Raw genomic sequence first — 57,671 nt, forward strand, 5'->3', positions numbered from 1 at the left:
CTAAAGACTCAAATAAATCATCATATTGCCCTTTGTATGATTCTTCATAAAGTTTGATTAATTCAATGTCTTTCATTTAAGATACGGATGTTTTTTCGTATTACAGGTAACGTGTTTGTATAAGATTAGTTGCGTGGTTCAAGCACCTAATTTAGCAAATACAAACCGAATAGAAAATCCGCGAGGATTTTCGCAAGTAAGCTTGCACTAGCAATTAATTTTATACGGTGTTGGCATTTCGTTTTTTATTCAAAATCATAAACAGTTACCTTTATATTCCTGTTTATTAATTCCTCTTTTATTATTGGCTCAATTTCATTCCATTTTCCACCTGCAAGTCCACAACCAATTCTTGGCATATGCACAGAAAAATCATTTCCTTCTGCAAAATCAGCAACTTTTTTCAAGCAATTTCTAACAGCTTTATATCTAATTGGAATTTCAGTTTTAGATTTTCTTATTTTATGTTGTCCAATCATATTAGCTATAAATAAGTCAGATTCAATTTTTACAAACTGAACCTCTCCAAGTTCAAAATTCACTCCAGCTTTAAACCATTCTTTGTATAGTAATTCTGGATTTTTCCATCTTTTTGATATTGCTAAAACAAAACCTTTTCCCCAAGCTCCAATATCGTTACAAATATGAACAATTAATTTATTCCCAATTCCAATTGGATAAGTTGCATCTCCTTTTATGTATTCTATCTTTTCCAATTTATTTCAAATTCTTCTTTTGTGCATTCAACCCCATTAAATTCAGTTAAATCCAATTTTTGGTCTCCAAGAAAGCCAAATTCATCTTCGAGTTTTTCTTCTGAATATTTGAGAATTTCCCCATTTTCATAGATTTCTATTTGTCTGCTTGGAAACTGGTCATTTCCGATTTCAAAATACCATAGTGAAAATCCCCAATTGTCGAATTTATCTCCTCTTAATTCATTCCATTTGTACTTATAATATTTCATATTTTTTCAATTTTCTGATTTCGCTCAGAAATGAATGCCAACGGTTAGTATATGAAAAGTAGGCGATTTCGAAGCACCGAACTTTCGATTAAGAAAAAAGTTTGATGCGAGCCAAAAGCCTTGAATTTACTACTATCTCGCCTATTTTTTATATACATTGTTGTGGGCAGTGTTTTCTATTCTTTTTTGGCATTTCATCAGGTACATTGGCTGATTTTCATCCACTTCTGTGATTTCAAAAAGTCCAAATTTGTCAAACTCTGAATTTACCGATTCTTGGTCGTAATAGAATATTTTAGCCCCTTTATGTATTTCATAGCGGTCTTTGCTTATCAATTCGCCTTGACCATATTGCTTTGCATTTTTGTTTATAGCAGTAAAAATCATAAATCCGTTTTCGTTCAATTGGCTGTAGCAATCTTGAATTAGCTTTTTTCTTTCTTCGCTGTCCAATAAATGAATAAGAGCATAACAAAAAATGCCGTCATATTTTTTGTTGTCAAAAGACATTTCGGTTACAGAACCGTGAAAAATGTGTAATTCAGAACCGTAATGCTTTTTTGCAATTTCTATGGCTGTTTTTGAAATTTCAATTCCTGTAACTTCAATCCCATTATTGATAAATGGTTGAGCATTTCGTCCGTATCCAATTCCCGGAATCAGAACCGTTTTGACATGGTTTTCAACAAAGAATTCTTTGGCAATCAAAGCCGATTTTGCGGAGTTCAAACCCCACATTTCTTGCTTGTTGTTAAATGCTGTTTCCCAAAATTCTGTCATAATTTTTCAAATGTACGTGTATTTGAATTTAAGAATAAACTGGCCTTGATAAGTTAGTTAAGCTTTTTAATTAATTCTGTTGGTGATATACCAAAATGCTTTTTAAACGCAAACGAAAAATGTGAAAGCGTTTCAAAACCCAAATCGAGATATACTTCAGTCGGTTTTTTATTCTTTTGGTCAATAAGAAAATAAGCTTCTTTTAAACGTTTTTGCGTTAGCCATCGACTTGGTGTTTCATTAAATATTTCCTTAAAATCTCTTTTGAAAGCTGAAAGACTTCGTCCCGTAAGAAAGGCAAAGTGCTGTATTGAAACGTTGAATGTGAAATTGGTCTCCATAAATGATTCTAAATCTATTTTATGCGGAACAGAAAAGTCAAAAAATAGTCCTGCTAACTCAGGCTGATTTTTAAGCAAAATAAAAAGCAATTCTTCATATTTAATTTCCTGAAACGTTTTGTCAATATTTTGGTTGTTTTTCAAATACGGACTTAAGGATTGAATGAACGACAATAGCAATTCATTATTCGGGATTTTTAAGAACGTATCTTTAGTAGTAAGCGTAACGGGTTTTATATGGTGTTTTTTTTGAATTACTTTCAGAAAATCTTCGTCAAAACAAAAGAACTTGTATTCGATGTTTGACTTTACTTTGTATCGTGCTAACCTATTCTTACGGGCAATGCAAATATCACCTTCCTGAAAAGTGTAATTTTTATTCCCATCATAACATTCCAGCGTTCCTTTTTCTAAATAAACGAACACGTGGTCTGGTATAAACTGTTCGGTTAAAATGTTAGGTTGTAAATCTTTACTTCTATCAATCATTAAAAAGCATTTTTTATTGAACTCTTGTCCACTTTTTTGTCGTTCCTAAAATAGGAATTCCTACATAAATCCGAACACGAAGCTCTTCGCCTTTAAAGTACATTTTACATTTCATAGATTTTCCTAATTTAGCCATATATATTTCACCACCTTTATATGCACCTTTTTCAAAGGTCATTTCGGAAATAAATTCCATATTTTTTAGCGTTCTGTCTCGCAAACTTTTATCAGGATTTTTGCTGTCTTGTGTAAGCGTAACACCATCATCTTCATATAGTTCAAGTCCCCATCCTTCTATTAATCTGCCTTTATATGAGTCATTAGATTTGTAAATTTCCATTCTAGAATCTTTGGCTTTACTTACCCAAGTACCAATTATTTTATCAGAATCTTTAAAGTCCTTATCTATGTCTGGTGTCTGTGCCATTATTACTGTAACTATGAGAAGAATTGTGGTAATGATTATAAAATATCGCCTTTTTTTCATTTGAGTTTTTTATTTAATGCTGTCATATTTATTATGCTTTCCATCCATTAAGGCTGTTTGTCTAATACGAATAAATGTATCTCTACTGCTCACCTTTCAACCATGCCATTTCTTTTTCATAAAACGCTGTAATCGCTTCAGGTTTATCTTCACCTAACAAATCGTTTTTAGGCTCTATACCAAGATTTTTGATATTATAGGAAATGAAGCGATACGAAGGCCTGTATTTCTTCAGTGATTCGGTATCAAGGATTAGCGTAGTGCCTGGTATAGTGGGCGTAAGTGTATCCCGTTCGTAGATTGCGGTAAGTTTTACTATACGCCATATTCCACCTAAGCGTATGGCACGATATTGTGAACGTGTATAAGAAACAAGGTCGGCTTCAACATCTCCAATAATATTTCGGAATTCAATAGCAAGGGGCAATTCAACGTATGCTCTGTCACCATTTACTTGTACGCTGGGTGGTGAAAGCCGGTGTCGCCCCTGAACTGAATGAAGCCGAGTTTGTTCAACAAATTCAGCCCCAGTTCCTTTGAACCAACTTATTTCAACCAGAGAGTCATCTGCAAAACAATCCTTCCATTTTTCGCACCAACCTCTGTCTCGGTAATGACGTTCGTTTATTACCAATTGAGACACTGCTTGAATATCCATTGAATGTTTTATTTTGAATTCTAAATTATTCATAATTAAAATCTCTTAAGTTGTATTAATTGGAAGTGATAATATCATATTTCACCAAACTTTCCACAGAAGCCATTATAGCCTCTTCGTTAGTTGCTATTGGTGTCCAATCTAAAATATCTTTGGCTTGTGCATTGCTTACATTTCTATTCACTTTTATTAACATAACCCCTTGTTTGGCTTGTGCATTAAATAGGGAACCAAATTTTACCAGAAATACAGGTAATGTTTTGGTTGACACTTTTGAAGAAATATCAGGAAATGTTTTTCGTAAAAATATTGCAATTTCAGGCATTGATATTTGTCCATCGGCAGTAGCAATAAATCTTTTACGGTTTGCATCAGGAGTTTCCATTGCAAGAATATGTAGGGCTGCCACATCTCGAACATCTACAATGTTCAATGTAATGGGAGGCACAGCTTTCATAGAGCCATCAAGCATATGTTTCAGGAAATTAAAGCTTTCTGAAACATGAGCATTTAACGAAGGTCCTAAAATGGCAACAGGATTGATAGTTGCAAATTCCAAATTGCTACCTTCATTTTTGATAAAATTCCAAGCGGCTTTTTCTGCTAAGGTTTTTGATTTTTCGTAAACAGAAAGGCCGCTAAGTTTAGTATCTGTCCAATCAGCTTCTGTTGTAGCTCTGGTTTTATCGGTCTGGCTAAAACCTACCGCTCCAAAGTTTGAGGTCATCACCACTCGTTTTACACCTTCTTTTTTAGCAAATTTTAGCACACGAAGTATCCCTTCTACTGCAGGACGAATTGCCTCATTTTCATCTTTTGGGACTTCAAAAAAAACGGGTGAGGCAACACTCAATACATATTTGCAACCTTGCATTGCTTTGTCCCAGTTTTTATCGTCTGTGAGATTCGTTTCAAAAAAAGATAAGTTTTCAAAGGTTGTGATGCCATTAGATTTTAAGCTTTCGATTACGTTGTCTATACTTTTTAAAGAACGAAGCGTTGTGTTTACCTTATATCCTTTTTGTAATAGTTGAAAAACTATTTGTAGTCCGACAAAGCCTGTGCCTCCCGTGACTAATACCGTTTCTTTTGGTTTCATTTCTTTTTAATATTTATAGTACAAAGGTGCCCATAAATATTTCAATCAACTTTCTTCAAAAGTCCAAGTTGTTTTTCTTGAAAGGTTCAGGTTTGGGGTTTACAATTTATAAAAACATTAGTTGATTTTAATCCACCTCTATGATTTCAAAAAGTCCATATTCTCCAACCTCATTTTCATTTTCGGTGTTCAACGTGCAAATTGTTTTCTGACGGGAATTTGTAACGGCTGTTCGTAGGTTTGTTCACATTGCCCACAACTTGTTTATATGTATGACGCAGTCATACATATCTCTCTATTTTTGGGTAGATATGTATGATAAACATCATACAGTATTTCATTTGTAAATATATAAAAATCAGTACAATTCATCAAATGGACTTTTAATTTGTTGTATGCTTTTTGTACTTACATGCGTGTATATTTCAGTTGTTTTACTACTATTATGACCTAATAATTCTTGAATATAACGTAAATCTGTTCCACTTTCAAGTAGATGTGTGGCATAACTGTGTCGCAACCAATGTAAGGTTACGGGTTTAGTAATTTTTGTTTTTTGTAAGGCTTGTTTTAGAATACTTTGCAGACTTTGTTCAGAATATTGTTCCCCTTTATTTTGTCCTTCAAATAACCAAGTCTTAGGTTTATATGCTATATAATAATTCCGTAACATTTCTAATATTTTTGGAGATAATGGAGTAATTCTATCTTTTTTGCCTTTAGATTGTCTAATTATTACAATATTTCTTTTAGAATCAATATCGTTTGGTCTTAAATTTAATAATTCACTTCTTCTCAAACCACAGCTGTAAATCATGGAAAGCATTACTTTATGTTTTAAATTAGTATGTGCAGAAAGAATTTGTTTTACTTCCTCCTTACTCAAAACATTAGGTAAAACTTTTTCTCGTTGTGGACGATGAATTTTATCAATGACAAGGATTTCATTGTGAATGGTTTTGAAATATAATTTTATAGCATTCACAAGTTGGTTTTGGTAAGAGGAAGAAAGTCTGTTTTTTAGAATGTATTCAATAGTATATAGAATAACATCATCGTTTGTGATTTCAAAAACAGATTTATGATTGAAAAACGTTAAAAACGATTTTAGTGCCTCTCCATAAGTTTTGATAGTATTGTCGCTGTATCGTTTAGATTGTAACCAGTGTTTAAACTTTCTCAATTCTTGTATTCCTTCATCTGAAGGAACAGGAGTTGAAGGAATTCTGAAACGATTTCTATTTTCAATGGTATCTGGCAAATGCCAATATCCTTTTGAAACACTCCATCGTGCATCTTTAAAAGTTTTGATACGAGCAATTAGTCTAGCATCTTTATCAAAAATAACAGCAATACGTTTTTCCTTTTTATAGGTAATTAATTGGGCTCTCCAGTTCATTTTGTGTGGCTTATATACAATCAAAAATAAGAAAGAAAAATAAGATTAAAAAGAACTCTAAAAAAATAGATTAAAAGTTAATTCCCACTACTTGCAATCCGAAAAAAGATTGATCCTTTAACGGATAAAAATGGCCATTAACTTCTTGTACAAAACGATACGTTAAAATGCCCATCCACATTTCCGAGAATGGCAAAGCAGAATCAAAACCAAAAAGAGTATCATCAAAAGGACAGTTTTTAGCGATTGTTAAAGAAGTACTACTTTTGTGTAGCACAGCTTTTGAAAAATTAGAATCAAATAAAAGGACACCATAATCAATAATTAAGTGTGTAGAACCTATCGGAAAAGGCAACATAGAAACAGCAAAACCATCCAAAGAAAAAGCCGAAGTAATAGGATTAAAACTGCCTCTTAAAAATGACAAGTGAAAACCAGTAAATTGAAATTGTAATAATAACTCTTGCCCCATCTGTGTTTGCAATCCATTCGCAATGCTACGTTTACCACGTTCTGAAATTAAATCACAATCCTTTATTGCCAAGAACAAACGCATCATCTTACCATGCAAATCACCATTTTTATAATCCCTAAAAAAAGGATGTAAAGCATCTTTAAATTGCTTCTTAAACCGAGAACAATTTGCAAACTCTGAATTATTTTCTCTAACACGCACCATGTTAGGACTCTTTTTAATTTTAGCTCCCGTAAAGCCACCACCAGCTTTTCGAGCAACCGCTTTCCCTTTTCTAGTATAAAAATTAATACCATCTAGAGTGCCTACAAGTGTTACTATACCTTTTTGTTTAGCCATAATCAATTTATTTATACTGTATTTATAACGTATATATGTCGTCTTTATAACGTCTTTATAAGGAATAATAAAAATAGTAAAATATAAGTAAATAGATAAGAACAGCTTAATAAAATCAATTTTAGGTGTAATACATAAGCATATTGAAAACGAGATACAATAAAAACAACATAAAAAAAGCAATCTTAAATACCACTTTTAAACAAAATAAATGTTACTTATACCACAATCTCTTTTTTTCATCTAAAAAACGGTACAATTATTCGAAATTTAGTATTTTCGCATCTTCAAATAAGAAAGCGATATAATGAGTACTAAATTTACTGAATATAAAGGACTTGACTTACCCACAGTAGCGTCTGAAGTATTGGATTTTTGGAAAAAAGAAAACATCTTCGATAAAAGTGTAACCACACGAGAAGGAAACCAACCCTATGTGTTTTTTGAAGGACCACCTTCAGCAAACGGATTGCCTGGTATTCACCACGTAATGGCACGTGCTATTAAAGATATTTTCTGTCGTTATAAAACACAAAAAGGATACCAAGTAAAGCGTAAAGCAGGTTGGGACACACACGGCCTACCTGTAGAATTAGGTACCGAAAAAGAATTAGGAATCACCAAAGAAGACATTGGAACTAAAATTTCAGTTGCAGAATACAACGAAGCTTGTAAACGCACAGTTATGCGTTACACAGATGTTTGGAACGACCTAACAGAAAAAATGGGCTATTGGGTAGATATGGAAGATCCATATGTAACGTACAAGTCGAAATACATGGAAACCGTTTGGTGGTTGTTAAAGCAAATTTATGATAAGGATTTACTGTACAAAGGCTACACCATCCAGCCCTATTCTCCAAAAGCAGGAACAGGTTTGTCTTCGCACGAAGTAAACCAACCAGGAAGTTATAGAGATGTTACCGATACTACAGTTGTAGCACAATTCAAAGCAATAAATGAAAGTTTACCAAGTTTTTTACAAGACCTAGGAGACATTCATATCTTAGCTTGGACTACAACTCCTTGGACTTTACCATCAAATACCGCTTTAACCGTTGGTCCAAAAATCGATTATGTTTTGGTTGAAACGTTTAACCAATATACCTTTCGACCAGTAAAAGTTATTCTAGCTAAAAACTTAGTAGGAAAACAATTCGGAAAAACATTCTTCGAATCTGCTGAAGCATCAGATTTTGAAAACTTTAAAGAAGGTGACAAGAAAATACCTTTTCAAGTTTTAAAAGAGTTCAAAGGAGCTGATTTAGTAGGAATGCGTTACGAACAGTTAATGCCATTGGCTTTGCCAAATGATAATCCTGAAAATGCTTTTAGAGTAATTTCAGGAGATTTTGTAACTACAGAAGATGGAACAGGAATTGTACACACAGCACCTACTTTTGGAGCTGATGATGCTAAAGTAGCTAAAGAAGCAAAACCAGAAGTGCCTCCAATGTTAGTGAAAGATGCCAATGATAATTTAGTACCTTTAGTCGATTTACAAGGGAAGTTCATTCAAGGTCTTGGCGAGTATTCTGGAAAATACGTAAAGAACGAATATTACAACGATGGGGAAGCTCCAGAACGTTCAGCAGATGTAGAAATCGCTATTCAGTTAAAAGAAGAAAACAAAGCCTTTAAGGTTGAAAAATACGTGCACAGTTACCCACATTGTTGGAGAACCGATAAACCAATTCTATATTATCCATTAGATTCTTGGTTTATAAAAGTAACAGAGGTGAAAGAACGCATGTTCGACTTAAACGAAACCATCAACTGGAAGCCAAAAGCAACTGGAGAAGGTCGTTTTGGAAATTGGTTAAAAAATGCCAATGATTGGAACTTATCGCGTTCAAGGTATTGGGGAATTCCATTGCCAATTTGGAGAAACGAAGAAGGTACAGAAGAAATTTTAGTAGGTTCAGTAGAAGAATTATACAATGAAATAGAAAAATCAATCGCTGCTGGTTTCCAAAAAGAAAATCCATTCAAAGGGTTTCAAATAGGAAATATGAGTGAAGAAAACTACGATTTAGTCGATTTACATAAAAATGTAGTGGATGAAATTATATTAGTTTCTGCTTCGGGTAAACCAATGAAACGCGAAAGTGACTTAATTGACGTATGGTTCGACTCAGGATCTATGCCGTATGCACAATGGCATTATCCTTTTGAAAACAAAGAAAAAATAGACGAAAATCAAGATTTTCCAGCCGATTTTATCGCAGAAGGAGTAGATCAAACCCGTGGATGGTTTTATACCTTACATGCGATTGGAACATTAGTATTCGATAAAATTGCGTATAAAAATGTAGTTTCAAATGGTTTAGTGCTTGACAAAAACGGACAGAAAATGTCGAAACGTTTAGGAAATGCAGTAGATCCATTTACTACTTTAGCAGATTATGGTCCAGATGCAACGCGTTGGTATATGATTTCCAATGCCAATCCTTGGGATAACCTTAAGTTTGATATTGAAGGAGTAGCCGAGGTAAGACGTAAATTCTTTGGAACACTATACAATACGTATTCTTTCTTTGCGTTATATGCTAACATTGATGGTTTTACATATGCAGAAGATGAAATCCCTTTAAATGAAAGACCAGAAATCGATCGTTGGGTTTTATCAGAATTACATACTTTAATAAAAGTGGTGGATGAAGCCTATGCGGATTATGAACCAACAAAAGCATCAAGAGCAATATCTGACTTTGTTCAGGAGAATTTAAGTAACTGGTACGTACGTTTGTGTAGAAGAAGATTCTGGAAAGGTGAATATGGAACAGATAAAATAGCAGCTTATCAAACTTTATATACTTGTTTGGAAACGGTTGCAAAACTAGCAGCACCAGTAGCTCCATTCTTTATGGATAGGTTGTATAAAGATTTAAATTTAGCTACAAATAAAGAAAATTTTGAAAGTGTTCATTTAGCTGAATTTCCAAAAACGGTTGAAAACTTTGTTGATAAATCACTAGAGAGTAGGATGTTGAAAGCACAAACAGTTTCTTCACTAGTGTTGTCATTACGAAAAAAAGAATCAATAAAAGTACGTCAACCATTGCAAAAGATAATGATTCCAGTGCTTGACAAAGCTTTTAAGTCAGAAATCGAAGCAGTTTCAGACCTGATTAAAGCAGAAGTAAATGTAAAAGAAATAGAGTTGTTGGATGATGCTTCAGGAGTATTGGTTAAACAAATAAAGCCTAATTTTAAAGCACTTGGGCCGCGTTTTGGAAAAGATATGGGTTTGATTTCCAAAGAGATACAATCTATGTCTGCTGATCAAATTAATATTTTGGACAAAGTGGGTGAAATAATGCTTGAAATATCAGGAAAAAGTATTACTTTAACATCCGAAGATGTTGAGATTTCATCGCAAGATATTCCAGGTTGGTTAGTGGCTAATTCAAATGGGATTACAGTTGCGCTAGATATTGTTATAGATGAAAAATTGCGTAATGAAGGAGTAGCTAGGGAGTTAGTAAATAGAATTCAAAATATTAGAAAAGATTCTGGATTTGAAGTTACAGATAAAATAAAAGTGCATATTCAAAATAATGCTACCATTGAGCAATCAGTTTTAGAGAATGAACACTATATTAAATCAGAAACTTTAACAGATGAATTAATTTTTGTACCAAAAATAGAAAACGGTATAGAAATTGAGTTTGATGAAGTAAAAACAGTTGTGTTAATATCGAAATAGGGTTTTTGAAAAATTCTTTCTAGATAGGAACCATTAGTAATAACCTTAATACATAGAAATGATGGTTGATGATAAATTAAGATATTCAGACGCAGATTTAGCTGAGTTTAAAGAGATTTTATTAAAAAAAATTGAGAAAGCACAAGCAGATTTAGATTTAATTAGAAGTGCTTATATGAATGATTTGAATAATGGAACAGATGATACTTCTCCAACATTCAAAGCATTTGAGGAAGGTAGTGAAACCATGTCAAAAGAAGCGAATTCTCAACTAGCTACTCGTCAAGAGAAGTTTATTAGAGATTTAAAAAACGCCCTTTTCCGAGTTGAAAATAAAACGTATGGTATTTGCAAAGTGACGGGTAAATTAATTGGTAAAGAGCGCTTAAAAGTGGTTCCGCATGCTACGATGAGTATAGAAGCAAAAAACTTGCAACGTTAATCTTATTATAAAATTATATTAACGCTCCTATAGGGGCGTTTTTTTTTATTAAAATCCTTATTTTTGTTCAAATTTTAACAGAATGTCATTAAAGAAAGCTTATTTCATAGTAATCCTTATTCTACTTATAGATCAAATCTCTAAGATTTATATAAAAACACATTTTTTTATTAATGAAGAAATAAAAGTTTTTGAATGGTTTCGTATTCATTTTATTGAAAACGAAGGAATGGCCTGGGGTGCAGTAATTCCAGGTGAACATGGAAAATTAGCACTTACCCTTTTTAGATTGTTAGTTGTACCTGGTATTGCTTGGTGGCTTTGGGATTCAGTTAAAAAGAATCAGTCTAATTATTTAATTACGGCAATATCTTTAATATTAGCTGGTGCTATTGGTAATATTATTGATTCTGTCTTTTATGGAGTAGTATTTAATGATAGCTATCATCAGGTAGCAACAGCATTTGCAGATCAACCTTATGGGACTTGGTTTCATGGAGAAGTAGTAGATATGCTTTATTTTCCTTTTTGGGAAGGAAATCTACCAGAATGGTTGCCATTCTTTGGAGGAAAGCACTTCTCTTTCTTTAATGCTATTTTTAATATTGCAGATATGGCAATTTCAACAGGAGTAGGAATATTAATTGTTTTTAATAAGAGAGCTTTTGCAAAGTAAATTAGTTTTGGTGTTTATTATATATAATAAAAAAAGCGCTTTGTTTAAACAAAGCGCTTTTTTTTAGATTATATTTTTAAAGACTAGCTTTTAAAAATTCTCTATTCATTCTAGCAATGTTTTCTAAAGAAATCCCTTTAGGGCATTCTACTTCACATGCTCCTGTATTAGTACAATTACCAAAACCTTCTTCGTCCATTTGTCTCACCATGTTTTGAACACGTGTAGCGGCTTCCACTTTACCTTGAGGTAACAAAGCATATTGAGAAACTTTTGCTCCTACAAATAACATAGCCGAGCCATTTTTACAACTTGCAACACAAGCTCCACAACCAATACAGGCAGCAGCCATAAAAGATTTGTCAGCATCATCTTTAGGAACTGGTATAGAATTAGCGTCTATAGTGTTTCCAGAGGTGTTTACAGATACAAATCCTCCAGCTTGTTGAATTCTATCAAAAGAACTCCTGTCAACCACTAAATCTTTTACTACCGGGAAAGCTTTACTTCTAAACGGCTCAATATATATGGTGTCACCATCTTTGAACTTTCTCATGTGTAATTGACAAGTAGTTGTTCCTGTTTCAGGACCGTGCGCTCTACCGTTAATGTAAAGTGAACACATTCCACAAATACCCTCACGACAATCGTGATCGAATGCAACAGGTTCTTGTTTGCTATTTATTAATTGTTCATTTAATTGGTCTAACATCTCCAAGAATGAACTCGCTGTAGATACATTATCTAATTTGTAATCTACTATACCACCTTTTTCCTTGGCATTTTTTTGACGCCAAATTTTAAGATTTATATTTATATTTTTAGCTGTACTCATAATTTTCTATTTATAATTTCTAGCGGCAATTTTAATGAACTCGTATTTCAAATCTTCTTTGTGTAATTCTGCTTTTGTAGTATCTTGTCCTTTGTATTCCCAAGCACTTACAAAAGAGAAATTCTCATCATCGCGAAGTGTTTCTCCTTCTGCATCTTGATACTCTTCTCTAAAGTGACCACCACAGGATTCATTTCTTTGTAATGCATCCATTGCCATTAATTGACCTAATTCTAAGAAATCGGCTACACGAAGTGCTTTTTCTAATTCAGGATTTAATTCTTCAGCACTTCCAGGTACAAATACGTCTTTGTAAAATTCATCACGTATTTGACCAATCTCTTCAATGGCTTCTTTTAATCCTTTTTCATTTCTAGCCATTCCTACTTTATTCCACATCACTAAACCTAAACGTTTATGGAAATAATCTACTGATTTAGTCCCATTGTTGTTTAAAAATTTGTCTATAGAATCTTTTACATTTTTTTCAGCTTCAGCAAATTCAGGAGCATCTGTAGAAATTTTGCCTGTTCTAATTTCATCTGCTAAATAGTTTGAAACAGTATATGGTAAAACAAAATAACCATCAGCTAAACCTTGCATTAAAGCAGAAGCTCCAAGTCTATTAGCTCCATGATCAGAGAAGTTTGCTTCACCCGCAACAAAACAACCTGGAATAGAGGATTGTAAGTTGTAATCAACCCAAACACCACCCATTGTATAGTGAACTGCAGGGTATATTTTCATTGGAGTTTCATATGGATTTTCATCTGTAATTTTCTCATACATTTCGAATAAATTACCATACTTTTCTTCAATCCATTCTTTTCCTAATTTGATAATTTCTTCTTCAGAGGGATTGTGATTTCCATGGGCATAAGCTACTTCTTTTCCTTTGCTTTTAATTTCAGAAGAAAAGTCCAAGTAAACTCCTTCATTAGTATCATTAGCTTCAATTCCATAACCTTCATCACAACGTTCTTTTGCAGCACGAGAAGCAACATCACGAGGTACTAAATTACCAAATGCAGGATATCTTCTTTCTAAATAATAATCTCTATCTTCTTCCGCTATTTGTGTGGGTTTTAATTTTCCAGCACGAATAGCTTCAGCATCTTCTTTTTTCTTTGGTACCCATATGCGACCAGAATTACGTAATGATTCAGACATTAACGTTAATTTTGATTGATTGGTTCCATGAACAGGGATACAAGTTGGGTGAATTTGAACATAACAAGGATTTGAAAATGCAGCACCTCTTTTATGAACTTTCCAGCCAGCGCTTACATTACTTCCCATTGCGTTTGTAGATAAGAAATAAACATTTCCATAACCACCCGAAGCAATTACTACCGCATGAGCTGAATGTCTTTCTATTTCGCCTGTAATTAAGTTGCGAGCAATTATTCCGCGTGCTTTTCCGTCTATTTTAACTAAATCTAGCATTTCGTGACGGTTGAACATTTTAACACGTCCTAAACCAATTTGTCTCGATAATGATGAATAAGCACCCAGTAAAAGTTGTTGACCAGTTTGTCCAGCAGCATAAAAAGTACGTTGTACTTGAACACCACCAAAGGAACGGTTGTCTAGCATACCTCCATATTCACGTGCAAAAGGAACTCCTTGTGCAACACATTGGTCAATGATATTTCCAGATACTTCTGCTAAACGATGCACATTTGCTTCACGAGCACGGTAGTCACCACCTTTTATAGTATCATAAAATAAACGGTAAATACTATCACCGTCATTTTGATAATTTTTAGCAGCATTGATACCTCCTTGAGCAGCAATTGAATGGGCTCTACGTGGAGAATCTTGAAAACAAAAAGCTTTTACATTATATCCCATTTCTCCAAGGGAAGCAGCAGCCGAAGCACCTGCTAAACCAGTTCCAACAACAATAATATCTAATTTTGGTCTATTATTAGGGGCAACTAATTTTAAATGATCTTTATAATCAGTCCATTTTTTATTTAATGGTCCTTCTGGTATTTTAGAATCTAACTTCATATTATATCTGATGTTGATTATTTAGTAAAATGAATGTATAATGGGATAATCGCAAATAATAAGGGTACAACTACCGAAAATGCTTTCCCAAAAAATTTGATGGCTGGTGTGTATTTCGGGCCATTCAATCCTAAAGATTGAAATGCACTTGAAAATCCATGCCATAAGTGAAATCCTAGAGCGAACATGGCTAAAACATATCCAATAGTGAAAATTAAACCATATTTTGCGTCTCTAAAAAAGTCAATTGTAAGTTTGTATAAATCTTTATATCCTTGAAATATTACTTCACCATCTTTTTTGTTTACAATCTTTGTAACATCTTGAATTTCTAAATCGTATTGACCTTGTGTTTGAGTTTTTATGTTTTCGAAAAATTCTTTAGATAATTTTCCTGATTCATCTAATTGGAAAAAAGGCATTTGAGAATCTTTAATTCCAACTAATTGAATTTGTTTTTTACCCGTTTGTGCTAGAGTTTCTTTTTGAGCTAAAGGCATATTTTTATCATAATGCATTTTTGCCCAAAAATTAACCATGTGTGTGACAATAAATATCAAAACAATAGTTCCTAAAACAGCCATGTTTCTTGAAGAGAAACTGCTATTAGCAGAAGGATTTGTCTTTGCATATCCTATTGGTCTTGCTTTTGCATTTTGATATGTTAGTAAAAAACCATCAATAGCATGGAAAAGAATTGAAATGTACGTTAAGTAAGAAAGAATTTTTACTGCAGGGTTAGTGGTCATAAATAATGCATATTGATTAAAATTCAATGCATTATTTGGGACTAAGAGCTGAAGATTTCCAGCTAAGTGACCAGCTAAAAACAAGCATAAAAATAAACCCGTAAGAGCCATCCAGTATTTCTTAGCAATAGATGACTTTAAAAGTGCTGATTTTGCCATAATTTTATTTGATTGTACTAGTTTTAAAAATCAAACAAAAATACTGCATAAAAAATTTAACCACAACCTTTTAGTGGTAATTTATAATGAATTTAAAATATGTTTAATTGTGTTTGTAAATCAGAAGGTTACAAATGAGGTTATCTGGTAAATGTAGGTTGTAAACCTCTTACACCCATATCGATTACATTTTCACCAGCAGTTGGTTCGAATTTTCCGTCTACATTCACTTCTTGCCATTCAAAGCTGTTGTTCGTTGAAAGAGATAAAGTTACTATAATGTCTCTGTTTTCATTTCCGGTAATCACTAAATTAGTCGAAAATTTTCCAGTAACAACACATGATCCTTGTGGAATTGCAGAAGTAGATGCAATTGGATTAGGAACAGTTGTAGCGCCTTGTGGAGCTTGACCTGAAGTTGCATAAGGAAAATTATGTAATCCTAATGCCCAATAACCTTGCAAGCGATTAGCATTAACATTGAAAATATTATTTCCAATATTGTGATTGGTAATATAGGTGTTGTATCCTACAAAACTTTCTAAAGTTGCAGTATAATTATTTCCATTATTCAATATAGAAATGTTATAATTTTGATAAGATAATGATACTCTTACATATTGATAACTACCTTGATTGATTTCACTTAATGGAATAGATAAAAATGTCTCACCATCAGATACTATCTTTGATTGAGAAAAATCAATAGCGATGTCTCCTCCAGAAATCGTTTCAGCAGCATGATATAAGACACTGCCTTCTCCTAATTGTGTGAATTCATTTGGTGCCAATTCAAAATAATGAGCACTTATAGTATTAAAAACTGGTGATTGAGCAGCCTTTCCAATTGAAACGGTAGCAGGTTGTCCTAAATTATCTAATCTTGCTTGATTTGGATCAAATTGAAATTTTATCATCAATTGAGGTCCTTCATTAACTAAATTATCATCTTTATCTGAACAAGAAAAGAAAGCTATAAAAGCTGCGAAAAATAATAAAGTAAATAATCGATTCATTTCTTTTCTAATAATTTAGTAATTAATGTTTTACTTAAATTGTCTTTGATATATAAACGCGTAAAAATAAGATTTTATTATTACTTTTTTTGTTTAATAATGTTAAAAAAAACAGGATTAATAATTCTAATTTTTTCCACCTATTTTAGGTCACTTGTTGTGAATTATTAAATAAAAACAGCCTTTTTTATGTGATTTAATAAAAATAATTCTTTTTTGTTTTTTTCTTATTTTAAAGTGGCTTTTTTATTGTGTTAGAATTGTAAATTTATCAGCTTAAAAAAATAATATGAAAACTGGAATTGATGCTATTGCATTTGATATAGCAAAAATACATTTACCTATTAAAACATTGGCAACAACCAGAAATATTGAGCCTGAAAAATTAGAAAAAGGATTAGGATTATTAAAAATGACATTGCCTGATATGCATCAAGACACAGTGGTTTTTGGTGCGAATGCTTTAACAAAATTAATTTTTGAACAAAATATTAATCTAAATGATATAGCTAGAATTTATGTTGGAACCGAAAGTGCTATTGATAGTTCAAAACCTATAGCTTCTTTTTTAAGCGCTCTAATAGAACAAAAATTTGGAACCGATTGTCTAGCTGAATGTGATGTGGTTGATTTTACTTTTGCTTGTATTGGAGGTGTAGATGCGCTTCAAAATTGCATTGATTTTATTCGTCTAAATCCAGATAAAAAGGCCATAGTAATAACGACGGATATTGCTAAGTACGATTTAAATTCTACTGGTGAATATACCCAAGGTGCTGGTGCAGTTGCTATGTTGGTGACTTCAAATCCAAGGATTATTGCTTTTGAAAAAGACTGGGCAACTAGTACAAAAGGGGTTTTTGACTTTTTTAAACCTTACAGGAATATCAATAAAGAATTGATTACTGGAAATAATGCTAATGAAAATTGGTTTGATAATTTAGAGGCGGAAATTGAAATTCATAAGGACCAACCTGTTTTTGACGGACAATATTCGAATCAGTGTTATATGGACCGTACTAGAGAGGCTTATTTTTCATTTAAAAAATTGAAGAATACGGAAGAAACTGTTTACAACACTTGGTCAAGTATTATTATGCATTTGCCTTATTCGTTTCAAGGTAGAAGAATGTTGTCTGAAATTTATGCTTTGGATTCGAAAGAAATGGAAATGGATATTCATAGTTTGAATTACCAAAATAAATTAAAAGAAGTAAGTAAGTCAGAAGCATATCAAAAAATTGTTTCTGAAAAATTACAACCAGCTGAAATAGCTTCTTCAATTATTGGTAATCTTTATACAGGTTCCATTTTCATAGGATTATTGTCTACATTATCTCATTTTTATGATACTAATAAAGAAATTGAAGGCTTGAAATTTGGTTTTTTAGCGTACGGAAGCGGTTCCAAATCTAAAGTTTTTGAAGGAACGATTCAATCGAAATGGAAGGAAGCATTGAAAAAGGTTCAACTTTTTAAAACATTAGAAGAAAGTCAAGAAATTGATTTTGAAACTTATGAAAAACTGCATAAAAAAGAACAAAAAGCAAGTGTAAGAACTCCTAATAACGAATGGATTCTCGATTCAATTGAAAAGGAGAATCCAAATTTATTAGGAGCTAGATATTATAAATGGATTGATTAACTAACTCTTTAACTATACTTCTCCATATATTTATTCACAATCAAATCCGTATTTTCATTACGGATTTTTTGTTCCAATTGTACTGGTGGTGCTGCTCTTTGCAAACAATCTTTAACCGCACACGTTTCGCAAGTAACACCAACTACTTGTTTTACAATCGATTCACTATCAATAAAATTGAATTTTTTCTTTAAAGTTGGGGTTATCAAAATTCCAACAGAAATACTTCTAATATGATTTTTCTTAAAAGGATCTGGTGTGGCTGATGAAAATACTAAATATTCATTTTTACTGTTTTCGTAACATGAAATTTGGGCATCAAAAAAGTGTTCTTTTTTTTGTTTTAAAGACTCTACGATCGTGCGAACCGAAACCCATCTTCTGCAATAATGTTCGTTCATTTCATTAGCATGTGGCTCTTGTTGGTTGGTAATGTGAAGCTCTTTTTTAATCTTGTAATTATCCGTTCCAATTTTATGTGACATTCTAAGGAAGAATAAATTCTTTAATTGAAAGTCTTTTGGTAAAAGATTCGTTAATCTTTGGTAAAAGGATTCTGGAGAAACTTTAAAATCTGTTATTAACTGAACAAATTCTTGTGGTTTCGGATTTTCTTTGGCAACAAAAATATTAAGTTTATCAATCATCTTTTTTCTAGGCAACAATAAAGCACCCGCAAAATAAGAAGCGTAAAAATTGTTTAATACTTGGTCAAAGTTTTCAAATTTGATCCAGCTAAAGGTATATAGTCTTTCTTCAATTGCTAAATAATTATAGGCGATTTCTTTGGCAAATATGAATGCTTTCTGCGAATCATCAACGTCAGTTGAAATTAATAAGGTTTTACTTTTGGTAACGAAAATAGAACGTAAATCTCCCAATTCGTTATGTTCATTAAAAACTAAATCTTCTATCTTGTAATTATATTCCTCTACTAAAATCGATTTTAATTCTTCTACAGATATTTCTGCTTCTAAATCAATATGAAAAGCTTTGGCAAAATCCACTACTTTTTGCTCCAAATCATCAAAATAATTATTCTGAGCTTCTTGGTAGGAACGTAAAGAAGCTAAGAAAAAACTCTCTCTAGATAAATTGTAATGCTGGGCAATCTCAATTATCGTACTTATAAATGCATTTACTTTGGCAGGAGCATTGGCAATAATATCAATTAAATCACTTTCTTCAATACCAAAAATATCTAACGGAATTTCTTTTAATATTCCTGAATTTAGGATTTCTCCAATTGGAGCTAGGTGATTATCCAATTTTAAAGATACCATATTGTCATAAGGAACCTCTAATTTTTCAGATAAAAGTATAATCTTATCCGTTTTTGGATATTTTTTTCCTTTTTCAATTTCGTTCAAATACGATTTGGATAAGCCAGTGATTTTGGCTAAACCAAATAAAGACAAATTCTTGTTTGTACGAGCCTGCTTGAGTTTTAGCCCAAAAATCAGTTTGATATAATCTCTTTCTAAGTTCATAATTTCAAAGATACGCTATTATTTAAAATAATAAGAAAATAATTTTTTTACATTTTAGCGTACGTTCGCTTGTTTTGTAAAAAACTTTTTCATAATATTGTACCAACAAAAACAATAAGTCATGGAAAATCAACTAGAAACAACAGCAAAAACATTCCAATTAACTAAGGAATCCACTGAAAAATTCCCTGCTATTTTAACCGAAGATGCTATTCTTTTCTTAACTGAATTGCATGACGTCTTTAATAAAAAGAGATTGGTACTTCTTGAAGAAAGAAAAGTACAACAACAAAAATTTGATGATGGTGAATTGCCATGTTTTCCAAAAGAAACTAAAGACATCAGAGAAAAAGATTGGTTTGCAGGAACTACACCAGAGGATTTATTAGACAGAAGAGTTGAAATTACAGGTCCAGTAGATAGAAAAATGGTCATTAATGCTTTAAATTCTGGTGCCAAAACGTTTATGGCGGACTTTGAAGACAGTACTTCTCCTACATGGAACAATTTGATGCATGGTCAACAAAATTTAAAGGATGCTGTTAACAAAACAATTTACTTATTTGACGAAAAGAAAAATAAAGAATACAAATTAAATGAGGAAACGGCAGTTTTATTAGTAAGACCAAGAGGTATTCATTTAAATGAAAAGCACATTCTTATTAATGAGGAAGAGACTTCTGGTTCATTGGTAGATTTTGGATTGTATGTATTTCATAATCATAAAGCTTTAACAGCAAATAATACAGCTCCATATTTCTATTTGCCAAAATTAGAACATTATTTAGAAGCAAGATGGTGGAATGAAGTTTTCGAATTTACAGAAGAATACTTAGACATCAAAAAAGGAACACTAAAAGCAACTGTTCTTGTAGAAACCATTACAGCTAGCTTTCAATTGGATGAAATAATATATGAATTAAGAAATCATATTGTAGGTTTGAATTGTGGTCGTTGGGATTATATCTTTTCTTATATCAAAAAATTCAGAAATAACGACAAATTTATTGTACCTGATAGAGACCAAGTGACTATGGTAAGTCCGTTTATGAAGGCTTATTCTGAATTGGTTATCCAAAGATGCCATAAAAGAAACATTCATGCTATTGGCGGAATGGCTGCTCAAATTCCAATTAAAAATGATGAAGCTGCCAATGAAATTGCTTTTAATAAAGTAAAAACGGATAAAGAACGTGAGGTCAAAAACGGTCATGACGGCACTTGGGTAGCACATCCTGATTTAGTTGAAGTGGCTATGCGAATTTTCAATGAAAATATGCCAACAAAAAATCAGATTCACGTTAAAAGAAACGAATTAAACATAACTGAAGCGAATTTGTTAGAAGTGCCTCAAGGAACTATTACTGAAGAAGGTGTTCGAAAAAACATCAACATTTCAGTTTTATATATTGCGTCATGGCTTAACGGTCAAGGTGCAGCAGCTTTAAACCATTTAATGGAAGACGCAGCTACAGCAGAAATTTCTCGCTCCCAATTGTGGCAATGGCTTCGTAATGGTGTCACTTTAGATAATGGAAAAGTATTAACAGAGAAATATTATGACAAAATTGCGATGGAAGAATACGAAAAGATTAGAAATGTAGTGGGTGACGAAAATCATGAAAAACACCAATATAAATTGGCTGAACAGATCCTAGATATTTTAGTTGTCAATTACACTTTTATAGATTTTCTAACACTAACAGGATACAAATACATATAACACAACCTATATTAATAAAGAAATGAAAACAGTAGAGACAAGAATTCAGGAATTAGTTACAGATTGGTTAACAAATGAAAGATGGAAAGGTATTGAGCGTCCGTATACAGCTGAAGAAGTAGTGAAATTGCAAGGTTCTTATAAAATAGAGCATAGTATTTCAAAATTAGGCGCTGAGAAACTTTGGAAAAAACTGAATAACCAAGATTTTGTAGCTGGATTAGGTGCTTTAACAGGAAATCAAGCCATTCAAGAAGTAGAAGCAGGTTTAGAAGCGATTTATCTTAGTGGTTGGCAAGTTGCTGCAGATGCAAATGTAGCTGGAGAAATGTATCCAGATCAATCGTTGTATCCTGCAAATAGTGTTCCTCTTGTAGTGAAAAGAATAAACAATGCGTTATTGAGAGCCGACCAAATTCAGGTGGTGAATCAAACAGCAGAAAAAGATAGAAAAGATTATTTAGTGCCAATTGTTGCTGATGCAGAAGCTGGTTTTGGAGGAAATTTGAATGCTTTCGAATTAATGAAATCAATGATTGAAGCAGGAGCAGCTGGTGTTCACTTTGAAGATCAGTTAAGTTCAGCAAAAAAATGTGGTCACTTGGGCGGAAAAGTATTAGTGCCAACACAAGAAGCTATCAATAAATTAATTGCTGCTCGTTTAGCAACAGATGTTATGGGAGTTCCTGCTTTAATTGTGGCTCGTACAGATGCTGATGCAGCCAATTTATTGACAAGTGATATTGATCCAAGAGATGCTAAATTCTTAACAGGAGAAAAAACAAGTGAAGGTTTCTTTCATGTGAATGCTGGAATTGAGCAAGGAATTGACAGAGGATTGAGTTATGCTCCTTACGCTGATTTAATTTGGATGGAAACTAGTAATCCAGATTTAAAATACGCGAAACAATTTGCAGATGCGATTCATGCTAAATATCCAGGAAAAATGTTGGCTTACAATTGCTCGCCTTCTTTCAATTGGGCTGCTAAATTAAGCGTTGCAGAAATGGAAACTTTTAGAGAGGATTTGGCTGCAATGGGTTATAAATTTCAATTCATCACTCTAGCTGGGTTCCACGCTTTAAATACAAGTATGTTTGAATTATCAAAAGCGTACAAAGAAAGAGGAATGGCTGGATATTCTGAATTACAAGAAAGAGAATTTGCTTTACAAAAAGATGGTTTCAAAGCTGTAAAACACCAAGGATTCGTAGGAACAACTTACTTTGATGCGGTTCAAAATACCGTTACTAACAATAGATCTTCAACTACAGCAATGAAAGATTCTACTGAAGTAGCGCAGTTTTAATATTTTTAGTATAATTTGGTTTGACGAAAAAGCCTTGAGAAATTTCTCAAGGCTTTTTTATTGTTTTTTAATTTTATAAGATTTAGTTTAAAAAGTTATTACCTCATGCCTTCTTACTCTCAGTAACCCCCAAACTCGTAAAAACTTCTTCTCCACTTTTAGTCAAATGAATAGAATATTTTGCTGGAAGTACGTATTGTTTTCCATTTTTAGCTTTTTCAAAAGTAGTTTTTTTGTCTTTTTTCTTCCATTTGGCAATTACATCATCAGAAAGAGTATAATCATATTCTACTAGATTTAATCCCTTTTTTGCAGTTACTTTTTTAGAAAAAATCTCTAACCCTGTTTCATTTTTTATAGTGATTTCAACTGTGTCATTAGAATTGGAATAAAAGCAAATTTCCGCTTTTGGTTCGTAAGGTTTTCCCCATTGGCTCCAACTATTACCCCATCGTTCTGATTTTTTTACATCAGGGACCTCGTAAACATATAAAGGTTTAGTAGTGATTTCTGATGTTAGTTTTTGTAATTTATCAATACCAACTTTATATAAAGATCTACCATGTGTTCCTACAATTAATTCTTTAGCTTTTGGTTGGATGACTAAATCATGAACCGCTACATTTGGCATGTCTGATGAGAAGTCTTCCCATGTTTTTCCCTTATCTAAAGAAACAAATAAACCATTATCTGTACCAATAAATAAAAGGTTTTGATTTTCTGTATCTTCTAAAATAACATTCACTGGACTTTGTGGTAAGTTAGCACTAATGTCTTGCCAAGTGGTTCCAAAATCTTCTGAAACATATACATAGGTTTTGAAATCATCATTACGATAGCCGTTTAAAGTTGCATAAACCCGTTCCTTTTTGAATTTGGAAGCTTTGATTCTAGAAACCCATAAATCCTGTGGTAAAGCATCTGAAATTTTATTCCAAATAACACCTCCATCTTTGGAAACATGAATCAATCCATCGTCTGAACCTACATATAATAAGCCAAATTGTAAAGGATTTTCTGAAATGGAAGTAATGGTTCCAAAAGCTACATTGCCTTCTACTGCTCCTTTAGTTACATCTTCTGAAATTTTTTCCCAAGTGTCTCCTTGATTCATAGAACGATGTAAGAAATTGGAACCCATATATAAAATATCTTGATTGTGAGAAGACAACAAAATAGGGGTTTGCCAATTGTATCGCAGTGGTTTTTCTCCCGAAGTTTCGGGATTGTCAGCTTTGGGAGAAATGAATTCTTGTTTGTTTTTACTTCGATCTATTCTATAATAATTTCCAAATTGAAAACCAGTAAAAACAATATTAGAATTGCGATTGTCTATTTGTACTTGCATTCCGTCTCCACCCATGATGCTTTCATATGGATATTTTCCCTCAGCTTCCCAGTCATCTGACTTGTGGTAATTATTATTGGCTACCCAAACACCATTGTCTTGTAAACCTCCATACACATTATAGGATTCATTGTGGTCTACATTTACAGCATAAAATTGGCCCACTGCCTCATTATTGCATTTTATCCAATGTGCTCCATTGTCGTAACTGATATTAATTCCACCATCGTTTCCGTTAATAATGTGGTTTGGATTATTAGGATTTATCCAAGTAACGTGATGATCAGCATGAACATTTTCTTTTGAAATACTTGTCATTGTTTTACCACCATCTTCTGAAAAAAGTAATGGAACACCTCCAAAATAAATACGATTTTCGTTCTTTGGGTCAACCGAAATATTTCCAAAATAGTAGCCATAACTATAATACAAATCATCTATAAAATTTTCATGCGTGCGCTTCCAAGATTTTCCACCATCAACAGATTTATATATTTCGCAACCTATTACCTCCGTTTCAAAAAGGGCTTTGTTGGCATCTTGTAAAATCTTTTTCACCTCTTTAGGTTGTACATCTCCTTTTTCAACCCAATTTTTTATTGTTTCTGCTCTGTATTTCTCTCTTAAACCATGCTTTTTTAAATACGCATTGATTTCTTTATTTGATTTTTGAAGGAAAACTTCACCAGGAGTATTAAACATTTCTGGTTGAGGTAATTTTGATTTTTCAGTCGTTTTTTCGGCAGGACGATTGTTCTGATTATCCAAGATAGCATATATAATGTCTTTGTTGAAAGTAGCCAAACCAATTCGTCCCACTCCTTCATTATTTGGGAAATCACTCTCCGCTGTCGAAATTAATTTCCAAGTGTTTCCTGCATCTTCACTTTTATAAATACCAGAACCTTTTCCGTTTCCTTTGAAGTTCCAAGCTTTTCTTTCACGTTCCCAAGCGGCAGCATACATGACATTTGGATTGTCTGAAGCTACTGATAAATCAATTATTCCTGTATCTGGATTAATGAATAAAGTTTTTTTCCAAGTTTTTCCTCCATCAGTTGTTTTAAAAATACCTCTTTCTTCATTTGGAGTATATAAATGACCTAAAGAAGCCACTAGAATTTCGTTGTTGTTTTTTGGATTCACCCAAATTCTACTAATATGATGGCTGTCTTGTAAACCAATATTTTCCCATGTTTTTCCTTTATCAGAAGATTTTAAAACCCCAATTCCTGCATAAGAAGAACGAGACGAATTCACTTCTCCAGTTCCTACCCAAATGGTTCCTATTTTCCAGTCTACTGTTACTGAGCCACAATTTATAGTTGGTGCAGTGTCCATTACAGGTTCAAAAGATGTTCCGTTATTATTGGTGTACCAAAGGCCTCCAGAAGCATAAGCTGCATAAAATTCGATAGGGTTTTCAGGATTAACAGCTACATCAACAATTCGACCACTCATAATGGTTGGTCCAATGTTTTGTAATTGAACTGCGGAAAAATCTAAATCTTGACTAAAAGAAGTAAAGGAAGCGGATAAAAAAAACACCCAGTATATTAACTTTTTCATAGAAAAAAATATTTTCTCGAAAATAGCTAATTTATTGGGTATTCTAAAATTTTATTAGAGGATTATGTTATTAAAGACCTAAACTTATTATTGCTGGATCATCTAAATCATAGGCATAACCTCTCCAAAAAGGTTTGTTTTGTCCAAAATATTTCCAAACAACTTCTTTGTTTGACGTTACTTCCCAATAGCCATAATCTCCTTCTGTTATTAAGGTGTTTCCGTTTTTAAGTCTAACAGCACCAGATATTTTATCATAAAATAGATTGGAGTCTGTAAAATTCCAAACAATTTGGGGTTCATTTGAAGAAGTGGTGGATAATTGGAAGTTTTGTGGTAAAGACAGTTCAAAAACAGTCGATTGATTTATGTTTGTTCCATTACAATAAACTAACATGTTTCCTTTTCCAGGAACCTCTTTTTCTATTAAATTTGGGAAATGATTGTTAAAAAACATTCTTTCACCAAATGAATGATTATAAGCTGTTGGGTTACCAAAACGATATAATAAATCACCTCCTTTGTTATAATTACCTCCAGAACTCGTTGCTGCTTCAACAGTAGTAGTGCTATGGTCTATTACCCAAACTTCACTGTAGAAATTTACACTCATATAAATTACATCTTTGTCTTCGTCATAATCTATTCCATTAGCATGCATGATATCACCATCAACCCTATTGTTGTATGAAAAGTTTATTCGGTTAGGATTTTGATTTATTAATCCATAGTTGTCTAAAGTGTTATTGGTGTCTTGAACAACATGATCGTAACTATGCCACTCCCAAACTAGTTGATTTGTTATCGGATTTATTTCATATAGAGCTTCAGGGAAGATATCATTTGCAACTTCAATACCATAATTTAAAGCTTCTATTACAGTCAACTTCTCCCAAACTTGAAATAAAACATTTCCATTTGGCAATAATTCTAAATCATGGTGTCCCACTTTAAAATTATCTGCACATGTATATTCCCATTTAGTTGAGCCATCTGAATTTAAAATGCGAATAATTCCTCCAGCTCCTCCTATAGTTATTGGAGAAATATTTTGTTTAAACATGGCGATTAATTCTCCATTAGGTAAAATTTCAACATCATTTCCTAATCTCAAATCGAAGTTCCATTCTTTTACTTTAAAGCCTTCTTTGTTTAAGATATAAGCATTTTGTGATCCATTTTCAATTGCGAAAACATAGCTGTTATCTATTTTTTCAGCGTTATAAATTTCTATTTTTTCATCTAATTTAACTGTGGTTCCATTATCTTTTACATTATCTTTTGAACAACTAATATTAAGAGTCAAAATGAACAGAAGTAGGCCTCTATGATATATTCTCATTTTCATTGTTTTTTTAATTTGTAAATATAAGTTTTTTGTTTTAAACGTTTTTTTTAATTTTTAAGGTAATTGTTAGTGTTTATATTTTTAAATTTATATGCTATAAAATGGCTTTTTATGTCTGTTGTAAATTTTAGCGAAAGCTATATTGATTTTTTTAGAAATATTTTAAAAAATGATTCGTTAGAGAACGAAATGAATGTGGCCATTCAGTGTTTTGAAAAATTCATATTAAAGAAAAATGAGTTTTTAGTAGTGGAAAATGAAGTCTGTAACTATTTTTGTTTTGTAGAAAGCGGTATTTTACAACATGCAATTATTGTTCAAGAAGAAGAAAAAACGACTTATTTAGCTTTAAAAAATTCGGTTACTAGTTCTTTAAATAGTTTTTTACATCAAGTACCTTCTAGAAAAAGTATTAAAGCCATTGCAGATGCTACTTTATATGTTGTTACGCTTTCTGTTTTCAATGATTTAATAAAAAACAACCAAGCGTTTCATCAGTTTTACTTCAATTTAATTGAGAAGCAACTTTGTTTGATTGATGATTATCGTATCGACTTACTAACACTTACTCCTGAAGAACGTTATAAAAAAATATTGGTAAATGAAACGAAACTTTTACAAGAAGTGCCTTTACATTACTTAGCTTCTTTTTTAGGAATTTCTACTAGACATATGAGTCGCATTCGTAAGAATATAATCTAGAATTTTTGGAATATAAATTTAAGAAATTTCTTAAATCTGTTTTCCGATATTCAGTAATTCATGTAAAGTAAAAATAAAGCCATTTGGCTACTGATTCAAAAAAATAGTTTGTGTATTTTTGATGAATAGTTTATCTAATGCTCTAACAATCGAGAAATCTTAAAATCTAAATAATGAAATACCATCAAATAGACAAAGACTTATTTATAAAAAATCGTAAAAAGTTTGTTTCAAAAATGAAACCCAATAGTGTTGCGGTTTTCAATTCTAATGATATTTATCCTGTTTCTGCTGATTCTACTTTGCCATTTGCACAACATCGTGATATTTTTTATTTAAGTGGTGTGGATCAAGAGGAAAGTATTTTATTACTTTTTCCTGATGCTCCTTATGAGAATTTGAGAGAAATTTTATTCTTAAAAGAAACTAATGAACATATTGCGGTTTGGGAAGGGGAAAAATTAACTAAAGAGAGGGCTTTTGAAGTATCTGGAATTAAATCAGTGATTTGGTTACAAGATTTTCATAAGACGTTGAAAGAAGTGATGACGTATGCTGAAACGATGTATATCAACACTAACGAACATTACCGTGCGACTATTGAAACAGAAACTCGTGAAGCGCGTTTTGTAAAATGGTGGAAAGAAAATTATCCAGCACATAAAGTAGAAAAATCAAATCCTATTTTGCAACGCATTCGTTCGGTTAAAGAAAGTGAAGAATTGGATTTAATCCAAAAAGCTTGTGATATTACTGAAAAAGGGTTCCGAAGAATTTTAAATTTTGTGAAACCTAATGTCATGGAATATGAAATTGAAGCCGAATTTGCACACGAATTTTTAAGAAATCGTTCCAAAGGTTTTGCATACACACCCATTATTGCTTCTGGAAATAATGCTAATGTTTTACATTATATAGAAAACAACCAACAATGTCATGCTGGTGATTTATTGTTACTTGATGTTGGTGCTGAATATGCTAATTATTCTAGTGATATGACAAGAACGATTCCAGTTTCTGGAAAATTTAACGATAGACAAAAAGCGGTTTATAATGCCGTTTTGAACGTAAAGAATGAAGCTACTAAAATGTTGATTCCAGGAACACTTTGGAAACAATATCATATAGAAGTGGGTAAATTAATGACTTCTGAATTATTAGGTTTAGGCTTGTTAGACAAAGCGGATGTTCAAAATGAAAATCCAGATTGGCCAGCATATAAAAAATATTTCATGCACGGAACTTCACATCATATGGGATTAGATACGCATGATTATGGTTTGTTGTATGAACCGATGCAAGCCAATATGGTGTTCACAGTAGAACCAGGTATTTACATTCCTAATGAAAAATTTGGTATTCGTTTAGAAGACGATGTAGTGATTCAAAACATAGGAGAACCTTTCAACTTAATGCGTAATATTCCTATTGAGGCAGATGAAATTGAATCGATATTGAACAGTTAAAAATTAATTAGTCGCTAGTAATTAGTGATTAGTTTTAAAAATAACGACTCACGATTGTGGGTCGTTTTTTGTATAGTCCTTCATCCAAAATTTTGACACATTAACTTCTCAACTTCATCAATAAATCATTTTGAATTTTAAGCACTTTGTTTTCTTCTTGTAACTGAGCTATGATTTGGTCTTTTTCAGAAACTAAACTTTTATCTTTTCTGTTTTTTGTTGTAAAATCTTCTGGAAGTTGGTCTGCAATTTCTTTAAAAAAGTTGTGCTTTAAAGCATAGCAAATCTCAATTAATATACCCGTCTGAATACTACTGTTTCGAGTGTAATTCAAAATAGAAAGACCTCTTCTATTAATGGCATTGCCTAGTTCGGTTTTATTAATTTTATGTGACTGTATATAATCTGTCAGTATTTTTCCTGTATTAATATTGTTTTTTCCTTTTTTCATATCCTTTTTACAATTATGGAGAAGCAATTAAGTATTCGATGCACATTAAAAGCATCATAAATGACTGTTTTATAGTCAAAAGTGATATTTTTACTATCAAATTTAATAATAAAAGTAATTATATAGTTACTTTTAACTTATATTTTGATATTTTAAATATTAAAAATGAATAGTATAGTATTGAAGATATTATAAAAAGCGTCAAAATTGATATTTTTAATGTCAATTAAAAAGTATTTTAAAGAAATGGTGCTGCTTTTTAATGAGACAATTTTTTTTATTAAACTTTAAAATTCCTACTGACAAACTGTTGTCATATAGCCCATTTACCTTTGTGTCATAATTTAAAAAAATAAACATTATGAACACTACAACAGCACCTCAAGTGATTAGTCCGGCACAATTATTAAAACATTGGCAAGGGCATCGTGCCTTAACTAGACATGTAATTGAAGCTTTTCCTGAAAAAGATTTTTTTGAGTTCTCCATTGGTGGCATGCGAACTTTTTCAAAGCTAACTTCAGAATTGTTATCTATTGCTGTTCCTGCTTTGAAAGGAATTGTAAATCGCGCTGAGAAACCGTATTCAGAAGAGGAAACAGAAACGCTTACAACAAAAGCACAGTATTTGCAAAAATGGGATGAAGCAACGGAAGAAATCAATCAGTATTTTAAACAAATTCCTATTGAAGATTTTGAAAAGACTTTTAATCTTTTTGGGCAATATGAGTTTCCTATCATTGAAAATATTTTCTATTTTATAGATAACGAAATTCATCATCGTGGACAAGGTTATGTGTATTTGCGTGCCTTAGGTATTGAGCCACCTTTCTTTTGGACAAGAGAATAGTTTTTGAAATGTAATAAGTATTTAAAACAAAAAGATGACAAAAAGAGAAAAAATTGAATTGGCCATAACAAATTTTGTTCGAGGAGGAGACAATAGCGATGTTGATTTATTAGAAAGTGTCTTACATCCTCATTTTAGAATTACTAATAATGGTTTCATGGGAACATCTGGAATCACTATCATCGATAAAGAAAAATATATAGCTACTATTAAGGAGGGGATTTTTGGAGGTCTACCTAGGAAAATGAAGATTGAAGCCATTGATGATTTTGAAACCATAGCCTATGTAAAATTAAAATTAGAAAGTTCAGAAAACTATTTTATGTCTTATAATTCATTAGTTTTAGATACAGATAATGAATGGAAATTGATAAATAATCTTGCTGTTGTTGAATCTAAAGACACGATTTAGGACAGAAACAATTAAAATAGAACACTTTTAGGTTTCTATTTTAAAAAGCCGAAAATGACTAGCATTATTTTCGGCTTTTTTTATTTTAAAAGATTAATTTTATAGGATTCTAACATTTCAAGCATTCTTTCTTTTAATCGTTGAGGTTCTATAATTGTAGCATAATCGGCAAACATTAATAGCCATCTTGAAAAGCCGTTTTCTAAATCTCTACATAAAAAAGTCATTTCAATTTTATCTCCTATTTTTTTTTGTGAGACAAAACCGTGGTATTTTTTTTCATAATCAAGATATTTTACAATTTTTTTATCTACTAAAAGAACTACTTGAGTTGTAGGACATTCTTTTTCTTTATTGAGATATTCTTCCAAAGGCTTGTGCTCTTTGATAAATGCAATAACTGTTTTTTCAATTCCTTGAATTCTATCGGCTCTAAATTGTCTGTAATCGTTTCGTAAATGACAAAAACCAAAAATATACCAATTGTTATGGTCATGATAAACACCAACAGGTTCAATAATTCTTTCTGAGCTATCAGCATCAAAAGCTTGGTATAACAATTTCACTTGTGTTTTGTCGGCTATACTTTTGAATAATACACTCATAGCGTCTGGTACTTTTTCGTTGAATAAATGTACAGAAGGTTGTTGAACAATTACTTTAGATGCAATAGAAGAAAGCCAATCTTTATCTGTGTTTTTTAAAACAGATTTTATTTTAAACATTGCTGAAGCATAGTGTTTCCCTAATTCTTTATCGATAAAAGTTTCCATTAATTTTTCAGAAGCGATGAAACTAGTTGCTTCTTCACGAGTAAACATTACAGGAGGTAATCGATAACCATCTACTAATGAATAGCCAACACCTGGTTCACTATAAATAGGAACACCAGAAGTTTCTAAAGAGCGAATATCTCTATAAATGGTTCGTAAACTTACCTCAAACCGATCTGCTAATTCCTGAGCTTTTACAATTCGTTTGGATTGTAGTTGAATTAGGATGGATATTATTCTGTCAAATCGTTTAGGAGATTCATCTAACATAAATGTCTTTTTTTTCAAAATTAACTATTTATGTGAAATTAATTCTTTCATTACTTACTTAATTCTATTTTTGCATTCATGAAATTAACCACATATAAAAATAGTAAGATTCATTATACCGATTATGGAAAAGGAAAGACAGTTGTTCTTTTACATGGTTTTTTAGAAAACAGTAAGATGTGGAATGCTTTGGTTCCAGAATTGATGCAAAAAAATAGAGTTATTTGTATTGATTTGTTAGGACACGGTCAAACAGAGTGTTTAAGTTATATACATACTATGGAGGATATGGCTGATGTAGTACATCACGTTGTTCAAGAGTTAGATTTAGAAGAGGTTATTTTAGTAGGTCATTCCATGGGCGGTTATGTTGCTTTAGCTTTTGTTGAGTTGTTTCCAGAATTGGTAAAAGGAATGGTTTTGTTGAATTCTACTGCAAAAGAAGATAGTGCAGAAAGAAAAGCAAATAGAGATCGTGCAATATTTGCTGTTAAGCAAAATTGTAAAAATGCTATTAGTATGTCAATTGCGAATTTATTTAGTGAGGAAAACAGAACTAAATTGGTAAATGAAATTGAATGGGCAAAGAATGAAGCGCTTCAAACTCCTTTACAAGGTATTGTAGCAGCTCAAGAAGGAATGAAAATAAGAAAAGACCGAGAACTGTTATTACATACAACATCGTTTCCTAAAACACTTATTTTGGGTAAAAATGATCCTGTTTTAAATTATGAAGAAAATAAAGCACAGGTTAAAAATACTAATGTTAAGTTGGTAACTTTCAATGACGGTCATATGAGTCATTTCGAGAATAAGGAAGAACTGCAAAAAGTTCTTTTAGATTTTATGAAAGTTTTTTAAATAGTTTCTTTTAAAGGAACTTTATTATCTATTATCTCTAAAATCAAACTTATTATTTCAGTTTTAAAAGCTTCTAAAATTTCTTCTGTTATATTGGTTTGGCCAACTATTCCACGTCCTTTTCCTAAGGTAAATGGCATGAAACCTTCTTTCATATTTTTAAAAGAAATAATACCTGCTTCAACGGGATAGTTTTCGTTATTTTTAAACATTAGAGCATAGCATAGCAGTTGAATAATCTTTTCGTTTTTAATTTCAGAAGTTAATCCCTCAAAATCATTAACTTTTAACGAGTTTGCTTCTACTTTACCTGTTTTATAATCGATAATTCGAATGATGTTATCTCTTATTTCAATTCGGTCCACATTTCCTGCTATTTTAATTGGATAAGGCAATCTTTCATCTTGAATTAATACTTCAAGCTTTTCTTCTAAAGCGATAATTTTTACAGCTTCTCCAGCTTCGATAGCTGTTTTTTCTACTTGTAAAAAATTGTAAATATTTCTTTTAGCTACTTCAAAAGCTAAGAGATTTTTCCCTTTTTTAATTTCCCCTTCTTTATAGACTAATTTGAATTGTTCTAATGTGATATTATCAATTTTGGAAATCATTTCTTCAAGATGATGAAGTGCTAGAAATTTATTTAAATAAGGTTGGTATAGCTCTTCTAAAGTCTCATGAATAATTGTCCCTAATGTGTTTACGGCAATATTTTCTTCTACTTCGTCCATTTCGTTTATGCGTAAAACTCTTTGAAAATAGAATTGAATAGGGTTGCGAATGTATGAGGTTAGTGAAGAAGGGGAGAATCCTTTTACAGTAGCAATTTCGTGTAAACGTTCTAACATTAATTCTGATTTGGGAACATTTATGATGCTATATGCTTTTTCAGGTAAAACAGCATTGTAAATAGAATGTGTTATGTTGTGTTTTGGTTGTTTTTCGATTTCTAATTGGGTTATAAACCTACTTTTTTCTCCAGCATCAATTCCTTCATTATCTGTGTTGTATAGCAAATAAATATTTTTAGCTCTGTGAAGTAGATGATAGAAATGATAACTATAAATGGCATCTTTTTCTTTGTAAGTGGGTAATCCTAATTCACGTTTTACATCATAAGGAATAAAAGAATTTTGTGATTTTCCTGAGGGGAATTTGCCTTCATTCACAGAAGTGATTATTATGTTGTCGAAATCAAGTACTCTACTTTCTAAAACACCCATTATTTGCAAGCCAGTAAGAGGTTCTCCTTCAAATGAAACTTCAGCTAAATCAATTACTTGTTTGTACATTTCATACAAGGCTTCAATAGAGTTTATTTTGCCTTCATACGTTTCGCAATAATTGATAAGTTTATTAATTACTTTGAATATAGCATATACAAATGATTTTGTTACTTTATCTTCTTCATTTTCTTTGTTTAAACAATATTTTATTTGTAATAAAATTGTACTTATGCGAGTTAATATTTTTAGTGGATCATTGTCCCATTTAGTAAAAAGTAAATCAAAATACTCATTTTGTTGATGCTTGTATTTTTCTTCTTTTAGACGGAATAAAGTTTCTAAAGAAAAAAAGGTAAAATTGTTATTATGTATGGTTTGTATTACTTCATTAACATTTATGTAAGGTTCTACTAAAGGATGGTTTAATACTTCTAAAACTTCTTTATAATAAAAAGTGTAGTTAGAGGCATTCCTGCTAATTGCATTAGCATGTAGTTTAAATAGTTTTGAAATTAATAATTGGGCTGGATTATTTTTTCCAGAATATCCCATCGTAATATTTAAAGTATTTACCGAATTAGGTAAAGCGTATAAAACAGGAATTAATAGATTTTCATCTCCCAAAACAATTGCTGTTTTGCTATTGTTTTCGTTTTTAAGAGTTAGTTTTTCGATTATTTTGCCTGCTATTTTTGCCTGACCAATTGTTTTGGGTGTACCAATTATATTTATGTTTTTCTCTTGTTGGAAATCTTCAGAAATCCATTCAAAAGGTTGGGTAGAATAATTTTTCCATTGATTTTTAAAACGTCTGATAAATAAACCAGCGTCATGGTAAGGATTGTTAATGAAGTAGGAATCAATATCCCAATATATTGATGCTTTGTTGTTTGTGAGTAAATGTAAGATTATTTTTTCTTCTGCTTGATTTAGTGCATTAAAGCCAGCAAAAACTAGTTTCTTATTCAGTAAATTCTCTGAATAAGATTTAAGGTTTTTAACAGATTCACGATAAATTAAGCCTTGATAACCCACTTTTTTATTTTTGAGATAATTATATAATGAGTTATAGTATTCTGGTATTTTTTTCCAAAAAGCCAGATGATTATCTATTAATGATGTAGTTTCTTTTGGTTGTAAATCCCAGCGTTTAAGTGCTTCAATGTCTTTTAAGTAGGAAAAAACAAAATTAGGTTCTAGTAAATAACGATCAATCTCATTAAAATCTTGTAATAATGTTTTAGCCCAATTGGAAAACATAGTAAAGTTTAGAAGATCATCCTTTTTAGTTAATGAACTATATACTTCATAAAATTCAAAAAGTAGCTCAATAGAATCAACAACTCTTATTCCTGAAATTTCTTGAATTAAATCTTCAATACTTGTTATTTGAGGGGCAAAAATAGTTTTGTTAGTCTGTTTGTTAAGGCTGTCTAATAAGAATACTTTTGCTCTTTTATTAGGCAAAACAACAATTATATCTTGTAAATTATTGTCAAAACTGGTAAGAATATGTTTTGAAAGTTTGTCTAAAAAAGTATCGTTTATCATTGTATAAAAATAAAAAAAACGCTCCGATTTATCGGAGCGTTTTAAAATTATTTTTGAGAGGAAATTATTTTACTAATTTCACTTCAACTCTTCTGTTGTTAGCTTTACCTTTAGAAGTTTTGTTTGTATCAATTGGGAATTTCTCACCAAATCCAGTAGCACTTAATCTAGTAGCATCGATTCCGTTTTCAATTAAATAAGCTTTAACAGCTTCTGCTCTTGAAGTAGATAACACTTGGTTAGTCTCTTCACGACCGTCAGAGTCAGTGTGACCTTCAATTGAGAATTTAGAATTTGGATACTCTTTTAAGATAGCTGCAATAGCTTCTAAAACTGGGTAAGTTTGTTGTTGGAAAGTTGATTTACCTGAATTAAATAATATTGTTTTAGCGTAATCATTTAATTTTTTAACAGCTTCGTCAGAAACTTCAGGACAACCGTTGTTAGCAACAGTACCAGCTACAGTAGGACAAGCATCATCTTTATCAAATACTCCGTCACCGTCACCGTCAGGCCATGGACAACCTTTGTTAGCTCTTTCTCCTTTAACAGTAGGACATTCATCATCTTTGTCAGCTACACCGTCACCGTCTGCATCTGGACAACCTTTCATGATTTTAGTACCAGCTACTTCAGGACAAGCATCTTCATTATCGATAATTCCATCACCATCAGTATCAGGACAACCGTTAAATTCAGCTGGACCAGCTACTTCAGGACAAGCATCATCTTTGTCAGCAATACCATCACCATCAGTGTCAGGACAACCGTTTAATTCTTTTAAACCAGCCACTTCAGGACAAGCATCATCTTTGTCATAAACACCATCACCATCAGTATCTTTACCACCAAATTTGAAAGTAAGACCTGCGAAATGTTGAATATGAGTTGGAACGTCAGCGTCAGCAACTCTATCTTCATCAAATGAATGTTTGTAAACAGATTGTAATTGAAGACCAACATTTTCAGTAAACCAAAAAGTTAATCCTAAACCTCCATTAACAGTTCCTGCAGATGCATCTCCAACGAAATTGTATCCACCTCCAACATTAATAGAAGGATCTAACCAAGTAGATTTGATTAAATCTTGAAAGCTATATTTGATTACAGCATCAACTGCATAATAAGATAAGTCACCAGGATTTAAAACAGCATCAGTATTATCTGTCCCAGGAACTCTCTCTAACCATTTATCAATTTTGTTAACCGAACCTGTTAATCCAACAGAAAATCCATCTCCAACATATCTTGATACGTTTAAATAAGATACAGATGGTAAAATGTTCCAATTGTCTTTAGCGTTACCCAATTGGATGAATTGTGGGCTAGAATTACCTTCGGCACTTACCTTGGTATCAACCGCGTTTGCTCCAAAGGACACAGCCCATGGATTGTCACCGTTTTGTGCTTGCGTTGATAAACCAGCAAGCAATAAACCAGCAGCAAATAATTTGTTTAGATGTTTCATACTTTATTAATTAAATTACAATGCGTTATAATTAGAACAAAAATACTATTTTTTTTTAAATACAAAAAGTTTTGTTAAAAAAAGTAAGGGGTAATTAAGTTTTAACTTATTATTTTCAATGATTTACCTACTTGTACGAATGCATTTATAGCTTTGTCTAAGTGTTCTTTTGTGTGAGCAGCAGATAGTTGTACTCTAATTCTTGCTTTTTCTTTTGGTACAACAGGAAAAAAGAAACCAATTACATAAATTCCTTTTTTTAACAATTCATCTGCCATTATCTGTGAAAGTTTTGCATCATATAGCATAACAGGTACAATTGCAGAGTCTCCATCTATAATGTCAAAGCCTGCATTTTTCATTCCTTCTTTGAAATAGTTAGTATTCCATTCTAGTTTATCTCTTAAAGAAGTGTCTTTTTCTAATAATTCAAATACTTTTAATGAGGCTCCCACAATTGATGGAGCTAATGAATTTGAAAACAAGTATGGTCTTGAGCGCTGACGTAATATTTCAATGACCTCTTTTTTTGCTGTAGTATATCCTCCCATTGCTCCTCCTAATGCTTTTCCTAAAGTTCCAGTAATGATATCAACTCTTTTCATTACACCTTTCGCTTCAAGTGTTCCTTTTCCAGTTGCTCCTATAAATCCAGCTGCATGACATTCATCAACCATTACCATTGCATCATATTTATCCGCAAGGTCGCAAATTTTATCTAAAGGAGCTACTAAGCCATCCATTGAGAAAACTCCATCTGTTACTATCAGTTTAAATCTATGTCCTATTTCGTTAGCTTCTATTAATTGAGCTTCTAAATCTGACATGTCATTATTTTGATAACGATAACGTGCTGCTTTACATAAACGAACTCCATCTATTATAGAGGCATGGTTTAAGCTGTCAGAAATGATGCAATCTTCTTCTCCCAATAAAGGTTCAAAAACACCTCCATTTGCATCAAAAGCGGCTGCATATAAAATGGTGTCTTCTGTTCCATAAAATTTAGCTATTTTTTGTTCAAGCTCTTTATGTATATCCTGTGTTCCACAAATGAATCGAACAGATGACATTCCAAAACCATGAGTGTCTAATGCGTCTTTTGCAGCTTGGACTACTTCAGGATGTGATGATAGTCCTAAATAATTATTGGCACAAAAATTTAGAACAGTTTCTCCTGTTGCAATTTTTATTTCAGCTCCTTGTGGTGATGTAATGATTCTTTCTTTTTTAAATAGGCCATTTTCTTGAATGGTGTTTAATTCATTTTGTAAGTGTTGCTTTATTTTACCGTACATTTTATAAAAGGTTTAGTTGTTACAAAAGTACTATTTCTATTTTTTCTCCAATATAAACTAGTACTTTTTTTACAACTTCATAATTCATTTCTTCAATAATCATTGAGTAATCTAATACTTGTTTTTTGTGTTTTTCTAGCATTTCACCAGTTTTATAATCTAATAAAAAGGCTTTTTTGTCTTTGATGAGTATTTTGTCTGGTTTTACATTTCCAAGACCTTTTTTAATAATGGTTTGTTCGTTGAATGTAATTCCGTTTCCGTCATAAAAAGAAGACAAGTCGTTGTGATTAACAATTTCACTTATTTTTTGTTTAATTTCATTTTTTTGGTTAACCAATATTAATCCGTTTTCTATTGCAACATCTATTGCAACATCAATATCTTTTGGTGTTTTAATGAATGAGAGTATTTCATGAAGTAGATTGCCAAATTCAATTGCTTTTTGCTGTTCTGTATTCCACATTAAAGCTTCTTTCTGAGCAATTTTAATTTTTTTGTTTTCTAATCTTTCAGAAACAATTTCAATAAAATTTTGTTTATTGTTGAAATAATTAACTTTAGATTCTCTTTTTGGATCACCAAATTCATATGTCAATTTACCTTCTTCATATTTGTTATTCTTTTGGAGAAATTCGATGAAATAAGAGGAAAGATTATTTGGTAATCCTGATTTTGAAATTAAATGATTAGAAATAATGTATAATTGTTCCTCTGCTCTAGTTAAGGCAACATATAATACATTGATAACGTCTAGAATTTCCTCTTGTGTTTTTTTGTCATAAGTATGTTTTGCATTATTACCATAAATGGCAACATCTTTTTTTTGATTTACTAATGCCTTTGGAAAGTTAATAGCTTCTTCTTCATCAAAATCAATCCATAATTTATTTCTACTATTTACCGAAAAATTTTCTTCTGCAAAGGGATAAATCACGACTGGAAACTCTAATCCTTTCGATTTATGAATAGTCATAATTCGAACAGCATTATTTCCTTCTGGAGAAGGAATGCTTTTTTTAAAACCTATTTTGTCCCAATAAGTAATAAAATCTGAAATTCCAGATTGTGTTTTATTGTCTCTCTCTAAAACCAAATCTAAAAAATATTGAACATAAGAGATGTTTGCTTTTTCCTTTATAAAGGTAGAGACAATGATTTCTACAGCTTCATATAAAGACTTCTTTTTGCAGTTTTTAAATGAAATTTTGATTTTTATAGTTTTTAAATAGGCTTCTAATTCGTTTTCAGATAAGTCTTTTGTGGCTATAATAAAGTCGTGAATGGGTAAATTATTTTGATTGTATTTTGCAATAAAATAAAGCATTCTAGCTTTTGATTCTTGATCTTTATTGTTTTTTAGATATCGAAGTACATCAAGAATTAATTTTACTTCTGTTGCATTTTGAATCAATAAAGTTTCAGATGATAAAATAGGAATGTTTTTTTCAGTAAGAAAATTAGCTAAAAAAACACCGTCTGCTTTTTTTCTAGTTAAAAGAACAATATCTCTATATTCAAATTTTTGTTCTAAAACTTCATTAATTGTTTGAAGTGTTTTTTCGAGATACAGTTTTGTTTTTAAAGAGTATTCGTTATCATCATCTGTTTGTTGATTTTCTTCATCCGAAGTGTCAATAAAAGAAATATTTACGTAGCCCTTTTTTTTGTTATTTGTTTTCTGATAACTATGCTCTAAATATAATTTCTGATAATCTTCATTTTCAAATTTATTGGATAAAAAAGAAAAAAAATGGTTATTAAAATGGATTACTTCTTCGTAACTTCTGTAATTAGTTTCAAGTTGAATGGTTTCTTTGTTTTTGTTTGAAAAAGGATTTACATGATCCTTACTTAACTCAATAAATTGTTCCGCTTTTCCTCCTCTCCATCTATATATAGATTGTTTTGGGTCACCCACAATCATTAAACTGCCTTTTATGCCATTGTCTTCACTTGAAAGTGCATTGTCAATTAAAGGAATAAGGTTTTGCCATTGCATTACCGAAGTATCTTGAAATTCGTCTACAAAAAAATGACGGTATTTTTCGCCCAAACGTTCATAAATAAAAGGAGCAGGTTGATTTTGAATCTCATTAAATATTATTTTATTAAAATCGGAAATAGAAAGAATGTTTTGTTCTTCTTGTATTTTTTTAAATTCTAAATTAATAGTATTTAAAAGTGAAAGTGGGTTTATATTTTGTAAAAAGGCTTCATAGAAAGCAATTTTAGAGATGCTATAATAGCATTTTTGTAAAATGACTAAAAGTTCATTTGAAATGGTTTCGATAATGTCTTTGTCTTTTGCCGTTTTATTAATTGCTATATCATCAAAAGTGAGGTATTTATAATTGTCTTTTATCAGTAATGTGTTTTCTGTAATTTTTTCTAAATGATTTGGAAACGTTTTTCTAGAAAAAGAATCTATTGAAATGCCATTTTTTTTAATTAAGTCGTTGCATTTTTCAATTAAGATTTTATTTTCTTCTTGAAAGTGAAGTATTTTAGTTTTTAGAATATCTTTTATGTGTTTGAAATCATCAAAAGTTTTATCTTGGAATTCATTTATTTCATTGGCATTGTTTTCATTGACTAAAAGTTTTGATATTTCAAAAAGTTCATTGGAAATATCCCAATTTTTATCTTCGTCTGTTTTGTCTTTCGTAAAGTCAATTAATAATTGAGTTAAATCTTTGTCTTCACCAACTTTTGAAATAACAACGTCAACTGCCTCTTGAAGAATAGAGTCTGTATCTAAGCTTACTTCGAAGTTTGGAGGTAAATTTAAATCCTGAGCAAATGCACGTATTACTTTGTGCGTGAATTTATCAATGGTTGATATTCCAAAAGCAGCATAGTTATGAATTATGCTTTTTATGATTGCTTTAGATTTGTCTTTTAGTGTAGCAATTGACAAACCTGTTTCTAGACAAAGAACTTTTAAAAATTCATTTGCTTTGGTTGAAGAGTCGTCTTTTGAAAATTCATATAAGCTATCTACAATACGTGATTTCATTTCTTCCACTGCTTTATTAGTGAAAGTGATGGCAAGAATTCGTTTGTAAGCATCATCCCCTTTAGCTAAAAATAGTATTTTTAAATACTCTTTCGTTAGCGTGTAAGTTTTTCCTGAACCTGCGGATGCATCATATAAAGTAAAAGCTGCTTTTTTCAAATGTTATATTTATCTTAATTATAGTTGTATAGGAACATTCTATTTTTTAATCCAAAGTTAAATTTATAACTTTGAATTCACTAATACTAATTATAAAAAAAGAACATTATGTCATTTGAATTACCAAAATTACCATATGCATACGATGCATTGGAACCATATATTGATGCAAGAACAATGGAGATTCACCATTCTAAACATCATAATGGATATACGACAAATCTTAATAATGCAATTGAGGGAACTGATTTAGAGGGAAAAACAATTGAAAATATTTTAATTAACCTTGATTTGAATAATGCTGCTGTTAGAAATAATGGTGGAGGTTTTTATAATCATAGTTTGTTTTGGACTGTAATGGATCCGAATGGAGGAGGACTTCCTTCTGGAGAATTAGCAAAAGCTATTGACGCCTCTTTTGGTTCATTTGATGTTTTTAAAGTGGAGTTTGCAAAAGCTGCTGCTACACGTTTTGGTTCTGGTTGGGCTTGGTTGTGTGTGAAAAAAGATGGGAAACTAGAAGTTTGTAGTTCTGCAAACCAAGATAATCCTTTGATGCCTAATGTAGGTTGTGAAGGAACTCCAATTTTAGGTCTTGATGTATGGGAGCATGCTTATTACTTAAATTATCAGAATAGAAGACCAGATTATATTGAAGCTTTCTTTAGTGTAATTAATTGGACTGAAGTGACAAGAAGGTTTGCTATGGAAAAGTAAGTTATTGTACATTACATTATAAAAAGAGAAACTATTTAATAGTTTCTCTTTTTTTTTGGTTTTAACTTAATTCCAAAAAAAAAGGTGAAATTACTTTCACCCTTTTTGCCCCAAATCTACCATAAAACTTAACCTACTAATTTTCTGGTAGTGCTAAAGTAGTATGTATCTAATATGCATGCATAAAAAAATTGTTGAAATGTAAAAAAAAACGATGAATTACTCTTTTTTTGATAATTTCAAGAGATTTTAATGATATAAGTGCAAAAAAAAAGGTGAAATTACTTTCACCCTTTTTGCCCCAAATCTACCATAAAACTTAACCTACTAATTTTCTGGTAGTGCTAAAGTATAGTAAGCTTTGTTTGTAGCATAAAAAAATTGTTCAATAACACAAAAAACCGATGAACAGTTATTTTTAATACGCTCTTGCATCTTTTCCTTCATAAAAATTCATAAATGCCTTATTTACAACCCTGTTGCCTCCTGCTGTTGGGTAGTTTCCAGTGAAGTACCAGTCGCCAAGATTTTTTGGACATGCTTTGTGTAAATCGGCTACTTTTTGATAAATAATTTTAATTTCAGCATTTACACCTTCAGGAGTTAACATCTCTGCAATTTTAGCCGAAATTTCTTCATCTGTGAAAGGCGCATATATTTCTTTTACATAATTGACAACTTGATCATCATTGAAAAGTTCTTGGCTTTTAGATTTTTGGTACACTTCATCAATAATGTGGTATAAATTTCGTTCTTTTAGTAATTCTAGTACAGCTTTAAAAGCGACTAGTCCTTCTAATTTTGCCATGTCAATACCATAACAATCTGGATATCTAATTTGTGGAGCGGAGGAGACTACAACAATTCGTTTTGGTTGTAGTCGATCCATCATTTTAATGATACTTTGTTTTAAAGTCGTCCCTCTTACAATACTATCATCTATAATTACCAAATTATCATTAGGTTTAACCACACCATAAGTGACATCATAAACGTGGGCAACTAAATCATCTCTACTGCTGTCTTCAGTAATAAAAGTCCTTAGTTTAGCGTCTTTTATTGCTACTTTTTCTGTACGTAATTTAACAGCAAGAATCTCTTGAAGTTTTTCTTCTGAAAGGTGTTGTTTGTTTTCTAAAATGGATTTGATTTTTCTTTGATTTAAAAAATCATTAGCAGCTTCAATCATTCCGTAAAATGAGGTTTCAGCGGTATTTGGAATAAATGAAAAAACACTATTGTCAGTATCGTAGTCAATTGCTTTTAGAATAGTTGGGAATACTAGTTTGCCAAGTTCTTTGCGCTCTTGATAAATTTCCGAATCACTCCCTCTTGAAAAATAAATGCGTTCAAAGGAACATGCTTTTTTGATTAACGGTTTTCTTACTTCATTAATTGAAACAGAACCATTTTTTTTTATAATTATGGCATGACCTGGTTCTAATTCTTTTACTTCTTCAAATGGAACATTAAATACAGTTTGAATAACTGGTCTTTCTGATGCAACCACTGCAATTTCATCATCTTGATAATAATATGCGGGTCTAATTCCAGCAGGATCTCTTAAAACAAATGAATCACCATGACCAATTAATCCAGCCATAGCATAACCACCATCCCAATTTCTTGAAGCTCTTTCTAGTATTTTAGGTATGTTTAAACGTTCTGCTATAATAGCGGAAGCTTCTTTTTTAGAAAATCCTTCGTTTTTACAATTTTGGTATAAATCGGTTACTTCATCATCTAAGAAATGACCTATTTTTTCCATTACAGTAACCGTATCGGCTAATTCTTTAGGATGTTGTCCTAAATCAACTAAACTTTGGAATAACTCTTTAACATTAGTTAAATTGAAATTTCCTGCAACAATTAGATTGCGATGCATCCAATTGTTTTGACGTAGAAATGGGTGTACACTTTCAATACTGTTTTTTCCAAAAGTTCCATAACGAACATGTCCTAAGAATAATTCAGCAATATAGGGGATATTCTTTTTTTGTAAAGCAATATCATTTAGGTATTCCGGATGTTCTTGAAGTTCGCTACTTATTCGTCCATTAATTTGTGAAAAAATATCTTGAATAGGTTGTGAATGGTTGGAACGGATTCTGCTAATGTATCTTTGTCCTGGATCAATATCCATTTTAATACTAGCTAGACCAGCACCATCTTGTCCTCGATTGTGTTGTTTCTCCATTAAGAGATACATTTTTTGCACACCGTAAAAAGAAGTACCGTATTTTTCTTTATAGTACTCTAATGGTTTTAGTAGTCTTAAAAGGGCAATTCCACATTCGTGTTTAATAGCGTCACTCATAAAGTTGTTGTTGTGTTGAGTAGTTATTCTAATGAAAATTTATTATTAAAAAAGCCCCGAAAATTCGAGGCATAAAAATTTAATCTAATTCTATTTCAAATTGCGTTAGCGCTTTAAATTGTTGTAAGCGAGCAATTACTTCTTCTTTTTCTAGTTTTTCCATTCTTTCTGTTCCAAATTTTTCCACACAGAATGAAGCTAAATTTGAGCCGTAAATAATACCGTTTTTCATGTTGTCGAAAGAAATGTTTTCACTTTGAGCAATGTAGCCAGCAAATCCACCAGCAAATGTGTCACCAGCACCTGTTGGGTCAAATACTTCTTCAAGTGGTAAAGCGGGAGCAAAGAAAACTTCTTTATTATGGAACAGTAAAGCACCGTGTTCTCCTTTTTTGATTACTACATATTTTGGTCCCATTGTCTGAATTTTTTGAGATGCTTTAACTAATGAATACTCACCAGATAACTGACGTGCTTCTTCATCATTAATAGTAATTACATCTACTTTTTTAATTACATCTAATAGCTCAGGTAACGCACAATCCATCCAGAAATTCATTGTGTCTAATACAATTAACTTTGGTTTGGTTTCCATTTGGTCTAAAACACCTGTTTGAACTAATGGGTGTAAGTTTCCTAATAATACTACTTCAGCATTTTTGTATGCATTTGGAACGATTGGATTAAAATCTGCTAATACGTTTAGTTCAGTTACTAATGTATCTCTTGAATTTAAATCATTGTGGTATTTTCCACTCCAAAAGAAAGTCTTTCCTCCTTTTACAATTTCAATTCCTTCAATATTTATTCCTTTATTTGCTAATAAATCTAAATGTTCTTTTGGGAAATCTTCTCCTACTACAGAAACTATTGCTGCGTCTACATTAAAAAATGAAGATGATAAGCCAATATAAGTAGCTGCTCCACCTAAAATTTTATCCGTTTTTCCAAATGGTGTTTCAATAGCATCAAAGGCTACTGTACCAACTATTAGTAATTTATTCATTATGTACTTTTTGAAATAAGTTGCAAAGATAAAACTTTAGTTTAAAACAGTAAAGGTTTTAATTAAGTAAAAGTTGCTCTAAAATTATTAGTTTATTTTCTTAATTTTATATCCAATATTATTTTAATTCCAAAAATGAAGATTGCTCTTTTTCAAACCAAGTTAATTTGGCAAAAGCCAGAAGAAAATAGAATTTTAATTCAAGAATATATAGACTCTTGTGAAGAAACATACGATCTTTTAGTTTTACCAGAAATGTTTACTTCAGGTTTTACAATGAATCCTCAAGAAGTTGCTGAAAAAATGAATGATACAACTATGGATTGGTTAAAACAGATAGCTTTTGAAAAAAAAATTGCTATAACAGGAAGTTTTGTTGTTGAAGAAAATGGGGCTTACTTTAATCGTCTTGTTTTTGTGTTTCCAAATGGAAATGTTGAATTTTATAACAAAAGACATCTTTTCTCTTTAGCTGGAGAAGAAAAGGTATATACAAAAGGTGAAAAGAAAGTAATTATAGATTATAAGGGTTGGAAAATATGTCCATTAATTTGTTATGATTTACGTTTTCCGGTTTTTAGTAGAAATGTTGATAATTATGATTTGCTACTGTATGTAGCAAATTGGCCTAAGCCAAGAATCAAAGCTTGGGATGCTTTGTTGAAAGCTAGAGCAATAGAAAATATGGTTTATACTGTAGGTGTTAATCGTATTGGTGCAGATGCAAATCAATTAGAATATACAGGAAGTTCTCAAGTGGTTGATTATTTAGGAAATGAAAGAATCAATGCAAAAGAGGAGCAAGGCATCTTTGTAGTTGAAATGAAGAAAGAGGATATGTTAGAAACCAGAAAAAAATTAAATTTTCTTGAAGATAGAGATGAATTTATAATTATTTCGTGATTTCTAACATTCTTCATTTATTTTGATTTAAAATAATTTATAAGCTAAATAAATTCCTATGGAGCCACTTAGGTCGCTTTCAAAATTATTACTGATTTTTTTTACAGGATAATAAACTAAAGAAACATTGTATTGGTCCTTGTAAGTATATCCTGTAGTAATTCTAATCGAGGATTGTTTTTTCTCATAATTATTTATCGCATTTGTAGTGTTTTCAGGTTGTCCATTTCTAGTAAAGTAAGCGATTTTTTCATCACTAATTTGAGAAATGAAATTATAAGCAAAACTTAAATGAATTTTTGAATGATTATTAATAAAAAAATAACGTTTAACCCCTAAAGGAATTTCTATATAAGAGATATCTTTAATCGTTAGGTTCCCCGGATAGCTAAAATAAGTAATGTTGTCAATTTTCTCCCCTTTTAAATATTGATAATTTGGAGCTGTAAATAATGACCATGCGTTTTTAAAATAGGGTAAGACTACTTCTGCTTCAAAACCAACCATTATATTAGTTTGATTTTTTCTAGTAAAATAATCATTATTTGCAGTTATTGGTACGGATCCTCCAGATGAAGGAATAGATCCTCCTGAGTATCCAGAAAAAAGGCTTCCTTTGCTTTTATTTAAAACTGTTCCGAGTAAAATGTTAAAATCAAATTTTGCTTTAGATTTGTTTGCTTCAAAAATCTTGAATTCAGAGTTTTCACAAGTATTATAACTTTTAAAAAAGTTGATAAATTCTCTTTTTAAATATTTTATTTTTCTAATATTTATTGTGTTTTTTTCACAGTTTAAGTTGTCAAATAATTCTTTGCGAAAAAGATAATCTTCGTGAATCATTCTATTTTTATCTACATATTTTTTAAATAATAGCTGCTTAATTGTATCATTTCCTTCTTTGTTATAAAAATAAAACTCTCGATTGAATTCTAATAAACTTGCTTTTCCTTCAATAAGAACTTTTAAGAAATCAGTCACTGATTCTGTTTTAATATTTTTATTTTCTACATCTTTATCAATGTTGAAAGTATATTTCCTATAATAATGGTCGGTGTTATATATTTGAAATTCCGTAAGATTTAGTAAAGATATTTCTTCTTCTATTGAAGCTTCGGTTAATTTGTATTCAATTTTATCAGATAGTTTTGACCAATCATGATTTCTTATTAAACATTCCGTTTTTATGTTTTTAGTGTCGATAAAATATCCTTTTTCGAAAGTAACTTGTGCATAAATACTGCAATTAAAAATGAATAGAATCAAAAAAAGTTTTTTGTTCATGGTATAAATGAATTTTTTTGGGTTTTATAAATTTTGATTAGGGTAAGGTTTTAATGTATCTGAGTTGAAGAAGTGTTTTATTCTCCAATTTGAAATTCTTGTTCAACATCCCAATTGGCTCTAACATCTATTTTTTTAGAATAATAAATAATTTGTTCGGCTTGTTTTTTTTCTAGGAAATTACCAGTGTCCCAAATGCCGTTTTGATTATCGTCATAAATAATTCTTAAGGTGTAAATCCTTGGTTCAATGGAATCAAAAAATATTGGTTGGTCATTTTTTCTACTTTCGGATGCAATTACATTTCCTTTGTCAGTTAGAATTTCAACTATATATGGATAACGATTAGCATTTTTAACCATTATTTTTAAGTTTCCATAATCTGATAAAGCTTTGGTAGTAAATGAGAATAAAAGAGAATCATTTTTAGTATTGTAAAAGTCTTCTATAGCTTCAGGAAGAATTTCCATAGTGTATTTCTGACTTTCTTCTTTTTTAAAATCGAAAACTATTTCTTGTTCAAATTCTTTATAAATAAAATCGAAATCTACTGCTACTGAATCTTTATTGATTAATTTAATCTTGCTTTTTTCAATGGAATTTATAGGTGTTTTAGTTTTTAATGTGAAATTATCTCTGAAATTAAGATTTCTTTGTGAAGATTGAATTTCTAGTGAATCGGTTTCTTTAAGTTCTTTAATTTTGGTTTTAAAAGATTTAGAATAATCACCATTTTCTACAGAAACAACTAATGAATCTGGTTTTACGATAGGGAAAAATAATTGAACAGAATCTTTTCCTTTGTCAGGAAATCTTGTCATTTTTAAAGGAATAGTTTCTTCTCCTATTTTAGCAGTTACTTTTGTTTGTTTTGGATCTCCTTGAAAACCCATATAAAACTTATTATTGGTTTGTTGAATGGGTTTATCTGCTTTAAAATTTCCCTTTTCTTTAAAAAGTTCTAATTCATAAACTGTATCATTTGGTAATGTAATAGTTTGTTCAAGGAAAGCTATTTTGTCTGTTTTTGGATCATACTTATAATTATTGTTTTTGTCTTTAAGCGCTATAATTTTGTATTCACCTGCTTTTAAATTCTCAAAAGCAAAAACTTTTAAACTATCTAAAGTATTGGTGACGTAAAGAGGTGTTTCGTTAAAAACAGTTGAGTCTTTAAAAGTAGTAGCATCATATAATTGAACCGATATGAAATTATCTGGTTTTTCTTCGTATGCATCTTTTATTTTTCCTAATAAAGCTAAAGAATCAATATAAGTTCCAGTAGAAAAAACATATTTAAATTGAGAATAAGGGTTGCCTTCATTATTGTCGGTAATACTTTGTCCAAAATTAAAACTATAGGTAGTGTTTGGTTTTAGAGTGTCCAAAATTTTTATAGATATGAATTTGCTCGCGCTCCCTTGAGGGATAATGATAGGTTGTTTTTTAAAAGGAGGGGAAATAATTAATTGCTTGTTAATGTTTTTGACTTTAATCAATTCATTAAAGGTGATTTTAATTTCATTACCTTGAAAATTAGTGTTAAAATTTTTTGGGCTACTTGAAATGATTTTAGGAGCGATTGTGTCTTTTAAACCACCTGTGATGGTTCCTCTTTTTGCACAACTACTAGTAAAAATAGTTAACCCTAAAACTATAGTAAGAATTATAAAATAGATATTTTTCATTTATTATTTAAATAAAGCAATACAAAATAACAACTATATTTAGTGTAAACATAATTTTTTAAATTTTTTTATGATTGGGTATAAGCTATTGTAATAACGCTTACTTTAGCATTTGGTATTTTTAATAATGTTTTAGCGCAAGATTCTATTGTAGCACCTGTTGTTATAACATCATCTATTAATAAAAAGTGTTTTCCTTCTGCAGAAGAGTAGTCTTTTATATCAAAGAGAGAGTTGTTGAGCACTTGTCGTTCTGCTTTGTTTTTCTTGGTTTGGGTTTTTGAATATTCATTTTTAATTAAAAGTGTTTTGTTATAAGGAATACTTAATTCTCTTGATAAAGTAAGGCAAAATGTATCAACTTGATTATAACTTCTTTCTTTTAGTCTTTTTGGATGGAGCGGTACAGGTATTATTTCGTCTATATTATATTTTTCCTTTAATCCTTTTAGTGATAGAGCATAAATAATGGCTAAATAAGAACCTATTTCTTGTTTTCCTTTGTATTTTAATTGATGAATTAGTTTTTGTACAATACCTTCTTTGTGAAAATAAAGCATTGAAAAGGCAAATTCTAGATCAACAATACCATAAAATTTCTTTTTTGTGTCATTTGTATCAAGTAAATGATGGTGTGTTAGTGGTAAATCATGAACACAAGAAGTGCAAATTATTTTTTCATTGTTTAACAAAAGTTCGTTACAGCCAAAACAAAGTGGCGGAAATAATAACTTTAACAGATTTTTATGCATTATAACGATAATAAATTTAAGAGAAGTCAAATTTCATTTAATTTAATCAAAAATAGAATTTAATGCCTTTCAAAAAAAGAACATTTATAAAAATTTCCTTTACATTTTTAACCTTTTTAGTGTTAATATTGTTTTTTGGCTATTATAATATTTGTGCTAAGTATGATGCATTATTAGATCAATCTAATACTGAAAATAGATTGCTTCAAAATCAGTTTGATGAAATATTGAAAAAATATGATTCTCTTAATGTAGTTCTTGAAAAAAAAGAAGTTGTGGCGGTTGAAGGAGCAATAAAAAATGCTCTAGAGGATTCTAAGATTTTTAATCAAAATAAAAACAAACCATCAAATGAAAATAAGACTTTAGAAAAACAGATATATAGCTTAAAATCTAAAATTAGGGAAGATTCTAATGAGATTATTAGTATAAATGGTAATATTACAAAGAATAAAAAGATTTTATCTCAATTAGAATCCTGCAAGAAAAATGAGAGTAAAGCTAAGCACGATAAGTTAAATGCGATTAATTTGAATGCTAGAGGTGTTAAGATTTTGTCAGATTTGTATTCAAAAAGTAGAGATAAAAAGATTCAGCAAATTAGAGTTTGTTTTACATTAGAAGGGAATGAATTTGTTAGAAATGGAAATAAGCAATTATACGTTCAAGTTGTTAATCCTAAAAATCAAATTATTTCTATAAAAGATACTTACTTGGAATTAGATGACATAAAATTAATCTACAGTGCAAAAATGGAAGCTATGTACAACAAAAAGGATGTTGATGTTTGTACTTATGTAGATTTAGAAGCAGATAAGACTATTAAAGGGAAATATATTATTAATATTTATAATTCGTTTTCTAAAATTGGCTCTACTATTTTTGAATATGATTAATATTCAAATTATTCTAAAAATTTCTTTTCTTTATTAAAAACCTATTTTTACTTTTGCAACATGGCAAAACAAGATGATTTATTTAAAAATGTAGTTTCGCATGCAAAAGAATACGGATTTATTTTTCCGTCAAGCGAAATTTACGATGGACTTAGTGCAGTTTACGATTATGCACAAAATGGTGTTGAGTTAAAGAAAAACATACGTGAGTATTGGTGGAAAGCAATGGTGCAAATGCATGAAAATATTGTAGGAATCGACGCTTCTATATTTATGCATCCGACTACATGGAAAGCATCTGGTCATGTTGATGCTTTTAGTGATCCATTAATTGATAATAAAGATTCTAAAAAAAGGTATCGTGCTGATGTTTTGATTGAAGACTATGCTGAAAAAATCAATATTAAAGCACAGAAAGAAATTGAAAAAGCAAAAGGGCGCTTTGGAGAAGTTTTTAACGAACAAGAATTTGTTACTACAAATGAGCGCGTTAAAGGATATTTAGAACAAAAAAATGCTATTTTACAACGTATGGCTCGTTCATTAGAAAATGATGATTTAGCCGATGTTAAAGCTTTAATAGAAGAATTAGGTATTGCTTGTCCTGAAAGTGGTTCGAAAAATTGGACAGAAGTGAGGCAGTTTAATCTAATGTTTGCAACCAAATTAGGTGCTTCAGCGGATACAGCAATGGATTTGTATTTACGTCCAGAAACAGCGCAAGGTATTTTTGTAAACTTCTTGAATGTGCAAAAAACTGGGCGAATGAAAATTCCATTTGGAATTGCTCAAACAGGTAAAGCGTTTCGAAATGAAATTGTTGCCAGACAATTTATCTTTAGAATGCGTGAGTTTGAACAAATGGAAATGCAATTTTTTGTAAAACCAGGAGAAGAAATAAAATGGTATGAATATTGGAAAGAAACACGCTTGAATTGGCATAAGTCTCTTGGTTTAGGTGCTGAAAATTATCGTTTTCATGATCATGAAAAATTAGCACATTATGCAAATGCAGCAGCCGATATCGAATTTAATTTTCCTTTTGGATTTAAAGAATTAGAAGGTATTCATTCTAGAACTGATTTTGATTTGAAAGCGCATGAAGAGTTTTCAGGTAAAAAGTTACAATTCTTTGATAACGATACGAACTCAAGTTATGTGCCTTATGTAGTAGAGACATCAGTTGGTTTAGATAGAATGTTTTTGGCAGTTTTTTCAAAAGCATTACAAGAAGAAACATTAGAAGATGGTTCTACTAGAACAGTTTTGCGTTTACCTTCAGTTTTAGCACCAACAAAAGCAGCAGTTTTACCATTAATTAAACGTGATGGTTTGCCAGAAGTAGCTAAAGAAATCATTGAAGAATTAAAATGGGATTTCAATGTGTCTTATGATGAGAAAGATGCAGTAGGAAGACGTTATAGAAGACAAGATGCTTTAGGGACTCCATTTTGTATTACTGTGGATCATCAAACGTTAGAAGATAAAACAGTAACCATTCGTCATAGAGATTCTATGCAACAAGACAGAGTGGCTATTACGGAATTAAAAAATATTATAAGTAACGAGGTTGCTATGCGAAACTGGTTAATGAGAATGTAAAAACTCGCATATTTAAAGTAATAAAAAACCCATATTTCTTTATTGAAATATGGGTTTTTTATTCAGAAATTATAAATATTTTTATTCGTTTTGAAGAGCATTCCAGCCTCTAGCCTTTAATGGGATTTTAGTGTTAGCTCTTGTAATTAAATGTGTACCTTCTTTTTCTTCTACCATATGACCTATGATTGAAAAATTTGGATTGGCTTTAATTTTATCAAAATCTTCCATTTTAATGGTAAATAGTAACTCATAATCTTCACCACCGCTCAAAGCTATTGTAGTAATATCTAAATTAAACTCTTCACAAACATTAATTAATTGTGGATCCGCAGGAATTTTGTCTTCGTAAAGATTACAACCTACATTGCTTTGTTTGCAAATATGTAATATTTCAGAAGATAATCCATCAGAAATATCAATCATAGCAGTAGGTTTTACTTCTAGTTTTGAAAGTAATTCTTTAATGTCAGTTCTTGCTTCTGGTTTTAATTGTCTTTCAATTAAGTATGAATATTGTTCTAAGTCAGGTTGATTATTTGGGTTAACCTGAAAAACTTGCTTTTCCCGTTCTAAAACCTGTAAACCCATATAAGCAGCACCAATATCACCTGTTACAACCAATAAATCGGTTGGTTGAGCTCCATTTCTATAAGTAATATCATCTAAAAGTGTTTCGCCAATGGCTGTAATACTTATGATTAGCCCTTTTTGTGAAGAAGTAGTGTCTCCTCCAATAATATCAACATTGTAAATTTTTGCTGCTAATTGAATTCCGCTATATAATTCTTCAATAGCTTCTAAAGGAAAACGATTTGACATTGCCAAAGAAACCGTTATTTGAGAAGGTTTTGCATTCATTGCGCAAATATCAGATAGATTTGCGACAACTGCTTTATAGCCTAAATGTTTTAAAGGCATGTAGGCTAGATCAAAATGAACACCTTCAACGAGTAAGTCTGTTGAAATAACTACTTTTTTGTCATTAAAATCTAGTACAGCAGCATCATCACCAATACTTTTTATAGTTGTTTCTTGGTTTATAGTGATATTTTTAGTTAAATGTTCAATTAAACCAAATTCACCCAACTCTGATAAACTAGTTTTTTTTTGATTTTTATCTTCTAACATTGTAGTCTTGTTTTTATTGCAAAGATAGTTTTTTGGAAGTATAGACGAAGGTAAACGTTAAAAAGACTTTTCATTTTTAAAGAAAAATTATTTTTCCAATTTTTATTGTTCTTTTTCTAGTTCATTTAATTTGTTATAGATTAAATTGTTTTCATAACCTTTGCGAAGAAGAAAATCTATGAATTTTTTATTCTTTTTTGGCCCTTTTGTTTGTTTAATGTTGCTCCAATTTTTTTCTGCTAATGCATTGAAATTTTCTAAATAGGTTTCATTTTCAATTTCTTTAAGTGCTGTTTCAATGATTTTTGAAGAAATATCTCTAAATTTTAATTCGTTTTTAATTCTATTCTTTCCCCAATTTTTATAATTGTGTTTTCCACGTGTAAAACTTTTGGCAAATCTCTCTTCATTTATGTAATTATTTTCGATTAAATAAATAAGAATTGTTTCTTTTTCATCAAGTGTTAAATAGAATGAAAATAATTTTTCTTCTACTTCTTTGTAACACCGTTCCTGATAGGCACAATAATATTCCATTTTTGCACGAATCTCTTGTAGAGAAAGATTTATATTTGCTTTTTTATTCAAATTCTTAACGATTTAGTAAACTTTATTTTCAACAAAAATAGGTATTATTAAATATTTTTACATAGCTTTAAAAGCTATTTTACTATTAACTAAATCTTAAAAGCTATTAACCATGAAGCTAAGATTACAATTAGTGACCATTTTTATGGTTACATTTTCTTGGGCGCAATCTATTTTTGAGAACTCAATAACAGGAACAAACCCAAGTACTTCAAATCCATATATAATTGGACAGAGTTTAGATGCAAATATAACCGTTTCAGGAATCAGTAGAGGGTCAGGAATAAATCCAGCTAGTGCCAATAATAGGTATAGTGCCAATAATTGGAATGTTTCGTCTTTTGATAATTCAAAATATTTTGAATTTACTTTAACACCTAATACGGGTTACCAAATTAATTTTTCAACTTTTGAGTATACTGGTCAGGCTTCTAGTACGGGTGCTTCTAATTTTGCGTTTAGAAGTAGTATTGATGGTTATACGTCCAATATAGGAACACCAACAAACTCAGGAGTAACTATTGATTTGTTGACAGGGATTTATCAGAATATTACTACTCCTATAACTTTTAGATTTTATGGATGGGGAGCATCAAGTTCTGGTGGTACATTTAGTATAAATGATTTTGTTTTTAATGGAAGTGTTGTTTCAAGTTGTACGCCTCCAACAATAGCAATAGCTCCATCTTCTGGACCTGAAGGAACAGAAGTAACAATAACATCATCCTCAGGTAGTTTGTCAGGTTCGTCTGTTTTTTTTGGTGCAATTAGTGCAACTATTGTTTCAAATACAGGGACAGTAATGGTTGTTGAGGTGCCTAGTGGAGCTACTTCTGGCAATATAACTATCACAGATAGCCAGCCATGTGTTGCAACTGTTGGATTTACGGTATTGAAAGAAGTTGGAATGTGTAGTGGATTGTCTGAATTAATAATGACAGAGGTTTATGATAATAATGGTGGAAGTTTAGGATATATAGAAGTTTATAATGGAACAGGTTCTACTATTGATTTAACCAACTATTTTATTAGAAGATATGGTGATAACACGGAATTTATAGCTAATAATTTTACAGATTTCTTTTTCTCTCCAAGTATTACAACTATTCCTGATGGAGGAGTAATTTATGGTAGAATTAGTAATGATGCAAACATAGCCTCTCCTAATTTTGACTTTTCAAATAGTTCAGGGATTAATGGGGATGATATTCTTCATTTATATAACGGAACTACACTAATTGATGTCTATATAGTGCCAAGTAATACAGTTGGTTATACGGCTTTAAGGAATGTAAATACTGTTGGGCCTAATTCTGTAAGTAATCCTTCAGATTGGACACATACTAATACTGAAACGACAGCTAATCTAGGGATTTTTAATTACTTAGGGGCTTCTAATTTACCTACTGTTGATACTAATCCTATTGATGTCTTTAGTTGTGAAACAACAGCGAGTTTTACTGTAAGTGCAACAGCTGCAAGTTTAGGAACTTTAACTTACCAATGGTATTATAACGATGGTATAGCTACTGGATGGACAAGTGTTAATAGTAGCTCGTTTTCAGGTGTGACTACTACAGGATATTCTTCAACTATTTTAAATCTAGTAGGGTCACTTGCTTTATTGGATGGTTATCAATTTTATTGTGAAGTTGTCCAAGATGGTACTTGTTCTGTAATTTCAGATGCTGCTCAATTGAAAGTAATTGAAACTACTTGGGATGGTTTTGCTTGGTCAAACGGATTGCCTGATATATCCAAATTGGCAATGATTAATGGGAATTATGATACTGCTATTAATGGGAATTTTGAATGTTGTAGTCTTGTAGTTAACTCTACTTTTACTCTTAATATTCAGGCATCTACTTTTGTTTTAATACAAAATGATTTAACCGTAAAAGGGGTTTTGAATGTTTTAGATGATGGATCTTTGATTCAAGTAGATGATTTAGGGGTTAATATGGGAGCTATTTCTTATGAAAGAATAACGTCCGGTAATGCATTGGATTATGTATATTGGTCCTCACCAGTAGAGAATTATACTACTCCTAGTAGTGGATATGTGTTTTCATGGAGTCCTACAATGGTTAATTCTAACGGAGGTATCGGAAATTGGACTTATTCTTTAGGAGTTACAATGCAATCAGGAGTTGGTTATATAATGAGAGATGTTTTTTCTAAAACATTTGATAATGGAGTTGCACGAAATGGAGTAATTTCGACACCAATTCAAAGAGGAAGTTATACAGGGCCTGATTATGCAGGGGTGAATGGAATGGTCATTACAAATTTGGATGATAACTTAAACTTATTGGGTAATCCATATCCATCTTCAATTAATGCAATTGATTTTCTTACTGCAAATACTAATATTGAAGGAGCTGTTAGAATTTGGACACATGGAATTTCTCCTTCAAGTGCTATTCAAAATCCTTTTTATGGAAGTTTTCAATCTAATTATTCAATTAATGATTATTTAATATACAATAGTACTGGCTCAAGTAAAGGTCCTGGGACTTTTAATGGATTTATTGCTGGAGGACAAGGCTTTTTTACAATAATGAATGATGGAGTAGCTTCTTCCCAAAGTGTTGTTTTTAATAATTCAATGAGAGATAAAGCTTATGATAATGGACAATTTTATAGAGGAATTTCTTCTAATGGATTTACTGATGATAAACACAGGATTTGGTTAAATTTAAATAATGCTATTAATCAATCTGCAAAAACACTTGTAGGATATGTAAATGGTGCAACTATTGATTATGATAGAATGTACGATGCAGTTGCATTAGAATCGACAGAATCGACAATTTATTCTTTAGTTGATAATAAAAAAATGAGTATTCAAGGAAGGTATCCTTTTAGTGAAAAGGATAAGGTGCCTTTAGGTGTAAAAATAACTAAAGTTGGAGTTAATTCAATTGGAGTTTTTGCAGTTGATGGAATTTTTGATCAACAAAATATTTATCTAGAAGACCTGTACTTAAATAAAATACATGATTTGAAGACAACAGCCTATAGTTTTGATTCACAAGTAGGTACTTTTAATGATAGGTTTGTTTTAAGGTTTAAAGATATTGGTTTATCAACAGATGAATTTGTTATTAATGAAGATGAAATTCAAATAAATACGGATCAATTTATTGAAATAAAGTCATTATCAAATAAGAATATAAAGTCAGTTGTTGTTTATGATGTTTTGGCTAGAAA

45 protein-coding genes (1 of these 45 running past the window's edge) are annotated in these 57,671 nt (G+C 31.1%); 16 read left to right on the top strand and 29 right to left on the bottom strand.

Annotation, left to right across the window (positions count from 1 at the left end):
* Positions 1–245: 245 nt before the first annotated feature.
* The 9 genes from FIA58_RS16600 to FIA58_RS16640 form a co-directional block, all read right to left on the bottom strand.
* A complete protein-coding gene (locus tag FIA58_RS16600; protein ID WP_140963818.1) occupies positions 246–716 on the bottom strand; it encodes a macro domain-containing protein in 471 nt (156 codons plus the stop codon).
* Positions 704–967 (bottom strand): hypothetical protein, encoded by a 264-nt coding sequence (locus FIA58_RS16605; RefSeq protein WP_140963819.1) that lies wholly within the window; start codon positions 965–967, stop codon positions 704–706. The genes FIA58_RS16600 and FIA58_RS16605 overlap by 13 nt, the downstream gene beginning before the upstream one ends.
* Before the next feature lie 141 nt (positions 968–1,108).
* Positions 1,109–1,747, bottom strand: coding sequence for a class I SAM-dependent methyltransferase (locus FIA58_RS16610; protein ID WP_140963820.1), 639 nt, complete (start codon positions 1,745–1,747; stop codon positions 1,109–1,111).
* A gap of 53 nt (positions 1,748–1,800) precedes the next feature.
* Positions 1,801–2,577, bottom strand: coding sequence for a helix-turn-helix domain-containing protein (locus FIA58_RS16615; RefSeq protein ID WP_140963821.1), 777 nt, complete (start codon positions 2,575–2,577; stop codon positions 1,801–1,803).
* A gap of 13 nt (positions 2,578–2,590) precedes the next feature.
* A complete protein-coding gene (locus tag FIA58_RS16620; protein WP_140963822.1) occupies positions 2,591–3,064 on the bottom strand; it encodes a DUF2147 domain-containing protein in 474 nt (157 codons plus the stop codon).
* A gap of 82 nt (positions 3,065–3,146) precedes the next feature.
* Positions 3,147–3,755, bottom strand: a complete 609-nt coding sequence (locus FIA58_RS16625; protein WP_140963823.1) for a nuclear transport factor 2 family protein — start codon at positions 3,753–3,755, stop codon at positions 3,147–3,149.
* Positions 3,756–3,777: 22 nt separating this feature from the next.
* Positions 3,778–4,821 carry an SDR family oxidoreductase gene (locus tag FIA58_RS16630; protein WP_140963824.1) on the bottom strand — a complete coding sequence of 348 codons (1,044 nt, stop codon included), beginning with the start codon at positions 4,819–4,821 and terminating at the stop codon, positions 3,778–3,780.
* 358 nt (positions 4,822–5,179) lie between these two features.
* Positions 5,180–6,220: a site-specific tyrosine recombinase/integron integrase gene (xerA, locus tag FIA58_RS16635; protein ID WP_140963825.1), complete on the bottom strand. Its 1,041-nt coding sequence runs from the start codon at positions 6,218–6,220 to the stop codon at positions 5,180–5,182.
* A 70-nt stretch (positions 6,221–6,290) separates the two neighbouring features.
* Positions 6,291–7,034 carry a hypothetical protein gene (locus FIA58_RS16640; RefSeq protein WP_140963826.1) on the bottom strand — a complete coding sequence of 248 codons (744 nt, stop codon included), beginning with the start codon at positions 7,032–7,034 and terminating at the stop codon, positions 6,291–6,293.
* A gap of 307 nt (positions 7,035–7,341) precedes the next feature.
* Here FIA58_RS16640 and ileS point away from each other — a divergent pair, with 307 nt between their 5' ends.
* From ileS to FIA58_RS16655, 3 genes are all read left to right on the top strand, one after another.
* On the top strand, positions 7,342–10,743 hold the full coding sequence (gene ileS, locus FIA58_RS16645) for an isoleucine--tRNA ligase (protein WP_140963827.1): 3,402 nt from the start codon (positions 7,342–7,344) through the stop codon (positions 10,741–10,743).
* A 61-nt stretch (positions 10,744–10,804) separates the two neighbouring features.
* Positions 10,805–11,185, top strand: a complete 381-nt coding sequence (locus tag FIA58_RS16650; RefSeq protein WP_140963918.1) for a TraR/DksA family transcriptional regulator — start codon at positions 10,805–10,807, stop codon at positions 11,183–11,185.
* 82 nt (positions 11,186–11,267) lie between these two features.
* On the top strand, positions 11,268–11,861 hold the full coding sequence (locus FIA58_RS16655; protein ID WP_140963828.1) for a lipoprotein signal peptidase: 594 nt from the start codon (positions 11,268–11,270) through the stop codon (positions 11,859–11,861).
* Positions 11,862–11,937: 76 nt separating this feature from the next.
* Here FIA58_RS16655 and FIA58_RS16660 read toward each other — a convergent pair whose 3' ends face one another.
* From FIA58_RS16660 to FIA58_RS16675, 4 genes are all read right to left on the bottom strand, one after another.
* The gene (locus tag FIA58_RS16660; RefSeq protein WP_140963829.1) at positions 11,938–12,696 is read right to left on the bottom strand and encodes a succinate dehydrogenase/fumarate reductase iron-sulfur subunit; all 759 of its coding nucleotides are present in this window, start codon (positions 12,694–12,696) and stop codon (positions 11,938–11,940) included.
* Positions 12,697–12,702: 6 nt separating this feature from the next.
* Entirely contained in the window at positions 12,703–14,712 is a 2,010-nt protein-coding gene (locus tag FIA58_RS16665) for a fumarate reductase/succinate dehydrogenase flavoprotein subunit (RefSeq protein ID WP_140963830.1), read from the bottom strand.
* Between the two features lie 17 nt (positions 14,713–14,729).
* Positions 14,730–15,620 (bottom strand): succinate dehydrogenase cytochrome b subunit, encoded by an 891-nt coding sequence (locus FIA58_RS16670; protein ID WP_140963831.1) that lies wholly within the window; start codon positions 15,618–15,620, stop codon positions 14,730–14,732.
* Between the two features lie 140 nt (positions 15,621–15,760).
* On the bottom strand, positions 15,761–16,636 hold the full coding sequence (locus tag FIA58_RS16675; RefSeq protein ID WP_140963832.1) for a hypothetical protein: 876 nt from the start codon (positions 16,634–16,636) through the stop codon (positions 15,761–15,763).
* A 289-nt stretch (positions 16,637–16,925) separates the two neighbouring features.
* Here FIA58_RS16675 and FIA58_RS16680 point away from each other — a divergent pair, with 289 nt between their 5' ends.
* A complete protein-coding gene (locus tag FIA58_RS16680) occupies positions 16,926–18,281 on the top strand; it encodes a hydroxymethylglutaryl-CoA synthase family protein (RefSeq protein WP_140963833.1) in 1,356 nt (451 codons plus the stop codon).
* An 8-nt stretch (positions 18,282–18,289) separates the two neighbouring features.
* Here FIA58_RS16680 and FIA58_RS16685 read toward each other — a convergent pair whose 3' ends face one another.
* Positions 18,290–19,771, bottom strand: coding sequence for a helix-turn-helix domain-containing protein (locus FIA58_RS16685; RefSeq protein WP_140963834.1), 1,482 nt, complete (start codon positions 19,769–19,771; stop codon positions 18,290–18,292).
* Positions 19,772–19,892: 121 nt separating this feature from the next.
* On the opposite strand from FIA58_RS16685, the gene aceB reads away from it, so the two are divergent.
* Together aceB and aceA are read left to right on the top strand one after the other, a co-directional pair.
* The gene (gene aceB, locus FIA58_RS16690) at positions 19,893–21,494 is read left to right on the top strand and encodes a malate synthase A (protein ID WP_140963835.1); all 1,602 of its coding nucleotides are present in this window, start codon (positions 19,893–19,895) and stop codon (positions 21,492–21,494) included.
* A gap of 22 nt (positions 21,495–21,516) precedes the next feature.
* Positions 21,517–22,803 (top strand): isocitrate lyase, encoded by a 1,287-nt coding sequence (gene aceA, locus FIA58_RS16695; RefSeq protein WP_140963836.1) that lies wholly within the window; start codon positions 21,517–21,519, stop codon positions 22,801–22,803.
* Between the two features lie 103 nt (positions 22,804–22,906).
* Here the strand turns inward: aceA and FIA58_RS16700 are convergent, their stop codons facing one another.
* Positions 22,907–25,720 (bottom strand): VPS10 domain-containing protein, encoded by a 2,814-nt coding sequence (locus FIA58_RS16700; RefSeq protein WP_140963837.1) that lies wholly within the window; start codon positions 25,718–25,720, stop codon positions 22,907–22,909.
* 70 nt (positions 25,721–25,790) lie between these two features.
* Complete coding sequence (locus FIA58_RS16705; RefSeq protein WP_165928939.1) at positions 25,791–27,062, bottom strand: aryl-sulfate sulfotransferase; 1,272 nt, start codon at positions 27,060–27,062, stop codon at positions 25,791–25,793.
* 117 nt (positions 27,063–27,179) lie between these two features.
* Here FIA58_RS16705 and FIA58_RS16710 point away from each other — a divergent pair, with 117 nt between their 5' ends.
* Positions 27,180–27,770 carry a Crp/Fnr family transcriptional regulator gene (locus FIA58_RS16710; protein WP_140963839.1) on the top strand — a complete coding sequence of 197 codons (591 nt, stop codon included), beginning with the start codon at positions 27,180–27,182 and terminating at the stop codon, positions 27,768–27,770.
* A gap of 173 nt (positions 27,771–27,943) precedes the next feature.
* Positions 27,944–29,236: an aminopeptidase P family protein gene (locus FIA58_RS16715; protein WP_140963840.1), complete on the top strand. Its 1,293-nt coding sequence runs from the start codon at positions 27,944–27,946 to the stop codon at positions 29,234–29,236.
* 100 nt (positions 29,237–29,336) lie between these two features.
* Here the strand turns inward: FIA58_RS16715 and FIA58_RS16720 are convergent, their stop codons facing one another.
* A complete protein-coding gene (locus tag FIA58_RS16720; RefSeq protein WP_140963841.1) occupies positions 29,337–29,687 on the bottom strand; it encodes a hypothetical protein in 351 nt (116 codons plus the stop codon).
* A gap of 361 nt (positions 29,688–30,048) precedes the next feature.
* On the opposite strand from FIA58_RS16720, the gene FIA58_RS16725 reads away from it, so the two are divergent.
* Entirely contained in the window at positions 30,049–30,537 is a 489-nt protein-coding gene (locus tag FIA58_RS16725) for a DinB family protein (RefSeq protein WP_140963842.1), read from the top strand.
* Between the two features lie 34 nt (positions 30,538–30,571).
* The gene (locus FIA58_RS16730; RefSeq protein ID WP_140963843.1) at positions 30,572–30,949 is read left to right on the top strand and encodes a nuclear transport factor 2 family protein; all 378 of its coding nucleotides are present in this window, start codon (positions 30,572–30,574) and stop codon (positions 30,947–30,949) included.
* 80 nt (positions 30,950–31,029) lie between these two features.
* Here the strand turns inward: FIA58_RS16730 and FIA58_RS16735 are convergent, their stop codons facing one another.
* Positions 31,030–32,010, bottom strand: a complete 981-nt coding sequence (locus FIA58_RS16735; protein WP_317167926.1) for a helix-turn-helix transcriptional regulator — start codon at positions 32,008–32,010, stop codon at positions 31,030–31,032.
* 60 nt (positions 32,011–32,070) lie between these two features.
* Here FIA58_RS16735 and FIA58_RS16740 point away from each other — a divergent pair, with 60 nt between their 5' ends.
* Entirely contained in the window at positions 32,071–32,853 is a 783-nt protein-coding gene (locus FIA58_RS16740) for an alpha/beta fold hydrolase (RefSeq protein ID WP_140963844.1), read from the top strand.
* Here FIA58_RS16740 and FIA58_RS16745 read toward each other — a convergent pair.
* From FIA58_RS16745 to FIA58_RS16760, 4 genes are all read right to left on the bottom strand, one after another.
* Positions 32,850–35,630 (bottom strand): PD-(D/E)XK nuclease family protein, encoded by a 2,781-nt coding sequence (locus tag FIA58_RS16745; protein WP_140963845.1) that lies wholly within the window; start codon positions 35,628–35,630, stop codon positions 32,850–32,852. The genes FIA58_RS16740 and FIA58_RS16745 overlap by 4 nt on opposite strands.
* 64 nt (positions 35,631–35,694) lie before the next feature.
* Entirely contained in the window at positions 35,695–37,098 is a 1,404-nt protein-coding gene (locus FIA58_RS16750; RefSeq protein WP_140963846.1) for an OmpA family protein, read from the bottom strand.
* Between the two features lie 101 nt (positions 37,099–37,199).
* Positions 37,200–38,396 carry a glycine C-acetyltransferase gene (kbl, locus tag FIA58_RS16755; protein WP_140963847.1) on the bottom strand — a complete coding sequence of 399 codons (1,197 nt, stop codon included), beginning with the start codon at positions 38,394–38,396 and terminating at the stop codon, positions 37,200–37,202.
* 19 nt (positions 38,397–38,415) lie between these two features.
* The gene (locus tag FIA58_RS16760) at positions 38,416–41,574 is read right to left on the bottom strand and encodes a UvrD-helicase domain-containing protein (protein WP_140963848.1); all 3,159 of its coding nucleotides are present in this window, start codon (positions 41,572–41,574) and stop codon (positions 38,416–38,418) included.
* 108 nt (positions 41,575–41,682) lie between these two features.
* Here FIA58_RS16760 and FIA58_RS16765 point away from each other — a divergent pair, with 108 nt between their 5' ends.
* The gene (locus FIA58_RS16765; protein ID WP_140963849.1) at positions 41,683–42,291 is read left to right on the top strand and encodes a superoxide dismutase; all 609 of its coding nucleotides are present in this window, start codon (positions 41,683–41,685) and stop codon (positions 42,289–42,291) included.
* A 418-nt stretch (positions 42,292–42,709) separates the two neighbouring features.
* On the opposite strand, the gene FIA58_RS16770 is transcribed toward FIA58_RS16765, so the two are convergent.
* Positions 42,710–44,608, bottom strand: coding sequence for an amidophosphoribosyltransferase (locus FIA58_RS16770; RefSeq protein ID WP_140963850.1), 1,899 nt, complete (start codon positions 44,606–44,608; stop codon positions 42,710–42,712).
* Positions 44,609–44,687: 79 nt separating this feature from the next.
* Positions 44,688–45,614 (bottom strand): PfkB family carbohydrate kinase, encoded by a 927-nt coding sequence (locus FIA58_RS16775; protein ID WP_140963851.1) that lies wholly within the window; start codon positions 45,612–45,614, stop codon positions 44,688–44,690.
* A gap of 135 nt (positions 45,615–45,749) precedes the next feature.
* Between FIA58_RS16775 and FIA58_RS16780 the strand changes: the two genes are divergently transcribed.
* Entirely contained in the window at positions 45,750–46,517 is a 768-nt protein-coding gene (locus FIA58_RS16780; RefSeq protein WP_140963852.1) for a nitrilase family protein, read from the top strand.
* A 27-nt stretch (positions 46,518–46,544) separates the two neighbouring features.
* Here the strand turns inward: FIA58_RS16780 and FIA58_RS16785 are convergent, their stop codons facing one another.
* From FIA58_RS16785 to FIA58_RS16795, 3 genes are all read right to left on the bottom strand, one after another.
* Positions 46,545–47,801: a hypothetical protein gene (locus tag FIA58_RS16785; protein WP_140963853.1), complete on the bottom strand. Its 1,257-nt coding sequence runs from the start codon at positions 47,799–47,801 to the stop codon at positions 46,545–46,547.
* 77 nt (positions 47,802–47,878) lie between these two features.
* A complete protein-coding gene (locus FIA58_RS16790) occupies positions 47,879–49,489 on the bottom strand; it encodes an Ig-like domain-containing protein (protein WP_140963854.1) in 1,611 nt (536 codons plus the stop codon).
* Between the two features lie 68 nt (positions 49,490–49,557).
* Entirely contained in the window at positions 49,558–50,241 is a 684-nt protein-coding gene (locus FIA58_RS16795) for a ComF family protein (protein ID WP_140963855.1), read from the bottom strand.
* 62 nt (positions 50,242–50,303) lie between these two features.
* Between FIA58_RS16795 and FIA58_RS16800 the strand changes: the two genes are divergently transcribed.
* Complete coding sequence (locus FIA58_RS16800) at positions 50,304–51,137, top strand: hypothetical protein (protein WP_140963856.1); 834 nt, start codon at positions 50,304–50,306, stop codon at positions 51,135–51,137.
* Between the two features lie 60 nt (positions 51,138–51,197).
* A complete protein-coding gene (locus FIA58_RS16805; RefSeq protein ID WP_140963857.1) occupies positions 51,198–52,739 on the top strand; it encodes a glycine--tRNA ligase in 1,542 nt (513 codons plus the stop codon).
* Between the two features lie 81 nt (positions 52,740–52,820).
* Here FIA58_RS16805 and thiL read toward each other — a convergent pair whose 3' ends face one another.
* Both thiL and FIA58_RS16815 read right to left on the bottom strand, forming a co-directional pair.
* Positions 52,821–53,870 (bottom strand): thiamine-phosphate kinase, encoded by a 1,050-nt coding sequence (gene thiL, locus FIA58_RS16810; RefSeq protein WP_140963858.1) that lies wholly within the window; start codon positions 53,868–53,870, stop codon positions 52,821–52,823.
* 102 nt (positions 53,871–53,972) lie between these two features.
* Positions 53,973–54,458: a regulatory protein RecX gene (locus FIA58_RS16815; RefSeq protein WP_317167927.1), complete on the bottom strand. Its 486-nt coding sequence runs from the start codon at positions 54,456–54,458 to the stop codon at positions 53,973–53,975.
* Positions 54,459–54,570: 112 nt separating this feature from the next.
* Between FIA58_RS16815 and FIA58_RS16820 the strand changes: the two genes are divergently transcribed.
* Positions 54,571–57,671, top strand: partial view of a T9SS sorting signal type C domain-containing protein gene (locus FIA58_RS16820; protein ID WP_140963859.1) — the 5' portion only. It continues 130 nt past the right edge of the window; the window shows 3,101 of its 3,231 coding nt (coding positions 1–3,101); the start codon lies at positions 54,571–54,573; its stop codon lies off the right edge, out of view.

This window comes from Flavobacterium jejuense (assembly GCF_006491595.2).
Taxonomy (GTDB): Bacteria; Bacteroidota; Bacteroidia; order Flavobacteriales; family Flavobacteriaceae; genus Flavobacterium; species Flavobacterium jejuense.

Coding starts and splice junctions, on each gene's coding strand:
- FIA58_RS16605 (WP_140963819.1), bottom strand. CDS start 967: ATGAAATATTATAAGTACAAATGGAATGAATTAAGAGGAGATAAATTC.
- FIA58_RS16610 (WP_140963820.1), bottom strand. CDS start 1,747: ATGACAGAATTTTGGGAAACAGCATTTAACAACAAGCAAGAAATGTGG.
- FIA58_RS16615 (WP_140963821.1), bottom strand. CDS start 2,577: ATGATTGATAGAAGTAAAGATTTACAACCTAACATTTTAACCGAACAG.
- FIA58_RS16620 (WP_140963822.1), bottom strand. CDS start 3,064: ATGAAAAAAAGGCGATATTTTATAATCATTACCACAATTCTTCTCATA.
- FIA58_RS16625 (WP_140963823.1), bottom strand. CDS start 3,755: ATGAATAATTTAGAATTCAAAATAAAACATTCAATGGATATTCAAGCA.
- FIA58_RS16630 (WP_140963824.1), bottom strand. CDS start 4,821: ATGAAACCAAAAGAAACGGTATTAGTCACGGGAGGCACAGGCTTTGTC.
- xerA (WP_140963825.1), bottom strand. CDS start 6,220: ATGAACTGGAGAGCCCAATTAATTACCTATAAAAAGGAAAAACGTATT.
- FIA58_RS16640 (WP_140963826.1), bottom strand. CDS start 7,034: ATGGCTAAACAAAAAGGTATAGTAACACTTGTAGGCACTCTAGATGGT.
- ileS (WP_140963827.1), top strand. CDS start 7,342: ATGAGTACTAAATTTACTGAATATAAAGGACTTGACTTACCCACAGTA.
- FIA58_RS16650 (WP_140963918.1), top strand. CDS start 10,805: ATGGTTGATGATAAATTAAGATATTCAGACGCAGATTTAGCTGAGTTT.
- FIA58_RS16655 (WP_140963828.1), top strand. CDS start 11,268: ATGTCATTAAAGAAAGCTTATTTCATAGTAATCCTTATTCTACTTATA.
- FIA58_RS16660 (WP_140963829.1), bottom strand. CDS start 12,696: ATGAGTACAGCTAAAAATATAAATATAAATCTTAAAATTTGGCGTCAA.
- FIA58_RS16665 (WP_140963830.1), bottom strand. CDS start 14,712: ATGAAGTTAGATTCTAAAATACCAGAAGGACCATTAAATAAAAAATGG.
- FIA58_RS16670 (WP_140963831.1), bottom strand. CDS start 15,620: ATGGCAAAATCAGCACTTTTAAAGTCATCTATTGCTAAGAAATACTGG.
- FIA58_RS16675 (WP_140963832.1), bottom strand. CDS start 16,636: ATGAATCGATTATTTACTTTATTATTTTTCGCAGCTTTTATAGCTTTC.
- FIA58_RS16680 (WP_140963833.1), top strand. CDS start 16,926: ATGAAAACTGGAATTGATGCTATTGCATTTGATATAGCAAAAATACAT.
- FIA58_RS16685 (WP_140963834.1), bottom strand. CDS start 19,771: ATGAACTTAGAAAGAGATTATATCAAACTGATTTTTGGGCTAAAACTC.
- aceB (WP_140963835.1), top strand. CDS start 19,893: ATGGAAAATCAACTAGAAACAACAGCAAAAACATTCCAATTAACTAAG.
- aceA (WP_140963836.1), top strand. CDS start 21,517: ATGAAAACAGTAGAGACAAGAATTCAGGAATTAGTTACAGATTGGTTA.
- FIA58_RS16700 (WP_140963837.1), bottom strand. CDS start 25,720: ATGAAAAAGTTAATATACTGGGTGTTTTTTTTATCCGCTTCCTTTACT.
- FIA58_RS16705 (WP_165928939.1), bottom strand. CDS start 27,062: ATGAGAATATATCATAGAGGCCTACTTCTGTTCATTTTGACTCTTAAT.
- FIA58_RS16710 (WP_140963839.1), top strand. CDS start 27,180: ATGTCTGTTGTAAATTTTAGCGAAAGCTATATTGATTTTTTTAGAAAT.
- FIA58_RS16715 (WP_140963840.1), top strand. CDS start 27,944: ATGAAATACCATCAAATAGACAAAGACTTATTTATAAAAAATCGTAAA.
- FIA58_RS16720 (WP_140963841.1), bottom strand. CDS start 29,687: ATGAAAAAAGGAAAAAACAATATTAATACAGGAAAAATACTGACAGAT.
- FIA58_RS16725 (WP_140963842.1), top strand. CDS start 30,049: ATGAACACTACAACAGCACCTCAAGTGATTAGTCCGGCACAATTATTA.
- FIA58_RS16730 (WP_140963843.1), top strand. CDS start 30,572: ATGACAAAAAGAGAAAAAATTGAATTGGCCATAACAAATTTTGTTCGA.
- FIA58_RS16740 (WP_140963844.1), top strand. CDS start 32,071: ATGAAATTAACCACATATAAAAATAGTAAGATTCATTATACCGATTAT.
- FIA58_RS16745 (WP_140963845.1), bottom strand. CDS start 35,630: ATGATAAACGATACTTTTTTAGACAAACTTTCAAAACATATTCTTACC.
- FIA58_RS16750 (WP_140963846.1), bottom strand. CDS start 37,098: ATGAAACATCTAAACAAATTATTTGCTGCTGGTTTATTGCTTGCTGGT.
- kbl (WP_140963847.1), bottom strand. CDS start 38,396: ATGTACGGTAAAATAAAGCAACACTTACAAAATGAATTAAACACCATT.
- FIA58_RS16765 (WP_140963849.1), top strand. CDS start 41,683: ATGTCATTTGAATTACCAAAATTACCATATGCATACGATGCATTGGAA.
- FIA58_RS16770 (WP_140963850.1), bottom strand. CDS start 44,608: ATGAGTGACGCTATTAAACACGAATGTGGAATTGCCCTTTTAAGACTA.
- FIA58_RS16775 (WP_140963851.1), bottom strand. CDS start 45,614: ATGAATAAATTACTAATAGTTGGTACAGTAGCCTTTGATGCTATTGAA.
- FIA58_RS16780 (WP_140963852.1), top strand. CDS start 45,750: ATGAAGATTGCTCTTTTTCAAACCAAGTTAATTTGGCAAAAGCCAGAA.
- FIA58_RS16785 (WP_140963853.1), bottom strand. CDS start 47,801: ATGAACAAAAAACTTTTTTTGATTCTATTCATTTTTAATTGCAGTATT.
- FIA58_RS16790 (WP_140963854.1), bottom strand. CDS start 49,489: ATGAAAAATATCTATTTTATAATTCTTACTATAGTTTTAGGGTTAACT.
- FIA58_RS16795 (WP_140963855.1), bottom strand. CDS start 50,241: ATGCATAAAAATCTGTTAAAGTTATTATTTCCGCCACTTTGTTTTGGC.
- FIA58_RS16800 (WP_140963856.1), top strand. CDS start 50,304: ATGCCTTTCAAAAAAAGAACATTTATAAAAATTTCCTTTACATTTTTA.
- FIA58_RS16805 (WP_140963857.1), top strand. CDS start 51,198: ATGGCAAAACAAGATGATTTATTTAAAAATGTAGTTTCGCATGCAAAA.
- thiL (WP_140963858.1), bottom strand. CDS start 53,870: ATGTTAGAAGATAAAAATCAAAAAAAAACTAGTTTATCAGAGTTGGGT.